This window comes from Paenibacillus sp. J31R34, from assembly GCF_059383715.1.
The window spans coordinates 346,027-403,697 of record NZ_JBXENU010000006.1 but is presented as its reverse complement, the minus strand read 5'-3'; the positions used below and the strand labels follow the sequence as shown (position 1 = coordinate 403,697).

At 47.5% G+C, this 57,671-nt stretch carries 48 protein-coding genes (2 of these 48 only partly in view); 38 read left to right on the top strand and 10 right to left on the bottom strand.

What is annotated here, in order from left to right; all coding sequences use genetic code 11:
- The 19 genes from AC50YG_RS18920 to AC50YG_RS18830 form a co-directional block, all read left to right on the top strand.
- Positions 1-542, top strand: partial view of a response regulator gene (locus AC50YG_RS18920; RefSeq protein WP_494828615.1) — the final stretch only. Its footprint begins 622 nt before the window's first position; only the last 542 of its 1,164 coding nucleotides appear in the window; the start codon falls outside the window, past its left edge; it ends in the stop codon at positions 540-542.
- A gap of 108 nt (positions 543-650) precedes the next feature.
- Positions 651-1,550, top strand: coding sequence for an orotidine-5'-phosphate decarboxylase (gene pyrF / locus AC50YG_RS18915; protein ID WP_494828613.1), 900 nt, complete (start codon positions 651-653; stop codon positions 1,548-1,550).
- 235 nt (positions 1,551-1,785) lie between these two features.
- Complete coding sequence (locus AC50YG_RS18910) at positions 1,786-2,439, top strand: GTP cyclohydrolase II (protein WP_473755983.1); 654 nt, start codon at positions 1,786-1,788, stop codon at positions 2,437-2,439.
- 10 nt (positions 2,440-2,449) lie between these two features.
- Positions 2,450-3,139 (top strand): SDR family NAD(P)-dependent oxidoreductase, encoded by a 690-nt coding sequence (locus tag AC50YG_RS18905; RefSeq protein WP_494828610.1) that lies wholly within the window; start codon positions 2,450-2,452, stop codon positions 3,137-3,139.
- Complete coding sequence (tmk, locus tag AC50YG_RS18900; protein WP_494828608.1) at positions 3,136-3,759, top strand: dTMP kinase; 624 nt, start codon at positions 3,136-3,138, stop codon at positions 3,757-3,759. Before AC50YG_RS18905 ends, tmk begins: the two co-directional genes overlap by 4 nt.
- Positions 3,746-4,369: a hypothetical protein gene (locus AC50YG_RS18895; RefSeq protein ID WP_494828606.1), complete on the top strand. Its 624-nt coding sequence runs from the start codon at positions 3,746-3,748 to the stop codon at positions 4,367-4,369. The genes tmk and AC50YG_RS18895 overlap by 14 nt, the downstream gene beginning before the upstream one ends.
- Before the next feature lie 10 nt (positions 4,370-4,379).
- Positions 4,380-5,963, top strand: a complete 1,584-nt coding sequence (locus tag AC50YG_RS18890) for a nucleotidyltransferase family protein (RefSeq protein WP_494828604.1) — start codon at positions 4,380-4,382, stop codon at positions 5,961-5,963.
- Between the two features lie 27 nt (positions 5,964-5,990).
- Positions 5,991-6,998, top strand: a complete 1,008-nt coding sequence (locus tag AC50YG_RS18885; protein ID WP_494828602.1) for an ABC transporter ATP-binding protein — start codon at positions 5,991-5,993, stop codon at positions 6,996-6,998.
- A gap of 12 nt (positions 6,999-7,010) precedes the next feature.
- Positions 7,011-7,799, top strand: coding sequence for an ABC transporter permease (locus AC50YG_RS18880; RefSeq protein WP_494828600.1), 789 nt, complete (start codon positions 7,011-7,013; stop codon positions 7,797-7,799).
- Positions 7,800-7,817: 18 nt separating this feature from the next.
- On the top strand, positions 7,818-8,612 hold the full coding sequence (locus tag AC50YG_RS18875; protein WP_494828598.1) for an ABC transporter permease: 795 nt from the start codon (positions 7,818-7,820) through the stop codon (positions 8,610-8,612).
- 248 nt (positions 8,613-8,860) lie between these two features.
- Entirely contained in the window at positions 8,861-12,241 is a 3,381-nt protein-coding gene (locus AC50YG_RS18870; protein ID WP_494828596.1) for an RCC1 domain-containing protein, read from the top strand.
- Positions 12,242-12,501: 260 nt separating this feature from the next.
- Positions 12,502-15,669, top strand: coding sequence for a hypothetical protein (locus AC50YG_RS18865; protein WP_494828595.1), 3,168 nt, complete (start codon positions 12,502-12,504; stop codon positions 15,667-15,669).
- Between the two features lie 165 nt (positions 15,670-15,834).
- Positions 15,835-16,551 carry a hypothetical protein gene (locus AC50YG_RS18860; RefSeq protein ID WP_494828593.1) on the top strand — a complete coding sequence of 239 codons (717 nt, stop codon included), beginning with the start codon at positions 15,835-15,837 and terminating at the stop codon, positions 16,549-16,551.
- A gap of 189 nt (positions 16,552-16,740) precedes the next feature.
- Positions 16,741-17,577: an alpha/beta fold hydrolase gene (locus AC50YG_RS18855; protein WP_494828591.1), complete on the top strand. Its 837-nt coding sequence runs from the start codon at positions 16,741-16,743 to the stop codon at positions 17,575-17,577.
- A gap of 476 nt (positions 17,578-18,053) precedes the next feature.
- Positions 18,054-18,614: a signal peptidase I gene (gene lepB, locus AC50YG_RS18850; protein ID WP_473756109.1), complete on the top strand. Its 561-nt coding sequence runs from the start codon at positions 18,054-18,056 to the stop codon at positions 18,612-18,614.
- Positions 18,615-18,786: 172 nt separating this feature from the next.
- The gene (locus tag AC50YG_RS18845) at positions 18,787-20,805 is read left to right on the top strand and encodes an S-layer homology domain-containing protein (protein ID WP_494828589.1); all 2,019 of its coding nucleotides are present in this window, start codon (positions 18,787-18,789) and stop codon (positions 20,803-20,805) included.
- A 175-nt stretch (positions 20,806-20,980) separates the two neighbouring features.
- The gene (locus AC50YG_RS18840) at positions 20,981-21,634 is read left to right on the top strand and encodes an alpha/beta hydrolase (RefSeq protein ID WP_494828587.1); all 654 of its coding nucleotides are present in this window, start codon (positions 20,981-20,983) and stop codon (positions 21,632-21,634) included.
- On the top strand, positions 21,631-22,401 hold the full coding sequence (locus AC50YG_RS18835; protein ID WP_494828585.1) for a DODA-type extradiol aromatic ring-opening family dioxygenase: 771 nt from the start codon (positions 21,631-21,633) through the stop codon (positions 22,399-22,401). Before AC50YG_RS18840 ends, AC50YG_RS18835 begins: the two co-directional genes overlap by 4 nt.
- A gap of 30 nt (positions 22,402-22,431) precedes the next feature.
- Positions 22,432-23,853 carry a hypothetical protein gene (locus tag AC50YG_RS18830; protein WP_494828583.1) on the top strand — a complete coding sequence of 474 codons (1,422 nt, stop codon included), beginning with the start codon at positions 22,432-22,434 and terminating at the stop codon, positions 23,851-23,853.
- A 49-nt stretch (positions 23,854-23,902) separates the two neighbouring features.
- Here the strand turns inward: AC50YG_RS18830 and AC50YG_RS18825 are convergent, their stop codons facing one another.
- Positions 23,903-24,553 carry a pentapeptide repeat-containing protein gene (locus AC50YG_RS18825; protein WP_494828581.1) on the bottom strand — a complete coding sequence of 217 codons (651 nt, stop codon included), beginning with the start codon at positions 24,551-24,553 and terminating at the stop codon, positions 23,903-23,905.
- A 48-nt stretch (positions 24,554-24,601) separates the two neighbouring features.
- The gene (locus AC50YG_RS18820) at positions 24,602-25,366 is read right to left on the bottom strand and encodes a helix-turn-helix transcriptional regulator (RefSeq protein ID WP_494828579.1); all 765 of its coding nucleotides are present in this window, start codon (positions 25,364-25,366) and stop codon (positions 24,602-24,604) included.
- Between the two features lie 133 nt (positions 25,367-25,499).
- Here AC50YG_RS18820 and AC50YG_RS18815 point away from each other — a divergent pair, with 133 nt between their 5' ends.
- From AC50YG_RS18815 to AC50YG_RS18800, 4 genes are all read left to right on the top strand, one after another.
- Positions 25,500-27,806, top strand: a complete 2,307-nt coding sequence (locus AC50YG_RS18815; RefSeq protein WP_494828577.1) for a beta-L-arabinofuranosidase domain-containing protein — start codon at positions 25,500-25,502, stop codon at positions 27,804-27,806.
- A 279-nt stretch (positions 27,807-28,085) separates the two neighbouring features.
- A complete protein-coding gene (locus AC50YG_RS18810) occupies positions 28,086-29,099 on the top strand; it encodes an NADP-dependent oxidoreductase (protein WP_494828575.1) in 1,014 nt (337 codons plus the stop codon).
- A gap of 586 nt (positions 29,100-29,685) precedes the next feature.
- Positions 29,686-30,015 (top strand): hypothetical protein, encoded by a 330-nt coding sequence (locus tag AC50YG_RS18805; protein WP_494828573.1) that lies wholly within the window; start codon positions 29,686-29,688, stop codon positions 30,013-30,015.
- Positions 30,016-30,111: 96 nt separating this feature from the next.
- The gene (locus AC50YG_RS18800; protein ID WP_494828571.1) at positions 30,112-31,128 is read left to right on the top strand and encodes an SDR family oxidoreductase; all 1,017 of its coding nucleotides are present in this window, start codon (positions 30,112-30,114) and stop codon (positions 31,126-31,128) included.
- Positions 31,129-31,147: 19 nt separating this feature from the next.
- Here the strand turns inward: AC50YG_RS18800 and AC50YG_RS18795 are convergent, their stop codons facing one another.
- A complete protein-coding gene (locus AC50YG_RS18795; RefSeq protein ID WP_494828569.1) occupies positions 31,148-32,197 on the bottom strand; it encodes a bifunctional transcriptional activator/DNA repair enzyme AdaA in 1,050 nt (349 codons plus the stop codon).
- Positions 32,198-32,486: 289 nt separating this feature from the next.
- Here AC50YG_RS18795 and AC50YG_RS18790 point away from each other — a divergent pair, with 289 nt between their 5' ends.
- The 3 genes from AC50YG_RS18790 (at position 32,487) to AC50YG_RS18780 (ending at position 35,593) form a co-directional block, all read left to right on the top strand.
- Entirely contained in the window at positions 32,487-32,828 is a 342-nt protein-coding gene (locus AC50YG_RS18790; RefSeq protein ID WP_341280139.1) for a zinc ribbon domain-containing protein YjdM, read from the top strand.
- A 24-nt stretch (positions 32,829-32,852) separates the two neighbouring features.
- Entirely contained in the window at positions 32,853-33,917 is a 1,065-nt protein-coding gene (locus AC50YG_RS18785; RefSeq protein WP_473755954.1) for an LLM class flavin-dependent oxidoreductase, read from the top strand.
- Positions 33,918-34,060: 143 nt separating this feature from the next.
- On the top strand, positions 34,061-35,593 hold the full coding sequence (locus AC50YG_RS18780) for an FAD-dependent oxidoreductase (RefSeq protein ID WP_494828560.1): 1,533 nt from the start codon (positions 34,061-34,063) through the stop codon (positions 35,591-35,593).
- A gap of 178 nt (positions 35,594-35,771) precedes the next feature.
- Here AC50YG_RS18780 and AC50YG_RS18775 read toward each other — a convergent pair whose 3' ends face one another.
- From AC50YG_RS18775 to AC50YG_RS18765, 3 genes are all read right to left on the bottom strand, one after another.
- Positions 35,772-36,602 (bottom strand): carbohydrate ABC transporter permease, encoded by an 831-nt coding sequence (locus AC50YG_RS18775; protein ID WP_341280136.1) that lies wholly within the window; start codon positions 36,600-36,602, stop codon positions 35,772-35,774.
- Complete coding sequence (locus AC50YG_RS18770) at positions 36,602-37,471, bottom strand: carbohydrate ABC transporter permease (RefSeq protein WP_473755948.1); 870 nt, start codon at positions 37,469-37,471, stop codon at positions 36,602-36,604. The genes AC50YG_RS18775 and AC50YG_RS18770 overlap by 1 nt, the downstream gene beginning before the upstream one ends.
- Before the next feature lie 75 nt (positions 37,472-37,546).
- Positions 37,547-38,857, bottom strand: a complete 1,311-nt coding sequence (locus AC50YG_RS18765) for an ABC transporter substrate-binding protein (protein WP_494828557.1) — start codon at positions 38,855-38,857, stop codon at positions 37,547-37,549.
- 206 nt (positions 38,858-39,063) lie between these two features.
- Between AC50YG_RS18765 and AC50YG_RS18760 the strand changes: the two genes are divergently transcribed.
- The 4 genes from AC50YG_RS18760 (at position 39,064) to AC50YG_RS18745 (ending at position 44,005) form a co-directional block, all read left to right on the top strand.
- Positions 39,064-40,839 (top strand): sensor histidine kinase, encoded by a 1,776-nt coding sequence (locus tag AC50YG_RS18760; protein ID WP_494828555.1) that lies wholly within the window; start codon positions 39,064-39,066, stop codon positions 40,837-40,839.
- Positions 40,840-40,855: 16 nt separating this feature from the next.
- Positions 40,856-42,364 carry a response regulator transcription factor gene (locus tag AC50YG_RS18755; protein ID WP_494828553.1) on the top strand — a complete coding sequence of 503 codons (1,509 nt, stop codon included), beginning with the start codon at positions 40,856-40,858 and terminating at the stop codon, positions 42,362-42,364.
- A 79-nt stretch (positions 42,365-42,443) separates the two neighbouring features.
- A complete protein-coding gene (locus AC50YG_RS18750) occupies positions 42,444-43,391 on the top strand; it encodes a helix-turn-helix transcriptional regulator (protein ID WP_494828551.1) in 948 nt (315 codons plus the stop codon).
- Positions 43,392-43,453: 62 nt separating this feature from the next.
- Entirely contained in the window at positions 43,454-44,005 is a 552-nt protein-coding gene (locus AC50YG_RS18745) for a DinB family protein (RefSeq protein ID WP_494828549.1), read from the top strand.
- A 3-nt stretch (positions 44,006-44,008) separates the two neighbouring features.
- Here AC50YG_RS18745 and AC50YG_RS18740 read toward each other — a convergent pair whose 3' ends face one another.
- A complete protein-coding gene (locus tag AC50YG_RS18740; protein WP_494828547.1) occupies positions 44,009-45,583 on the bottom strand; it encodes a diguanylate cyclase domain-containing protein in 1,575 nt (524 codons plus the stop codon).
- A 218-nt stretch (positions 45,584-45,801) separates the two neighbouring features.
- Entirely contained in the window at positions 45,802-46,647 is an 846-nt protein-coding gene (gene pgoN, locus AC50YG_RS18735; protein WP_494828545.1) for a glyoxal/methylglyoxal reductase, read from the bottom strand.
- A 275-nt stretch (positions 46,648-46,922) separates the two neighbouring features.
- Between pgoN and rlmN the strand changes: the two genes are divergently transcribed.
- The 6 genes from rlmN (at position 46,923) to speD (ending at position 52,416) form a co-directional block, all read left to right on the top strand.
- Positions 46,923-48,014 carry a dual-specificity RNA methyltransferase RlmN gene (gene rlmN / locus AC50YG_RS18730; RefSeq protein WP_341280127.1) on the top strand — a complete coding sequence of 364 codons (1,092 nt, stop codon included), beginning with the start codon at positions 46,923-46,925 and terminating at the stop codon, positions 48,012-48,014.
- A gap of 424 nt (positions 48,015-48,438) precedes the next feature.
- Positions 48,439-48,921: a transcription elongation factor GreA gene (gene greA / locus AC50YG_RS18725; protein ID WP_473755936.1), complete on the top strand. Its 483-nt coding sequence runs from the start codon at positions 48,439-48,441 to the stop codon at positions 48,919-48,921.
- A gap of 41 nt (positions 48,922-48,962) precedes the next feature.
- Entirely contained in the window at positions 48,963-49,238 is a 276-nt protein-coding gene (locus AC50YG_RS18720) for a hypothetical protein (protein WP_494828542.1), read from the top strand.
- Between the two features lie 267 nt (positions 49,239-49,505).
- Entirely contained in the window at positions 49,506-51,056 is a 1,551-nt protein-coding gene (locus tag AC50YG_RS18715) for a GNAT family N-acetyltransferase (protein ID WP_473755934.1), read from the top strand.
- Between the two features lie 14 nt (positions 51,057-51,070).
- Positions 51,071-51,955, top strand: coding sequence for a carbon-nitrogen hydrolase family protein (locus tag AC50YG_RS18710; protein ID WP_494828540.1), 885 nt, complete (start codon positions 51,071-51,073; stop codon positions 51,953-51,955).
- A gap of 2 nt (positions 51,956-51,957) precedes the next feature.
- Positions 51,958-52,416 carry an adenosylmethionine decarboxylase gene (gene speD / locus AC50YG_RS18705; RefSeq protein WP_494828538.1) on the top strand — a complete coding sequence of 153 codons (459 nt, stop codon included), beginning with the start codon at positions 51,958-51,960 and terminating at the stop codon, positions 52,414-52,416.
- Positions 52,417-52,814: 398 nt separating this feature from the next.
- Here speD and AC50YG_RS18700 read toward each other — a convergent pair whose 3' ends face one another.
- A complete protein-coding gene (locus tag AC50YG_RS18700) occupies positions 52,815-54,836 on the bottom strand; it encodes a DUF2157 domain-containing protein (protein WP_494828806.1) in 2,022 nt (673 codons plus the stop codon).
- Between the two features lie 176 nt (positions 54,837-55,012).
- On the opposite strand from AC50YG_RS18700, the gene AC50YG_RS18695 reads away from it, so the two are divergent.
- Together AC50YG_RS18695 and AC50YG_RS18690 are read left to right on the top strand one after the other, a co-directional pair.
- Positions 55,013-55,513: a P-loop NTPase family protein gene (locus tag AC50YG_RS18695; protein WP_341280123.1), complete on the top strand. Its 501-nt coding sequence runs from the start codon at positions 55,013-55,015 to the stop codon at positions 55,511-55,513.
- Positions 55,514-55,636: 123 nt separating this feature from the next.
- Positions 55,637-57,358 carry a family 10 glycosylhydrolase gene (locus AC50YG_RS18690; protein ID WP_494828533.1) on the top strand — a complete coding sequence of 574 codons (1,722 nt, stop codon included), beginning with the start codon at positions 55,637-55,639 and terminating at the stop codon, positions 57,356-57,358.
- Between the two features lie 134 nt (positions 57,359-57,492).
- On the opposite strand, the gene AC50YG_RS18685 is transcribed toward AC50YG_RS18690, so the two are convergent.
- Positions 57,493-57,671: the end of a nucleoside 2-deoxyribosyltransferase gene (locus AC50YG_RS18685; RefSeq protein WP_494828531.1), read on the bottom strand. Its footprint extends 337 nt past the window's final position; only the last 179 of its 516 coding nucleotides appear in the window; its start codon lies beyond the right edge, outside the window; its stop codon occupies positions 57,493-57,495.

Below are 57,671 nucleotides of genomic sequence, written 5' to 3'. Positions count from 1 at the left end.
TTGAAGCGAATGGACTTAAGGGGAGCTTGCACTCCGATGGTGTTCACTATGGTCTGAATTTGAATGAGGCGCGCTTCGATATGTTCAGCTTTGAAGAAGGCTGCAAGCTAATAGGGCCGATTCATGATGGAAATATCGAGCAGGCGCTCGAGCTGGAGCAGCTTTATGTCGGGGATTTGTTCGGAGATCGCGCCTATCCTTGGGCATGGAGTGAGATTGAGCGTTTCTCACAATTGTATGTTGCCTTCTCCCAGCGGCTGTGCAGCGCCTTGCTTCTTAGAGGGGATACGGCTATAGCCATCCGATTGCTCACGAAACAGTCTGCTATAAATGAGCTGGATGAAGAGACAATAAAGCTGCTGATGCGTGCCCATTCTCTACAGAAAAATAAAGAAGCATTAGTTCAGCAATATATTAAATTTGTGGATATGCTGCATCATGAGATGGGTGTCAGCCCGTCGCTTGAGGTTACTATACTTTATGAGCGGCTGCTGCGGGAACTGAATACTTACTGGAAGCAGCATGATGGAAAGGATATATAGAGAAAAATCTGAATTATTTGTATAGATTGGAAGACAGTGTATTCATTGTGTGATACAATAAATCACTAAGCTGACCAAATTTATCTTGCTTTATAAGAGGAGTATAAAATGAAAAATTTCGCTGATGTGCTCATTGAAGAAATCATACATAAAAACTCTGTATTAGTAGCAGGGTTAGATCCCGATTTGCAATACTTCCCGGATTATTTGTTGGATAGCGGTGAAGTGAGCGACCAAAAGGCTGGTGAGGCCATTTATCATTATAATCGAATTGTGATTGATGCAGTGGCCGAGCATGTAGTAGCTGTAAAGCCACAGCTAGCTTATTATGAGGTTTATGGAAGCGAGGGAATTCGTGCATTAGAGAAAACGATTGCCTACGCCAAATCGAAAAATTTAATCGTCATCAATGATGCAAAACGTGGAGACATAGGCTCCACTTCGAGTGCATATGCAAAGGCATTCCTTGGAAATGGCTCCCTTGCAGGAGACATGGTTACCGTTAACCCCTTTCTGGGCAGCGATGGTTACCTCCCTTTCATAGAGGAAGCTGGAAGAAACGGAAAAGGTTTATTTTTACTAGTGAAAACCTCTAATCCCTCTTCGCATGAAGTACAAGATGTAAGGCTGGAAAGTGGAGAATTGCTCTATATTAAAATGGCTGATGATATAAACAAATTAGCGCAGCAAACACTGGGAGAAAATAATTACTCCTTTATTGGTGCGGTTGTTGGGGCAACTTACCCAATGGATGCTGTGAAGGTGCGGAAAGCATTGCCGAGTTCTATTTTTCTAGTTCCAGGTTTTGGTGCACAAGGCGGAACGGCTAATGATTTAAAGCCCTTTTTTGATGCAAAAGGTTTAGGCGCCTTGGTTTCCTCATCCAGAGGCATCGTCTATAACGGTGCAAAGGAAGAGAAGAAAACAGACGCGATCCTCTATGAGTTTATTGCGAAGGCTGCTAGAGAGTCTAAAGATAAAATCAACGAGGTACGGCTTAGCCATTAATTATTTAGCTGCTTATTAAATTTTATGATGAATTAAAGTGCAAGGACTTTGTCTCGGAAGCGGAGATGAAGTCCTTTTTTTTCATTAAAATACACCATAGGAAAGCCTATTGAATTGACCACTAATAAACATATGAAATATTAACCAATTGTAAAGGTATCTGTTTACATATTTTCCGATTTATAATATTAAGAGTCATTTGTTGGAATAATTAGCGAAGAAGGGGTGAAGAATCGTGGTCAGTCATATTGTAATCAATCATGTAGTCAAAGGGAAGATTCATACCATCTTTGGGACGATGGACTTGTATCGTTTTAGTATAACGGATCTTTTGCAAGCGCCTTCAGAATCCGTTGAACACCTAGCAGTAGTAAAACGCAATGGAGTAGATTGGGAAGGTCCAGTATTATGTCGTTTTAACTCGGCTTGTATAACAAGCGAAGTGTTTAATTGCACTCGATGTGATTGTAAATGGCAGCTGGACAAGGCTATGGAGTTAATAAGTGCTGAAGGACAAGGGATTATTACCTATCATGCCTCTCATGAAGGACGAGGCTTTGGTCTGGCCACGAAGCTTCTTTCTTACAATAAGATGGATGAAGGACTTGATACGGTCGAGTCGTATTCCGAATTGGGAACGGGGATGGAGGATGCTAGAAATTACAGAGCGTCTATCGCAATACTCAATCATTTTAACATAACTGAGGTTAGGCTTATAGGGAATAATAGAAAGAAATACGAGGCCACACGCAACGCAGGTATTCAAGTCGTTGATAGATTTGCTCTAGTTTATGACGGAACCGATCAGAAAGTTCTTAAATACTTGAATAATAAGTCGAAAGAGCCTGAGCAAGATTTATTAAGAGATAGAATGAAAATAAATGTATAAGGGTGATCTATTGGATAAAATTTTAATAACGGGATCTGGAGGGGGCATAGCTTCAGAGCTAATAAGGCAGTTAAAAGAGCGGGACGTTCAAGTAGTTGGTATTGATTTGAAGACTAGCTGTACAGCGGTGGATATTCCTATACATTGCGATCTAAGTGATGAGCAGCAAATAAGGAAAGCATTCGATTTATATAAAGATGATTTGAAAAACATAACGGGTATTGTTCATTTGGCTGGAATATATCCTAACCTCAGTCTTTCGCAATACGATGTATCATTATGGCAGAAAGTTCACGCTGTGAATGTAACCTCTTTATTTATTATCGTGCAATTATTGCTAGAACAAGGCTGTGATCGTTTACGCAACATTATTTGCACCTCAAGTACAGCTGCTAAAGTGGGAAGTCGCGACCCTGCGTATGCATCATCGAAAGCAGCACTTCTGGGACTATCAAAAAGCCTTAGCCTTTCGCTTGCTCCGAAGGGAATAAGGGTTAATTCCATATTGCCTGGAATTATAGATACAGATATGTCAAAGGTACAAACCTTAGAGAGGCGCGACTATCATCGAAAAAAAACCTTGTCAAACACAATCGGCAGACCTGAAGAGGTTGCCAATGTAATCGCTTTCTTACTTGGTGACTCCTCCTCCTATATATGGGGGGCTTCAATAGATATTAATGGAGGTATGACATTTTGAGTGGACTATTAATTGCAATGTGCGGGTTGGACGGAGCAGGGAAGACGACACAAATCGGTATGCTTACTAAATGGTTAGAACATAATAATTTGCAATTGTACAACACAAAGCAACCAACTGATCAATATAGAAATGATCCCAGAGTGCGGTCCTATCTTGATAATGGGCAGGTCCATGACATGCGGGTGATTGCGATGCTGTCTGCTGCTGATCGAATAACCCATATGCATGATTTGGAGCAGCGTTTGGACTCGGGCGTTAATATTATATCTGACCGCTATATTTACAGTTCCTATGCCTATTTCAAAGTTCGGGGTATGTGTATAAATGATATTAAAAACCTTTATGGTTCAATACGCAAGCCAGATTTAACTGTTTTTTTAGATATTAAGCCGGAAATCACCATTAAGCGAATACAGGCCCGAGATGGGCATCTAAAATATGAAGAAAAAGACCCGTCTATTTTTATTAATGTAAGGGAAGCTTTTCGAACGGTATTACCTGAGGATGCTTTAATTATGGATGGGGAAAGAGCTCCCCAAGATATTCACTCTGAAATTGTATTAAATGTGAAAAAAATCATTAGTGCAAAGGGAGGTTATTCGTATGGAATTAAATAAATTTGTTGAAGTTGTAGATCGTGCATATACCTTAGAAAGTAAAGCGGAGTTAGAGCTAATGTGCGGCTTGCTAAAGGAACAGGTGAATTTACAGAAGGTTACAGAATGGCTTTCAGAATTGCGTCAAGAATCTGAAGATCAATTAGGCAATTTAGCGTCACTCATGGAAATTCATCCTTTGGGATTTGAAAAATATGTATTATGGAACAGCGAAGATTCCGGAATTCGTGGTCGCTTGCATTACTGGCCGCAAAATAAATGGCCTTTTGAAAGTATACATGATCATAGGTTTAATTTTGCAGTCATCCTATTATGCGGTGAATATACCCACGAAGAATATGAGGTCACGGAGCTTGAGATGGATAAAGTAGAAATTGAATTAACTCGCAGCTCTAAGGTAGTAGAGGGCGACACTTATTTTTTTGAAGCGGGCAGCTTTCATCGCGTCATTCCAAGTAATGAAATGACGCTCTCCTTAATCGTTAGAAGCAAGGCGATATTACCTTTTTCAAGGGTGATAAATCCAGACGATTTAAAAATGAGAAAAGCTTATGGTAATGTGAAAAAGTTTAAAGATAGACTTCTAACACTTGAAAACGCCCTAATATGATGGAGGATATATGAAATTAACTAGAGAGCAAGCAGCATTATTAGAAGTGTCAAAAAGTGTGATAAATAATCATCAACTAGCGGCTGATTGTTTTCAGGATATAGATTGGTCTATTTTAATAAATTTGTTACAGCAGCATAAAATTTTTGCCTTAACCTATGACAATATAGCTCCTATCCTACCTGATAGCTTAAAAGAATCATGTGAAACCATATACCAAAACCATGTGGAAATTATCGATGAGAGAATGAATGAGATTAAATTATTATTTGATAAAGCCAGAGAAATGAATGTGAATATTGTATTAAACAAAGGCATCGCTTTATCAATCCTCATCTATGACGATGCTTATAAGAGGGACTCTCGGGACATCGATTTACTCATTGATGAAAACGAGATGTATGAAATTAATGAGCTGTTAAATGTATGCGGCTTTCATAGTGCCATAGGAAATAAAAATACGTATCACATAGACAGGAAGGACCCAGACGATTTCTTTTATTTGGATAAGCCTATATTGAAAGCTCCGGAAAGTCATGAATTTTTCGAGTTTTGGAAACAGACCCATTCTGGAAGATACGTTGTACTTGAGACGGGAAGGCATCTGCATCAATCCATAAAAGAGATCACATCCTTTCTGGAATCCACTCAATTTATTCCTATCCAGGGCAATGAAAATGTAAAAACCCTAGATCTCGAGCATAGCTGTATTGCCTTGCTTGAAAATGCATTCAATGATGCTGAGGGCTTCGATGAGCGTATTCCAGCCCTTAAAAACTATATTGATATTGTCATGTTCATGAAAAAATATGAGCAAGCAATGAAAGGGGATAACTTAAATAAATGGTTGGCTAAGTATGAATTGAACAGAGAGTCTGCTCTGGTTATAAAGCAAATTAAAGAGATATTTGCCGGCACCGATCTTTCATTTCTTGATTGTATAAAAATAGACGAGGCCATCCATCATAATCCATCATTTTATGAATGGGATATCAGCATAACAGAGAGATTATTTCTTGATGCAGAGCAGCGTAAGAAAAAGATCGCTTTAATGAGTAAAAAAGCAGCTTTTAGCGATCATAATAAAAATTATTGCGACCCCATAAAAACAAACGATCGCCAGTGGCGGCAGTTGTTAGTAAACGATAATAAATTTGATCTGCGCTATACCTTTGAATATGAGGAAAATCAACTTATACTCCGTTTGAACCTTTCCGAAGCAACATTAAATAGCCTTACTGAAAATCAGGAAATCATGATTTTTCTTATAAATCCCAATCTGGAATGCCCAGATTATTTCACCCATCAAGTCATTATTCGCAAAGAAAATAATAGGCTTCAACCCGTTGAAAGATCTAAATTTGACCATGCGGGAGAAGAAGATGTCCTACAAGGCTGTTCTGATTTTCAAAATGATAATGGGAGCTTGCTCATTTATTTGCCTTATGAAAACCATGGAAGTGGCGATTATATTGGATATATGATAGGGGTCATAGATAATTTGCTAGGCAGAATCCCACATTGGCAAACGGCGCCGCCGTACCAGAAGGATTTTTGGATCAATATGCCCGTTTTAGAGGTTGTGAATCATTAAGTGGAAAAATGGGGGCGTAATTGTGGTATGGATATTATTTCTGTAAATGATATCACCAAAACTTATCGTCAGTATAAAAGATTCCCGGGGCTCCTTGGTTCCGTTAGGAGCTTATTTACACGTGAGTATATAGAAGAAACGGCAGTTCGTCATCTTAGTTTTTCCATTAAAGAAGGGGAAGCGGTAGGTTATTTGGGTCCTAATGGTGCGGGGAAATCAACAATGATTAAGATGATGACCGGAATTTTGGTGCCTACTGCTGGAGAGCTGCGAGTACTTGGCAGCGTGCCTCATCAAGCGCGTAAGGATAACTCCCGGCAAATTGGAGTGGTCTTCGGACAGCGAAGCCAACTATGGTGGGACCTTCCGGTCAAGGACTCCTTTGATCTGCACAAGTACATTTATAAGATACCTCCGATAACGTTTGAAAAGAATTTGGAATTTTGCGTTGAATTGCTAGCCATTAAGGAGTTTATTCAAAAACCAGTGAGACAATTAAGTCTAGGGCAGCGGATGCGCGTCGAAATTGCAATGGCGCTCTTACATGAACCCAAAATTCTGTTTCTTGACGAGCCTACAATTGGCCTTGATGTGATCGCCAAGGACCAAATTCGGCAGTTTTTGCGTACTGTAAATCGTGATAAAAGAGTAACCATCGTTTTAACGACACATGATATGAAAGATATAGAGGAAATATGTCCGAGAATGATTGTGGTGAATAAAGGGAGCGTCGTTTACGACGGGTCCGTTGTAGAGCTCCGCAATAGACTAGGGAATGAACGCCAAGTTGTCATTGATTTTCGAGAAGAACCAGGCTTAATAGATATGCCAGGCATAACACTGCTTCAAGAGGAAGGGTTAAGACGAACCTATTCTTTTGCAAGAAGTGATGCAAGCGTATTTGAGCTTGTGAGTCGAATTGCGGCTAAGTATCCCGTTGAGGATGCTTCAATTGAAAGTGCGGATATCGATTCTGTTATCCGTCGGCTCTATCAACAACTGGCTGAAGCGGATTTAAAACGCCAAATTGGTTAAGGTGGATTAGGAATGAGAATGTATCTTATGTTCACAATGAAAGCTTTTTCTAACCAGCTAGCTTACCGTTCGGAGGTTTGGCTCCGTTTACTGGGCAACTTTGTCACGATTCTGATCCAGGTCGAAATCTGGCGAGCCGTTATTGGAAACGGCAGCGTAGTGGGTATTAAGGCCGAACAAATGATTACATACAGCATTATCAATACGCTGCTTTTTGCCCTGTTGTTAAATGGGGTAAGCAGTAAAGTAGATGGAAGCTTAAAATCGGGAGGGATTGCCTCTGAATTAATCAAGCCGCTATCGTACCCGTTATATTTACTTTTTGACGGGCTAGGCAATTCGCTCTATCAGCTAGCCTTCACCGTTGTACCGTCTCTCCTTATAGCGGGGCTGTTTTTCGGAATACTTCCACCTGCTACATCAACCAACCTTTTCGCTTTTTTATTTGCACTGGTTTTAGCTCTTATTATTTCATTTCTTCTTGGTTATTTGATCTCTTTACTCGCGTTTTGGTTTATGAATCATTTTGCTCTTAGTTGGATGATGGGAGGCCTAATTACTATCTTCTCTGGCTCTTTTTTGCCCATTTGGTTTTTCCCCCCTACATGGGCTTCTGTAGCGAAAATGCTGCCATTTCAGTACATGGGTTATGTCCCGGCTGCCATATATTTAGGCAATATAACGAGCAGCGAGCTATGGCAGGTACTTGCCATGGGGGTAGGATGGATCGTTGGATTACTTGTCCTCGTTCAATGGCTTTGGACTAGAGCCGTGCGTCGCTTAGTTGTGCAGGGCGGATAAAGAGGAAGGCGGAAATTCATGACACTGCAGTTGTTTGGCAAGCTAGTTCGTTTATTATTAAAAGAAAGAATGGAGTATCGGGCTGATTTCATCCTTTCCGCTTTTGCTCAAATCATCGCATATGCCGGAGACTATATTATAATCTGGTTGTTTATCCAAAGGTTTAACACAATAGCTGGGTGGACTTGGCCTGAAATAGCCCTTTTGTATAGCATCGGTCTCTTTACATATGCATTAGGGGCGTCCTTTTCTTTTGTACAGATGCGTGAATTGGAAAGCCAGGTTAAACAGGGCACGTTTGATATTTTGCTTATAAAACCTGTAAATCCTTATCTATACCTAGTAAGCAGAGGCTTCAACTTAGGGTACATCGCCCATATTTTAATCTCCGGTTCTGTTTTGATTTGGGCCATCTCGAAGTTGAATATGCAATGGACGCTGAGCGAGTACATATACTTAATGCTAGTCGTTGTCAGCGGTGCTATGATTTATGCTGGAATCCTCACCATCATCGGTGCTGTTTCTTTTATATGGATTAGAACTAGTTTTATGTTCACCCTGTTCTTTAGATTAAAAGATTTTATTGCGTACCCTTTGCCGATATTCGGAACGTTTATTCAATTATTGCTTACTGCCCTTGTACCACTGGCATTTGTTAGCTTTTATCCAGCTGCATTCCTTTTATCTAATGATGCCACCCTTTTGCCACAATGGGCAATGTGGATGGTGCCAATTGTCGGTCCCCTTTGTTATTGGGCAGGCTATAGGTTCTGGATGTATGGTGCGAACAAGTATCAAGGTGCCGGCGGCTGAGTTGTTGACCATGATGACATTTGTTTTAACATATACCAAGAAACGAACAAAAGCAGTCCTTCCTTCGGAAAGGCTGCTTTTGCTCGTTCGAAGGGCCTTTTTTTTTTGAGGATTGCCGTTTCTCTATCGGATTTGCATACTCCTTATCGAAGTTTGTCATTTTGCTGTCATTGGGTAGAGTTATACTTATTTATTAGTAGGAATAAAGAACCAATCAATAGTGAAGAAGAATTATTAGGAGGACTATCGTGAAGAACAAACTAGTCAAAAAGCTTGTATCATCAGCAGTTGCAGCATGTCTATTGTTGTCGTCGTTTGGTATGGCATTTGGTGCCACAGCAGCAGCGGCAACCCCAGCCGATATTGAAGGGCATTGGGCGCAAAGCCAAGTTTCGGAGTGGATCGGCAAAGGGTTGATCACAGGCTATGAGGACGGCAGCTTTAAGCCGGAAAATCAAATTACAAGAGCTGAATTTATAACACTGGTCAATCGTGCATTCGGTTTTACTGAGCAAACGGAAATTTCGTTTAGTGATGTGCCATCTACAAACTGGGCTTATGCCGATATCGCGAAAGCGGTGAAAGCAGGCTACATTTCCGGCTATGCGGATGGAACAATCGGAGCCTTCAAGCCGATTAGCCGTCAAGAGGCTGCGGTAATTGTCATCCGTCTGCTGAAAATTAATCCGGCATCCAGCACTACAGCAGCAGCTTTCACAGATGCGAATCAGTTTGCCAGCTGGAGCAAGGATGCGATTGGCGCAGTCGTGGCTGAGGAGATTATGAAGGGCTACAGCGTGGACAATACGTTCAAGCCAGCAGCCTTTATTACTCGCGCAGAAGCGGTAGTAACGCTGAACCGGGCAATGGAGTCGCAAGCTACCGTTTATGACACGGCGGGAACTTATGGTCCAGCTACTGGAGTTGAGACGGTTAATAAAGATGTCGTTGTTAGCACAGGCGGCGTGACGCTGCAAAACATGGTCATTAATGGCGACCTGTTATTGGGCGAAGGCATCGGCAACGGTGATGCGTTTTTGAATAACGTAAAAGTAACGGGAACAGTCACCGTTCAAGGCGGCGGCGAGAACAGTATTCATTTTAACGACTCGGTGCTTATTGATATTGTTATCGACAAAAAATCAGGCACGGGAACCGTACGTATCGTGTCGGAAGGCTCAACAACCGTTGCGCTTGTTATGATTAATTCTTCTGCCATTATTCAGGAATCTGGCTCAGCAACGGGCTTTGGCAATGTAAACGTAAATGCAGCACTGCCAGCAGGCTCGAAAGTAACCCTGCAAGGCTCGTTCAACACGGTCAATGTCAGCGCTCAGCAAATTCAAGTTGACCTGCCGACAGGTACTGTTCAGCAGTTGAATGTCCAGTCAGGAGCAACAGGCTCGACAGTTAACCTTGGCCAAGCGAGCAGGATTAACACGCTTGTGCTGGATACGGTCGTGAGAATGTTAGGTCAAGGTACAATTGTACTGGCTACAATTAATACGGGAGGCGCGGGGACGACTTTTGAAAATCCACCAGCTACTCCAGCGCCAACAGCAACTACAACAACGGGATCAACTGGATCGTCAACAGCAACACCGACACCAAGCGCAACGCCGACGGCTACTGCAACGCCAGAACCAACGGCGACGCCGGAGCCAAGTGCAACGGCAACACCAGAGCCAAGCGCAACAGCAACGCCTGAACCGACAGCAACACCAGCACCACAGGCTCCAACGGCATCCGATGTTTTTATTAGCGGGACAGCGACTGTTGGGGAAACGCTAACGGGCAACTACACTTACCAAGATGCAGATGGCGACTTGGAAGAGGGGACAGCTTACGGATGGTATCGTTCGGATGATGAGAATGGATCGAACGATACGCAAATTGACGGAGCAAATGACTCAACCTATGTGCTCAGCGAGGAAGATGCGGGGTATTATATCACCTTCGAGGTTACGCCAGCGAATGCAGCAGAACCAACAATTGGAGATACTGTTAAAAGTGCAGCTACGGGCGCAGTGAAAAACGCTCCCGTTGCTCCATACGTAGAAGGAGTTCAAGTTACAGGTGTACTTGCAGTAGGCCAAACGTTAACAGGGAATTATTACTATTGGGATACCGATGGGGATGCAGAAGAGGGAACAACCTATCAGTGGTATCGCTCGGATGACTACGAACAGACCATTAATAATACGGCAATTGATGGAGCGACAAGCTTAACGTATGTGCTTGGCAGTGAAGATGCTGGCAAATACATTACTTTTGAAGTGACACCGAAAAATGCAGTGGCTCCTACAACAGGACAGGTAGCGAAAGCTGTAAGTCAAGAAAGCATAATGGGGCAGCCTGTTATTTCAGTAGACGGTTCGTATTCGAATCACTTGCCAATGATTACGATTGGCGAACTGACTGCTGGCAGCGCGGTGACGGTTTACGACACAGATGGAACAACAATTCTAGCCTCTGGCACGGCAACAACGGATACTCTGACGCTTGCACTGAATGCTTTAGCGCCGGGAACACATACGATAACCGCAAATGCAGCAGATTCATTGCGGGAAGCGAGTCTGGACTCTGAGGAACTGGAGTATGAAGTGAATGAAATTGCTATTTTGCCGCAAAATCATTTCTCATTAGGATCGAACCATGCCATTGTGCTGGACGCGATAGGCCAAGTGCTCACATGGGGTGCTAACTGGAATGCGCAAATTGGCAATGGGACGACGACAGCTTCTCCTAGCCGATTTACAGTGCCTAACTTGCCAAGTGATATTATTGCGGTACAAGCTGGCTTTGGCCATTCCCTGATTCTGACCTCGAAAGGCGACGTATGGCAATGGGGCAGGGGCTCAAACAACACACCAGTTAAAGTGAATGGGATTGATCATGCTATTGCGATTTCAGCAGAAGGCGGCACTAACTCACTTGTGTTGAAAAGTGATGGAACCGTATGGACATGGGGGGATTATACACCGCTTGTTCAAGTACCAGGCTTGGAGCATGTGCTCGAAATCCAGGCTAGATACGCTTCCTCCTACGTTTTAAAAGCTGATGGAACCGTCTGGGCTTGGGGCGACAATACAAATGGACAGCTTGGCAACGGCACGACAACAAGCAGCAATGTTCCGGTTCAAGTATCGGGACTAACTAATATCGTTTCCATGAAGATGGGTAACCAGCATGCTCTTGCTTTAAGCGTGACAGGAAGTGTATATGCTTGGGGCTTTAATCAAATGGGCCAAGTAGGCAACGGAACAAATGCCAATCAATTGGTTCCAGTTGAACTTGAGGATCTGCCGAAAATTACTTTGCTCGGTGCAGGGAATTATCAATCTTTTGCACAAGATGAAGCTGGAAATGTATATGCATGGGGCAGCAACCAAAGCGGCAAGCTAGGTTTTGGCCATACCAATAATACAAATACTCCCGGCATTGTTGGTGGCATTTCAAATGTCATCGCGATCAACGGAGGGGGCAGTAATACAACATATGCTCTAAAAGCAGATGGCAGCTTATGGGCTTGGGGTGACGGTGCCGACGGCATGCTTGGTGAAGGCGGCAGCGGTGAAAGGTACACGCCTGGAATCGTCAATAATTTGAATTTGCTGATAGCACCGTAAAAAATTAAAAAGAAGATAAAATAGCAGGCTGCCCCGTGGCAGCCTGTTTTTTTATATCCTGTGCAGGGCTGCTCTTCTGCTTCATTCTATTTTCAGCAAATGGCTTGCAGGGAGAATATGGTTCATAATCCGTTCAGAGCGATTTGATAAGATGAATTTAGTGAAAGCTTACAAGCTTTTACAGGAATATAGCCGATAGAAGAATGGAAGTAATCTGGTTTTTCGCTATTTAATGAGGAAAATACAGGGAGGCGAAGGGAATGCCCACAACAGAAAGTAATATTGGTGAGAATAGACTTACGCAGCAAAATATGGAGCGGGAATGGCTCGCTAGTCAATTAAAGTATTCGAATGTTCAGCGGGGCAAGAGGGGAAATACGATTTATTTAACGGCTGCTGATTTTACTTTGACTTCTGAATATTTAAAGGATACTAATTGCGATTATGTTATTCATGCGGATACCGTTTGCCTGTCGGGCAAGCTTGAGACAAAAGGAAAAGACATTACCATTAATGCCCGTATCATCTCCTCTGAGGGAGAGGCTGTAATCGATGCATCAGGCGAAAAACCCGCAATCAACTTTACTAAGACTGACCATGCTGAAGAAGGTACAGGGGCAACCAATCCTGGCCAGCCAGGCGGGGATGGTACAGATGGAAAATCTGGATCAAATGGCTACAATGGCGGCGCTATTACATTGGCGGCAGAGAGCTTCGAGCTGAAGGGTGAATTAAAGCTAATCGCTAACGGCGGCCAAGGCGGGCGCGGGGAGAATGGCGGAGACGGAGGCAAAGGCAAAGGCGGTAATAAGGGAGTAGACTACCAGGTTGGTATTTTCTTTGACGACGATCCAACACCAGGCACCGACGGCAGCAACGGGGGGAGAGGCGGGAATGCCGGAGCATCTGGAATTGGCGGCAACGGAGGAGATATTATCGTCGGCTACGTCATCTCCGCCAATGAGCACTACATTACGATGGAGAACGAGGCGGGCAAGGCCGGTGAGCAGGCAAAGCCGGGCATGGGAGCAGCCGGTGGAAAAGGCGGTCAAGGCGGCTGGTTTTTTGAGACTGAAACTGTGCGAATGTATATGACAACTAGCAAAAGATATTACAAAAGTAAAACGCGTAGGGCGAAAGACGGAATAGATGGAACAAACGGCAACGATGGCGAGTATAAGGCAGCTGCGGCAGACGGCAGGCCGGGACGCTGTGGAATGAAAAATGATGGAAAGTCTGCGTCTATTGATTATACCGATTTTTTTGGCAGCTTTAATGTGGTTCATCGGCCGGATGATTCCAAACTGCTCGTTTTCGATCAGCGGCTGATGGGATCTCTAGAGCAGAAAAGCCTTACGCTGCACAAAGCCAGCATTGCTTATCTGGCTTCGAGCGAGGAGCGTTTGGAAGAAGCGGCAGTTCTTCTGAGTTGGCTGCTTAAAACGATGCCGAATGCCGATTGGTTTGAAGAGCTTCGCTACGCGGTGCTGCATGAGGTATATGCTGATGAGGTGCATCGGTTTGAAGATTTCAAAAGTCACATGCTGGAGGTTTCGCTTCAGTGGTTGGCTTTGCGCAACAAAGCGGCTATTCTGATTGCCCAGCTCAGTCAAGGGCTTGATTATTTCGGACACCCATGGAACTGGGTTCCACTCATGCCGTTCGACCGCTATTTGGAGCTTGGCGGCAACTTAATAACGGCTGCTCAGCAAGCGGAGGATTTATATAAGGATTATTTAAACGTGCAGGGCAACCAAGACAGCCAGGTACGAGTCATAAAGGACGCCCTTGCTCAATCCTCGGACAAAGCAGCGGAAATGGAGAAACGCCGAGAATTGCTCGTTAAAGAGAGAAACGAGCTTAAGCATTATATCGACGAGATGCTGAAGGATGTAAACAGCAAAGGCGAGGAGCTGCAAACGAAAGCGACGGCGTTTGTCGAGGCGTTGAAAAACGAGCTGCGTGTGGAGTCGCTGAAGATAACCGTAGATATAGTTGTTACATGTGTTGCTTTGGCTACGGGTGTAGCTCCTGTAGTTGGAGCGCTCAGAGCTGGCGGTGCTTTGGCATCGGCGATTAGCAACCTGGCGACTGAGGGCAAGACGATTGTCATAGACGAAACCTTCAAGAGCGATAAGACCATTAAGAAGGAAAAGAAAGAGAAGGAGAAGGAACTGTCCAAATCGCTGGATTCGGTCAAGAAGACTGCGGCAGCCGGCCGTGCGCTGTGGGAGAAGGGCGGCGGCTTGATCGACCTGACGAAGCAGATCAACAACGCACAAGATCATTTCGGATATAATACGACCCTGATGACGATGTCGCGGGAGGAATTTGAGGAAATGCTGAAGCCGGTTTACGATAAGGTTCCCGAAAAAGCGGGGGAATACCGGAAGACATTTTATGAATTCCTTAATGTTGTCGAGGATTATCAGAATAAATCGTCAGCCTACAGTGCGTATTTCCTAGAGGACGAGAAGCTGTCGGCTGAACTGATTGAGCTTCATGCCAATGAGGATCGCTTGCGCCAAAACCTTGGTGATGGCATGGATGCAAGCTTGCCGCTGTTCCATAATTATATTTTTGAACGCTTCAGTCAGGCCAGGCTTGCCTTGATCGACTTCCTCTATCAGGAATATCAGGCATTCCGCTATATGACCTTGGGAGATGATCGCTTCCCGAAAATCAAAGACAGCCATGTCGCAGAGCTGAGCGGTATCCATGCCGATGTGGTCGTCAAGCTGAAAAATATGCTGAATGCCGCGGATAGCGCCATTCAGCCGTTTGAAAATATTAAGTTTATTTTTAAGGAGGAAACGTTCCCGGAGCAGTTTGCAGCGCTGCGCGCAGGCGACGCGGCTGTATTCTCTCTATCCCTTGACAACCTTCTCATTCGGAGCAAAATCGCCGGAAAAGCACATATGATGGTGAGTGGCTGCCGGGTTGTGCTGCCTGGAGCGCGTGAGACGGACGGGGAAGTATATGTTGATTTTATGCATTCCGGTTCTTCCACCTTTCTTGATCGGGAAGCGAGGCGCCATGATTTTATTCATAAAAGCAGCTTAGGCTTGTATCAATATGAAGTGAACCTTCAGCCCGAAGGAGAGAAGCGCAGCTTTATGGCAGGCGGCGTCGTAGGTGATGGCCGTACCCGAATTATGCCAGGACTGTTATCCGTCTGGTCTATTAAGGTTCCTACCGTTGATTTGGCGGGCATGTCAATTAACGATGGCGTTAATTTGCACAACGTCAACAGAATTGAGATGATGGTTGAAGGCAAGGCAGAGGCATACGCCTCGCAGCGGACAAATGACCGTTTGAAGGGATTTGTAGTATCCAAGCCAAATGTGGATAATGCGGGTGATTCCGAGCTGTTTGCAGCAGCTCCGGTCGAGGAGCAAGAGATTCGCTATACGGTAATCGAGCTGTAAGCGGCATTTAAAATGCATGCATGTAATAGATGACTTATAGATTGTGAAGGATTGTTGGGGGCCAGCTCACGGATGAGCTGGCCTGTTTTATTTTTTCGAAGGGCATAATGATAAAAGGGGTAATAATAGGATGGAACGCATGTGAAAAGGCAAAGGAGTGGGCTTATGTATAAGGTCAGAAACTTAGGATGGATGGTTTTGGTTGCAATCACGCTCATGATGACCGCCTGTGCAGGTGCGCCAAACACGGTTCCGAAGGCAGAAGAGACAGCTGCACCACAAGTGCAGCCGACAGTTGAACAGCTCCCAGAGCAGGAGCAGTCCCAGCAAGAGCAGGGACAGGAACAGGAGCCTGAGGAGCCAGTGGAGGGGCAGCCTCCGACAGTGCGGGAAGCGGCGGCAACCGTCATGAAGGCGATTAAGAGAGGTGATATGCAAACCGTTGCAGCTTGGGTACATGCAAAGAAGGGAGTTCGCTTTTCACCCTATGCTTACGTTGACGTAGAATCAGACCTTACCTTTAAGCAAGATACGCTAAACGGTTTAATGGAAGATTCCAAAACATACGTATGGGGGACGTCTGCTGGATCAGGTGAGCCGATTCAATTGACCTATGCCGATTATTATAAACAATTTGTTTATGATGCGGATTTTGTAAAGGATGGCACAATCTCGCTAAACGAAGTTCAGGGGAAAAGCACAACGACCAATAATCTGAACGAAGTGTATCCGAAGGAAAGCTATGACTTCGTGGAATATTATATTGACGGTATTGATCCGGCAGTTGAGGGGATGGACTGGCGCAGCCTGCGTCTCGTGTTCGAGAAAATAGGGGATGATCGCGCACTTGTTGGCATTATTCACGATCAATGGACGCCGTAAGAAAGAGCTGCGGCAGATCGTGGAAGTGCATAATCATAACGGGCTGTGCAGCCTCTACTTTGTTTGGTTTGTCCTCTTTAAGGGGAATAATATTGCAGCAACGGCATGCAGTGTGTAATTTCACTAACTAGTTAGAACGAAGAGAGCTGCCTGCAAGGTTATGATCCAAACTTGGAAGGAGTGCTTCACATGTCAAAATTAACGGTTGGATCTGAAAATAATGCTCCGATTGAGCTTTTTTATGAGGATCGGGGTACTGGAAAACCGGTGGTGCTCATTCACGGTTGGCCGCTGAGCGGACGTTCGTGGGAGTATCAGGTGCCAGCGCTGATCGACGCTGGCTATCGTGTCATTACCTATGACCGCCGCGGATTTGGACAATCCTCTCAGCCATGGGAAGGCTACGACTATGACACCTTTGCTGCAGATTTGCATAAGCTGCTTGAACATCTTGACCTGAAAGCGGCTGTACTCGTGGGGTTCTCAATGGGCGGAGGCGAGGTTGCCCGCTACATGGGCACTTATGGAACGGATCGGATTCAAAAAGTCGTCTTGGCGGCAGCTGTCCCGCCATACCTATATAAAACCGAGGGTAATCCAGAGGGCGGTGTCGACGATGCCCTGATCAAAGAGTTTGAGGACGGGGTAAAGCAAGACCGCCTGGCCTTCCTCGATGGATTTACTAAAAACTTTTTCGCCGCTGGGGACAAGTCGGATTTGGTAAGTGAGCCAGCGCGATTGTACAACCGTGATATTGCCGCTTTTGCCTCCCCGAAGGGGACGCTAGATTGCATCAAAGCGTTTGGACTCACCGATTTCCGTGATGATTTAGCAAAAATAAATGTGCCGACGCTCATTATTCACGGCGATTCGGATGCTATTGTGCCATTTGAAGTCAGCGGAAAACGTTCGCACGAAGCCATTGCAGGCAGCCGGCTTGCTTTAATTAAAGGCGGCCCGCATGGCGTGAATGCGACACATCCCGAAGCCTTCAATAAAGCTTTGATTGCTTTTCTGAACGAGTAAGAATAACAATAACAATAAGAATTAGGATACGGTCTAGCACATAAAAACCACTGAAAACCAACCGGCCCGAATAAGAGCTCGCTCTAGGCAGGTTGGTTTTCAGCGGTTTTTTATATGAAGGCTAGGTTATGTAAATAAAGCGAATTTGGTGCGGACTGAGATTCCGCTATTCTTGCTTTTGATACGATTTTAGGCCGTAAGCAGACAGGAAATCCGTTATAGCCCTCCTCATCCCGGCAAAATGGTCATTTGCAGCACATTAGCAGCGCCTGAGTCCGCAGCCTGCTGCATAACCCGTGATTCTATTGATATAGGGTCTGCTGTGTCCGCCAAATTGATTTTTGTACAGGGAGCAGACCTATGAAACGAGAAGCATACAACGAAAAGCAGGAAGCTGCCTTACTTCAAGTTTTCATGTGCTAGAGTGAATGGTATAATTTAGCTATAATGTGGATGAAGAGGATGGTGTGATCAAGATGAAAGCCTTGAAGGAGATTGGCAGCTGGGTAAGCACTTTCGGCATAGCAGTTGTACTTTCATTAATTATTGGCGTATTTGTTATTCAGCCTTATAAGGTTGATGGTCATTCTATGGACCCAACCTTGCAGGATAAGGAGCGAATTTACGTATCGAAAATCTCACATACGTTGTCCAAGCTTCCGGAATATGGCGATGTGGTCGTGATCGACAGCCGTGTGAGCAGAGAGCGGCATTTGACGGATGATCTATTGGAGCATCCGCTGCTTCAGCTTTTTATGAAAAATAAAACGAATGACAACGCTGTGTTTTATGTGAAAAGGGTGCTTGGCAAACCCGGCGATGTGCTGGAGTTTAAGGAGCATAAAACCTATCGCAATGGCGTGGCGCTGGATGAGCCTTATCTGAATGAAACGATGAATTTTGTTTCAGATAAACAATGGACTGTTCCTGAGGGGCATATTTTCGTCATGGGCGATAATCGCAATCATAGCAGTGACAGCAGGGAAATTGGATATATTCCGCTTAATCATGTGATGGGAGTTAAAAAGTTTCCTTAATTTTTTGTTTAAATCCTCTTCCTATTCGTGTAGCATCCATAACATAACTCTAAGGGCCCTCAAAGTGAGGGTTCTTTGCGATCTCCAAGACTTTGTCATTTTCCTGTCATTGGCATGGACTATACTAGAGCTAATGGGCATTTATCAAAATGATAAGGAATGAGGGAAAGCAATGAAAAAAGGTTCAATCATGAAATTAGGTTTGATTTTAACTTTGACTCTCAGTTTGTTAAGCGGTTGTATCACTTCGTCCAGCTCCATAACGGTCTCCTATAGTAATGGGCTGCCAGATACCTCGGAGCATGTATTTATACGTTATTCCGATGGAACGGTCACACAGGTACCGGATGTTAACGTAGGAACAACATCTGTAACTGTAAATACCTATGCCAATAAAACCATGATGGGTGGTTATGTGACTGATGGTCAGGTTAGCTGGATTCCCACTCGTTCATATGGTAGCCAATCCATTACGTTATCAAACATTAGTACGTATAAACCGACAGAGGCCGTCGATTATATGACTCTGGCTGAGCCCCTGCATGCGGACGTCAATTTTCCGGATTATACAAGCGTCACTTTTTCTGTTTATGATGCGAATGATACGCTTGTGACGGGACGGACAGAAATATTTATTCAGACAAGCAATCCGAACTTCATTTTTGTTGATATGGATACTGATCGTGCCTCAAGCGATACAACAACTGGAGGGATGTCCTCTAATACGACTAACGGACTTGTGAAGTTTTTAATTAAAAATAACAATGTTAATGTTCCTGTGAATTCGGCACAATTAGCGGTATACTCGGGTCCGAAATTGATTACGGACAACTTTTTTCATGTCGTAACAGATATTCAGGTGAGTGGGTCTGGCGGTATCGATTCAGTCGATGTGGGTCAGTCTTTAGCGATAAATGCAGCAGTGCTTCCAGTCGATGCGGCTAATCCAGCGGTTGTCTGGTCTGTTGAGGACGGCACAGGCTCAGCGACGATTGATGCAAACGGGCTGTTGACGGCCGTATCGGCTGGAACAGTTACAGCGATAGCAACTGCCGTGGACGGTACAGGTATTGTAGGAAGCATGGACGTAACGATAAATGTGCCTGCAACACCGACACCGACATCGACGCCAACACCGACGCCGACACCGACACCGACACCAGAACCGACGCCAACAGCGACGCCTGTTCTAGTCTCGACTATAGCTTTGACGGGGGAAGCCGTTGTTCAGACTGGCGGAAGCATTCAATTGGCGGCAGAAATTGCGCCTGTGGATGCAGCGGACAAATCGATCGTTTGGTCGGTTGAAAATGGTACAGGCACCGCATCCATTAACGCCAGCGGCTTATTGACGGGCGTATCCGCAGGTACGGTTACTGCGAAAGCAACAGCGGCCGATGGCTCGGCTGTATATGGCTCGCATGCGGTTGTTATTCAAGCACCATCGAGCGGCGGAAGTAGTGGAGGCGGCTCTTCGACTACACCTGTAGCGACAGCAACTCCTACAGCCACGCCAGTGCCGACACCGGTGCCAGCATCTCAACTAGAGTTTAACGATAAAGTCGTCAAAATTGATGAAGTTATCACGGGCCTTGCGAAGCAAGTAGAGGAAGTTAAAGCTAATCCAACAACCGTCCAGTTTACGGATACCGGCTCCCACTGGGCGAATAAGACGGTTGACGTCTTTGTTAAGCTCGGTATCGTTAATGGATATGAGAACAATGCCTTCCGTCCGAATGCAAGCATTACCCGGGCTGAATTTGCGACTATCATTTCCAAAGTATTTGGCATAAATGGGCCTACCTCAGGCAGCAGCGAGCTAAACGATGTTTCGGGCCACTGGGCGGAAGCAGCAATTGGAAGCCTGCAAGCATCAGGCGTGATTTCGGGCAACAAGGACGGCACATTTAAGCCGAATCAGGAAATTAGCCGCGCCGAAATTATCGCAATCCTTGCTAAAATTATTGACCTTGATCGTGTGAATGCAGCAAATGCGCCTGCTTTCACCGACATTAATCAAGTGTGGAATAAGGAGCAAATTGAGAAAGCCGCGGCAGCTGGAATCGTCAGCGGAGCTGGCAACGGAACGTTCCTGCCGAATAATCAAGCGTCCCGCGCGGAAGCTTTGACGATGGTGCTGCATGTATTGCAATTGAATCCCGAGCTTAAAGCGCTTCTGGAAACCTTGTAGTCTAATTATTAAAAAAGAAACCAAGCAGCGCGTGCCGATCCTAGATCAGCACGCGTTGTTTGCGTGCGTAATAAGTAGGCGCAGCGATTTTTCTGTTGACCAAAGCTCTAGTTTCACTATATATTTGTAATACAGAACTTTAATTCTTATTACTAATATTTTAAGGAGGGTTATTATGAACCCCGCTTATCATTATGACGTTCACCTGCCGGAGCATGCGAGTGCAGGCCAAACATACCCTGTTATTTTCACCCTTCATGGGAAAGGTTCGAATGAGGCAAACATGCATGGACTTGTAGCACCTTTGGCGAACCAGTTCATCATCATTAATATCCGAGGCGATCTTAGGCTGGGTGCCGGATACCAATATTATGAGCTGAAGAGCCTAGGTAACCCGATTCGGGACATTTTTGACCGGGCGGTGCAGCAGCTTGAAGCATTTATTGAGTATGCGACGGAAAAATACCCGATAGATGCGAGCCAGCGTTATTTGCTGGGCTTTAGCCAAGGAGCGATTTTATCGATGACGCTTGCGCTTACGATGGGTAACAGGTTGAAAGGTATTGTTGCGCTGAACGGCTATGTACCTGAGTTCGTCAAAACCGAATATGTGCTGCAATCGCTGACAGACGTCTCGGTTTTTGTGTCGCATGGGGAATTTGATTCCGTGTTTCCGATTCGGATTGGGCACGAAACAGCAGGTTATTTTCAATCGGTGACGCCGCATTTGACCTTTAAAACGTATCCGACCGACCATGGCGTATCGGAACAAAATCAGCTGGATTTTCTAGGCTGGCTAACTAACGATAAGGGGGAACAAACACAATGATGCCTGCCTATTTTTTCGCTCATGGCGCACCGTCCATTGTATTAGAGAATAATGGCTATACGGCTTTGTTGAAAAGCTTTAAGGAGCAGACGCCAAAGCCAAAAGCAATAGTTCTTTTCTCTGCCCATTGGGAGCAGGCGGTACAGACAGTTGGCGCTGCCCCAGTGTACAGCACGATTTATGACTTTTCTGGCTTTCAGGATGAGCTGTATCAAATAACGTATCCGGCAGAAGGCAAGCGCCAGCTCAGCGAGGATATTCAAGCCTTGTTCGCTGAGCATGGCATTCCAAGTGTGCTGGATGAGGAAAGAGGGCTTGATCACGGCGCTTGGGCTGTACTTAAGCTTCTTTATCCGGATGCGGATATTCCCGTCATTGCGCTTTCGGTCAACCGCCATTTAAACAATGAGCAGCAATACGAAATCGGCAAGGCATTAGCTGCACTTAGAGAGCAGGATGTGCTCTTAATTGGAAGTGGCGGCACCGTCCACAATCTCAGAAGGCTGAATTGGCAGTCGGAGGGGATTGACGAATGGGCAGAATCATTCGATAATTGGCTGCAGAGCAAGCTTGAGGCATGGGATCTCCCGGCGCTTTTCAACTATAGGGAACAGGCTCCCTTTGCGCAGGAGGCTGTGCCGACGAATGAGCATTTTATCCCGCTCCTGCTGGCTATGGGTTCGGGCGACAAGTTGCGTCAAGCATCCCTGATTCACCGCAGCTACCAGTTCGGCAATTTAAGCTTAAGCTGTTGGAAGTTTAACTAGTAAGCAGAAGCAGAAGAGAAGGCGAAGGTCATGACGGTTGGGACAAAGGCAGTGATCGACAGAGCGGTTGTTTTCGCTCTCGCTGCCGTTTTTATTTTTCATCAGCTTACACACTTTGAGCCGCTAGTTTATGTGCTGGGCGGACTTTCCTTTTTGGCGGTGCTCCTGCTGCTGCCTAAGCTTAAGGGAGTGGCCCTGTGGCTTACTCTCTTTTTTATGACTGGCGGAATTGCTCTAATGCTGGTGCAGCATCAGGCTGCCGCCTATTGGTTTAAAGCCGCGAGCATGAATGCGACGTTGGTGACCTTATTCGTATTTGCCCCCTTGTTCGGTATTCCAGTAAAGCTGCCCGGTTATGTCGCAGCGCTGAAAAGCTTCTACGAAACGCGCATGCGCAGCCATACAGCACTGTTCATCGGCACACAGCTTATGACGCATATAATGGGCGGGTTTATTAACGTCGGATCTATTCCCGTCGTCTATCACTTGGTGTTCGTTAAGCCGCGTTCAGGGCGCTTATCCGGGCTGCTGGCGAATGCCTTAAATCGCGGCTTTGGAGGCGCGATTTGCTGGTCGCCCTATTTTGCCGCAATGGCGCTAGTTACCTCGGCGCTCCGGCTCAATTGGTCAGCGCTCCTGCCCTATTTAATTGGGCTGTCGCTGATCAGCCTGCTGGTAAGTGTGGTTGTTGATTTCAAGCGGCTGCGAGCGAAGGATGAGGTAAGCGAGCTTGTGGCTGCGGAAGCAGGAGAGTGGAGCAAGGAAGCCACGGAAGCGGTCGAGAGTCAGAATGGACAGAGCAGCGAGAAGGATAACGGCAGACGGGCTTCCTTTCCGATTGGGCTCGGTATCTATTTGCTGATGGCGACGGCGGCAATCCTTCTGCTGGAGCAGCTGATTGATCTTCCGATGGTGCTGATTACCTGCATGGCGGCGGTCGTTTTTCCGCTGCTCTGGTGCCTTGCGAAAGGCGCTCTGCCGACATTCCGGCAGGGACTGAAGAATCATTTAACCGTCACACTGCCCGCTTTGCAAAAGGAGATTACGCTGTTTTTAGCCGCCGGCTTTTTCAGCGGATCGATCAGCGCTACAGGCTTTGGGAATGTGATTCCCTCCCTGCTTGGGCATATCCCGCTCCTGATTGCATTATCGTTCTCGATTTTCACAATCGTTCTGATTGCTTCAACCTCGTTAATTGGCCTTCATCCGATTGTATTAGTGACGATTCTCGCCAATAGTATCGATCCGGCCGCAGTACAGATTAGCCCGATTTATTTCGCCGTATTGCTGCTGGGAAGCTGGGGGCTGTCCAATCCGATTTCTCCCGCTTCAGCGGTGAACAATTTGCTGGCGGGGCTTTTCAATAAGTCGGTATTCGAGCTGGCGAGGCCGAATTATATATTTGCCGCTGTTATGGGATTGGCGCTGCTACTGTATTTAATGATGATTTGAATGAAATAAGGCATGATACAATTTTTGAAGGAATAGCCTAGCGGAGCTGCTACTCCTTCAAAATCAACCCAAACAGCGCCACAAACACATAAGCCTGCTCCCGAGAAATAGTGCAATCCTTCAAATCCTCGGGGGCTACGGCAATCCCATTGAATTCGCAGGTGCTCAAATCAAGGCCAGCCAGCTTCGTATTTGAAAATTGGGCCTGGTCAATTTGGCATTGGGAAAGCTCAAGTTTTTGCAGCTTTGCAAAGCTGAAATCGCTTTTGCCCATCGAGCTATCCTGAAGCGATACCTGCTTCATATCGGACATTCTAAAATTGGCGTAATCGGCCAAATTATCCTTCCAGACCATGTTTCGCAGCGTAGCGCCAGTCAAATTGATGCCGATCATTTTGCAATTTTTGAACACGGTCCGGTGGATAATGGCATCGCTAAAGTCGGCATTCGACAAATCGCATTTGTCGAAAATCACATCCGTCAGCTCGACCTCGTTCAGCGCAGTCTCGGTAAAAGTGACATTTTTGAAAATAATTTTGTCGAAAATCACCTTGCGAGCCTGCTGCCCATCCCATACGCAATCCTGGATAATGCCCATTTCAAAAAAAGCATGAGATTGCAGCTCAGTCTGCTCCAGCACAGGCAGTTCAGCCGGCAGGATTGGTGCCTCAATCGCCATCGCTTTCTTCTTTTTACTCATACGATCATCTCCTAAACGTCTTCCAGCTGGTTTGTCCATATTCAACCTTTAAATATTCAATGGTGTCGAGTATAAAATATTGCGATAATCACTCGGCGTCATGCCCTCATAATGCTTGAAGGTTCGCAGAAACAGCTTATAATCGGAAAAACCGCATTCTCCAGCAATTTCCTTTACGCTCAAATTTGTGTTCAGAAGCTTCAGCTTCGCCCTGCTGATGCGCTGCGTCAAAATATAAGCTTTAATGCCCATCCCTTTCTCCCGCTTTACAACCTTCGAGATATAATCCTTATTAAAGTTGAACACCTCTGCAATTTTACGGACATTAATGTCCAGATGCAAATGGGCATCAATCCATTTGCAAATGTTATCGACGATGGCGTGTGGGGCATGATTTTGCTGGTCAATCGTCCGCGTAAGCTCATTCAATAATAACAATAACGCGGCATTTGCCTCCTCAGCCGAAAAAGAAGAAACATGCAGCAGCTGCTTAAACAGCTGATTAATCGTCGAAGGCCCTTCAATGGGCACATGGGTTGGATAGCTCCGATATTGCTCCACCATCGTACCGTAATGCACCCAATAAAAGCTGACGGGCGATTCGCTTTTCCGGTACCCATAATGCGTCAAGCCCTGTCTTAGAAGCAGCATATCTCCCGGGCGGACGACATACTCCCTGTCTTCCTCGGCGATGTACATTTCGCCCTCCAGCATCATAATAACCTCATCATGCAGTGTATTTCGTCTTATGTGCGACCAGTTGCCTTCGGATATGAATTTACCGCATAGGTAGTGACTCAGCTTTTCACTCATATAGACTGATTTATCCACCTTTTCTTTGATTATGAGCCTGATTATTTCGATTTTTATTTGATAAGATACTACCATGAATGATTCGTAAAGAATAGCAAATAGCTGATTTTAGGTCTAGGGAGGACTCGCGAATATGACAAAAATAAATCAAGGCTTCGTCAGCCAAAGCGACGTATTGCTGCTTGACGGACTTTTTAAAACGTCACAAGAGGTTGGTGAGCGTTACCTGCACGCGCTTGATATCGACCGCTTCCTCGCCCCATGTTATGAGGCGCATGGTTTGACGCCCAAGCAGCCGCGGTACGAAGGCTGGGAATCCAGAACGATCAGCGGGCATTCGCTCGGGCATTATATGTCGGCACTAGCCGTCACCTATCAGGCAACAGGGCACGAGGAGCTAAAAGAGAAGCTGGATTATGCCGTATCGGAGCTTGCAGGCATTCAAGCAGCAAACGGAAGCGGATATGTTGGAGGCTTGGTCGAAACGCCATTTATCGAAGCCTTTAAAGGAACGGATATTGGCGGTTTCAGTATGAATGGCTATTGGGTACCATGGTATAGCGTGCATAAAATTTATCAGGGTTTAATCGACGCTTACACAATGACGGGAAATGAGGAGGCTTTGCGCGTTGTCAAAGCCTTTGCCGATTGGGCGGTTGATGGACTGTCGAAATTATCGGAGGAGCAAACCCAGCATATGCTGGAATGCGAGCATGGCGGCATGAATGAAGTATTTGCACAGCTGTATGGTCTCACAGGACAAACCGTTTATCTGGAAGCAGCGATTCAATTTACGCATAAAGCCATTATTTCGCCGCTGGAGCAGGAGCGGGACGAGCTGCAGGGCAGGCATGCCAATACGCAAATTCCGAAGGTCATCGGTGTGGCTGAAATTTATGAACAGAACAAGAAGTATACCAGCTATCGCACAGCAGCCGAGTTTTTCTGGCATACGGTGGCTGGCAGGCGCTCTTATGTTTTTGGCGGGAGCAGTCTCTCGGAGCATTATGAAGCGATGGATATGGAAAGCTTGGGCATTAAATCGGCGGAGTCCTGCTGTACGCATAATATGCTGGAGCTGACCCAATATTTATTTGGCTGGGAGCAAGACAGCGCGTATATGGATTATTATGAAAATGCCTTGTACAATCACATCCTCGGCGCGCAGGACCCGGATAACGGCAATAAAACCTATTTTGCCTCGACGCTGCCGGGCCATTTCAAAATTTACGGCACCCACGATTCCGCTTGGTGGTGCTGTACGGGAACGGGCATGGAAAACCCGGGGAAATATGCCGAGGCGATTTATTTTGAAAATCAGGATGATCTGTATGTGAACTTATATATCGCCTCCGAGCTGGAATGGAAAGCCAAAGAGCTAGTCATCAGGCAGGAAACAAGCTTTCCGTATTCGGACACGGTGAAGCTTGTTATTGCTGAGGGAACGGCAGAGGCTAATCTTAAGCTGCGCGTGCCATCCTGGCTTTCGGGTGAGATGGTAGCGGTCGTCAACGGTGAGCACAAATATGTTGAAAATCAAGCCGGCTACTTGACCATCAGTGGCACATGGAGCAAGGGGGACCAAATCATTCTCACGCTGCCGATGGCACTGAGAAAGTACACCGCCAAGGATAGCACAAGCAAGATCGCCTTTCTTTATGGACCAATCGTGCTTGCGGGCAAGTTTGGCAATGAGGGTCTTCCAGAGGATACAATCGTGGATGAGACGGCGTTAAGCACGAAGACGGCGGATGTGCCTGTGCTATGGACGGAAAGTGAAAATTTATCCGATTTCATCACCCTGCGGGACGCTGCAACGCTAACGTTTGATATAGCGAAAGAAGTGACCTCCGATGGAAAAGGGGCTACGCTTATTCCTTTCTACGCCTTGCATCATGAGTTTTATACGCTGTATTGGAATTTGAATGACGAGGGCGATGCGTTCGAGAAGAAGCTGAATGAGGTGACCATCGATAGTGTAGAGCCGGACGGTCAGCAGGATGAGATCGGGCATCAGCTTCAAGGCAACTGCTTGACGAGTGCCTATAATGGATCATTCACGGATAATCAGAACAAACTGCACATGTGGAGAGAAGCGTTTGGCGTGAGCGATGCATACTTCAGCTACCGCCTCGCCGTTGATGGCGCGAACAAAAATCATCTTTGCGTAGCTTATTGGGGTGGCGATTATTTCCGATTCGAGCATGAAGGCAAGTCGTATAATCGCGAGTTTGAGGTGCTGGTCGATGATGAGATCGTCGGAGAGCAGACGATCCATTGCAACAAAATCGGCCATATTTTTTATGTAACCTATGAAATAGCAGAGGCACTTACAAGAGAGAAGAACAGTGTCATTGTTACGTTTAAAGCAAAGTCGCCTGTGAGCTGTGCGGGCCGCGTTGCGGGAGTTAGAACGACAAGTGCGGTAGTCAGCTCGTAAGGCTGCGGTACAAAAGCAAGTCAAGCAACCGGCGCCATAGGAGGCTCCGGTTGTTTTGTCGTTTTCACCGATTGGATCATAGATACGCTAATTGTGAAAATGGCTCAGTGAAAACAGTTCGATGTAAATCGAACATTGAAACTTCGCCTCCAGTATGTTATTTTCTTAAATACAACTACAGCTGTGTTAAGCAAAATCTTTATGGTAGCTCGGGCGACCCGAATGCCGCCCGTTAAAATGGATATATTATTTTAAAACGAGGAAGAAGGTTTTTGAATCATGAACCAAACTTTAAATAACCAGATGATCGTTTTGGCAGCACGGCCTGAGGGCATGCCGACAGAGCAGCATTTTTCGATGAAGGACGCAGCGGTGGAACAACCGGCAGAAGGGCAGGTTATCGTACGCAGCCTGTATTTATCTGTTGATCCATATATGCGGGGACGAATGAATGACAGCAAGTCGTACATCCCTCCATTTGCCTTGGGTGAGCCGATTGTAGGCGGTGTTGTGGGCGAGATTGTCGAATCGAACTCCGAGCAGTTTGCAGTTGGGGACAAGGTGCTCGGCATGCTGGGCTGGAAGCTGTACAATGTCGTGGATGCCGCCAGCGTTCGCAAGGTGGATGATCAAGTGGCGCCATTATCGGCCTATTTAAGCGTTTTGGGGCTTACAGGGCTGACTGCCTATTTCGGTCTGCTGGATATTGGACAGCCTAAGGCGGGAGAAACCGTCGTCGTATCTGGCGCTGCAGGCGCAGTCGGCATGATTGTTGGGCAAATTGCAAAGCTCAAGGGCGCTCGTGTCGTCGGCATCGCGGGTACGGATGAGAAGACCAGCTATTTGAAGCAGGAGCTTGGCTTTGACGAAACGATTAACTACAAAACGGTCGGCGATCTAGGCAAAGCGCTGGAAGCGGCATGTCCGAATGGAGTCGACGTTTATTTTGATAACGTAGGCGGCGTCATCTCCGATCAGGTGATGCTTCTGCTGAACACGCATGCGCGTATTCCGCTATGTGGTGCAATTTCCTCTTACAATAGCAAATCGGGCGACATTGGCCCCCGGATACAGACGCAGCTGATCAAGACGCGCTCGCTTATTAAAGGCTTTGTGCTCGGTGACTACTCCGACCGCACGGCGGAGGGTATTCAGGCGCTAGGACAGTGGCTTGGCGAAGGCAAGCTGAAATACGAGGAGACGATTGTCGAAGGCTTCGACAAAGTGCCTCAAGCGTTTCTGCAGCTGTTTGAAGGCAAGAATATGGGGAAAATGCTGGTTAAGATTCCTTAGGAAAAGCAGTGATCTATTAAAAAGATGCATAAGCAGGTTTATCAAGCTCCCATAAAGGCACTGCCAACATATCGACAAGGCATCGACAGAAATGTCGGTGCTTTTGTTTAAGTTTTTTTCTTCGTCACGGTCTATTAAAGGTAAAGCCGGTATAATTATTGAAAGATTATGTATGTTGCTGGTTGGCAGGAAGGAAGGAAGCTATATACAAAACATTTTACCTATAGGGGAGGGACGCTATGAGTTTAGTGTTAGCATTAATAGTCTCTATTTTATATCCAGTACTAATTTTTAAATTGTTTGTTCTAGTCCAAACAAAGCTGAGCCTTAGACTATATTGGGCGATCGTTCCGCTTTGTCTAGTCATAAGCTTTATTAGCCCGTATTTGTACTACTACATATATAGCCCAGGTATCGTATTTTCATTAGAAGAAATAGTCAGCTATTCGGTGAAAACGGGATTTGTTATTTTTTTAGTTGTCCCTTCTCTGTTATCGGGAATTGTCTGTACCGTAATGGGTTATTTTCGGGATACTTAGCATTTAAAAATATCAAATACGTCTCTGATGTTAAGGGAGGAACTCAAATGAAAGATAAGCCATACACGCTTTGGATTGAAGCGGAGCAATGGGAAAACGACTGGGATATCCAGAATGACAACACCGATGCTATCGTCACATTTGAAAATGGGACAAGATGGGTCGCTTCTTTTTACACTTACACCAATATACAGACGCTTGCTGCGAAAAACCGCGAAACTGGCGAGTACCTATCTGGAAAATATCTCTGGGGCAGCGATATGCTGCTAGTCGACGAGTGCAGCCGCTTACGGATTGAGGAAGTCATCCATCATCTAATCGCTGAGGAAAAATTTGAGCGTATTTTTGCTCAATGTGAGGATTACTCAGACGAATAATGAGCGCTCAGTCGTAGTATTCACACGTGCTCCATGCTATCATAAAGAAGAAAAGAAGCAGCTTTTACAGCAATACCATACTAACGGAGGTGTTTTATGAAAGCGCTATTTATTGGAGGAACGGGCACGATTAGTTCTGCCATTACGAAGCAGTTAGTAGAGAGTGGATGCGAGCTTTATCTTTTGAACCGGGGAACTAGAAATGCTGATTTGCCGGCAGGTGTACATAGCATTAAAGCCGATATTAATAATGAGGAGCAGGTGGCGGCGCTTATTGCCGATCTGTCATTTGATGTAGTAGCGGATTTCATCGCCTTCAAGCCAGAGCAGCTCGAGCGCGATTACCGCCTATTCAATGGAAAAACCAAGCAGTTTATGTTTATCAGCTCAGCTTCAGCCTACCAGACACCGTTGTCGGATTATCGTATCACCGAAGGAACGCCATTATCCAATCCCTATTGGGAATATTCCCGCAACAAAATAGCATGTGAAGAGTATTTGACCAAGCAGTACCGAGAGCATGGCTTCCCAATCACGATTGTAAGGCCAAGCCATACGTATGACGAGCGCTCGATACCGCTGGGCGTGCATGGCAATAACGGAAGCTGGCAGGTCGCAAGGCGTATGCTTGAAAATAAACCGGTCATCATCCATGGCGACGGCACTTCCCTATGGACGATGACGCATAACAGCGATTTTGCCAAAGGCTTCATCGGCCTGATGGGCAATATTCATGCCATTGGCGAAGCCATTCATATTACGTCGGATGAGTCGGTTACCTGGAATCAAATTTATGAAATCATCGCGGATGCGCTCGGCGTGAAGCTGAATGCGGTGCATGTGTCTTCTGATTTTCTGGCTGCGAGCAGCAAGTATGATTTCCGAGGCGGTTTGCTGGGCGACAAGGCGAACTCCGTCGTTTTTGACAATGCGAAGCTGAAAAGACTCGTTCCTGAATTTGTAGCTACGACGCGGCTTGATCAAGGCATCAAGCAGACAGTTGCCCATATTCTGACCAATGCTGAGCATCAGAAGGAAGACGAGGAATTCGATCTCTGGTGCGATAAAGTGGTGAATGCTCTGGCTGCTGCCGAGAAGGCTCTAGCCGAATAGCTCAATTGAAGCGGCTGCTTCAGCATGATGCTTGTTTCTCATGCTGGAGCAGCCAATTTTTTCGAGATAGTCCGCCTCCGTAGCCGCCCAATTCACCATTCGAGTTAATAACGCGATGGCAGGGGATGAGGATGGCCAGCTGGTTGGCTCCATTGGCCTGAGCGACCGCACGAAAGGCTGTCGGCTTTCCAAGTGCGACCGAAATGTCAGCGTAGGAGCGGGTTTCACCCGGCGGTATCTGCACGAGCTGTGCCCACACGCTTTGCTGAAACGGCGAGCCTAATAAAAATAGCGGCGTCTTAAATTCCGTCAATTTCCCGTCAAAATAAAGCGCCAGCTCCCGTTCAATAGACTGAATGGATGCGGTTGTGCCGGGAATGATCGCGGATTTGGTTCTTTTGCGAAGCCGCTCGACCTCGCGCTCAAGGCCTCTCCGATCGACAAACTCCAATAAATACAAATGCTGCTCGTCGCCAATGGCCATCATCGGGCCGAGCCGTGTATCGATCCAAGCCGCTTTCAGCACCTTGCCATCCTCCAACAAAGTAGGAGCAGCCCCCATAATGCGGGAAAAAGCATCGCGAAAGCCGCTGCTGGATTCATAGCCGGCGTTAAGCTGCGTATCCATAACCGATTGGCCAGATCTAATGTTCTTCAAGGCGATTCCCATCCGGCGGGCGCGGGCATATTCGACGAAGGTCATGCCGAAGCGCTGCTTAAATTGGCGGCGCGCTGTTGATTCATCGACGGATAAGTTTTTGAAATCTTGACCCTTCCAGCGTTTTTCCGGGTTTTGTTCTACCGCTTCAACGAGCAGGCGAACAACCTCTGACACCTGATTCGGATGGGAAAGCGGCTGGCAGCGCTGGCAAGGACGGAAAGACGCAAGCAGCGCCTGCTGCGCCGTTTCATAAAACTCGCAGTTTTCAAACTTGGGCTTGCGAGCCGGGCAGGTTGGCCGGCAAAATACCCCGGTCGTTTTGACGCCAACATAAAAAACGCCCTCATGTTCAGTATTTTTCTCCACTAAGGCCTGATAGCATTCGGGATAACGTTCAACAGGTATCATGGCGCTCGCCCCTTCCTTTTCTGATGGATTTTATTATATAGCTTCAAGGCAGCCGTTGCAGCCGAAAATCAGGCATTGATTTTTCTATGCAGAGGTGCAGCATGGTTTTTTGAAATATAAGAATTTATAAGTTGTAGCTTATAAATAGGATTTATATTTCACCGCGAAACGGCAGCTTTACCGCCGGAGGATGGCTTCAGCCGTTTACGCTTGCTATTTTCCCGTTTATAATAAAACTTCAAGGTAAAGTCGTAACGATTATAGTAACAGGAATGGAGGGCATGAATACATGTCTAGCTTGCCAAATTGTCCACAGTGTCAGTCAGAATATACATATGAGGATGGGCTGATGCTCGTTTGCCCGGAATGCGCGCATGAATGGAATGAGAATGCACAGGATAATGCCAGTGAAGATGAGAAGGTTGTAAAGGACTCGAACGGCAATGTGCTGAGCGATGGTGATTCAGTCACGGTCATTAAAGATTTGAAGGTAAAAGGCAGCTCGCTCGTTGTCAAAATTGGCACCAAGGTCAAAAACATCCGTCTCGTCGACGGTGATCATGATATTGATTGCAAAATTGACGGTTTTGGCGCAATGAAGCTGAAATCGGAGTTTGTTAAAAAAATATAGAGTGGAAGCAGGAGGGATTGTGCGATGGAAATAGGGATTAGTACGTTTGTTGAAACCTCGCCAGATGTAGAAACGGGAGAGGTGATGAGCCATGCCCAGCGTATACGCGAAGTCGTTGAAGAAATCGTGCTTGCCGATCAAGTTGGGCTTGATGTTTATGGAGTAGGGGAGCATCATCGCGAGGATTATGCGGCTTCCTCTCCAGTCGTTATTTTGGCGGCAGCTGCTGCACAAACGAAGCAGATTCGTTTGACGAGCGCGGTTACGGTGCTGTCTTCTGCTGATCCTGTGCGCGTATTTCAGGATTTTGCTACGCTGGACGGCATTTCAAATGGTCGTGCGGAAATTATGGCAGGACGAGGCTCCTTCATTGAATCGTTCCCTTTGTTCGGCTACGATCTGGACCACTACAATGAGCTGTTTGATGAAAAGCTGGCGCTGCTGCTGAAAATTCGCGAATCCGAGAAAGTAACCTGGGCAGGCGGCCACCGCCCAGCCATTAACAATCTGGGCGTTTACCCGCGCCCTGTTCAGAACCCGTTGCCGGTGTGGATTGGCAGCGGCGGCAACCAGGAATCGGTTGTCCGTGCTGGCCTGCTCGGCCTGCCGCTGGTTCTCGCTATTATCGGAGGCAGTCCGATGAATTTTGCGCCGCTGGTGCAGCTGTATAAGAGAGCCGCCACTCATGCGGGGCATGATGCCTCGAAGCTGCCTATCGCTTCGCACTCGCACGGCTTTATTGCGGAGACGACGCAGCTTGCAGCGGACACGTTTTTCCCTTCAACCCAAGCGGTTATGAATGTGCTCGGCAAAGAGCGGGGCTGGGGGCATTATGACCGTTCCAGCTTTGATGCTGCTCGCAGCATTGAAGGCGCACTTTACGTAGGCGATCCCGAAACGGTTGCACGCAAAATCATTAACCTGCGCAAGCATGTCGGCATTACAAGGTTTTTGCTGCATACGCCGCTGGGCACAATGCCGCATGAGGACGTGATGAATGCGATCAAGCTGCTTGGTACGGAGGTTGCACCGCGTGTGCGCGAAGAAATTGCCAAGTGGGAAGCGGAAAACGAAGGGAAGACGAACTAAAACCGAACTTAAGCCATATCAAGGCAGCGACATGCATAAGGCAAGAAGAGAAGGAATCCAGGGAAACCTGGGTTCCTTTTTATGTATAGATTCCCATTTTTCGAACATATTAAAATCAGCAAACCTATAAGGAGGCAGAAGCTTTGACGAATCCAAAAGCATTTCCAACGTTTCCAGAGGCGTATTGGCAGGCTTCTTGCGACACGCTCCAAGAATTCCCTGCGTTAAAGCACAATCACGAAACGGATGTTGCTGTAATTGGCGGAGGGATCTCGGGTATCACCACGGCATATGTTCTCGCAAAGGCTGGTTTTAAAGTTGTATTGATTGAGGCCGGCAGGCTTCTGAATGGCACAACGGGTCATACGACCGCCAAAATCACCGCCCAGCACGACCTGATCTATGATGAATTAATCCAGCGTGAAGGAAAAGAAAAAGCCTTGCTCTATTACCAGGCCAATACGGATGCGCTGCATTTTATTCAATCAACGGTCGAACAGCTTCATATCGATTGTGGCTTTGAGGAACAGGACGCCTGTATATACACGAACACGGACAGCGGACTCTCTCAATTGGAGAAAGAGCTTGAGGCCTATAACACATTGGGCATTCCCAGCTCTTATCATAAAAGCATTCCCTTGCCCATTCCTGCGCTAGGCGCCCTAACGATGCCTCAGCAAGCACAGTTTCACCCCCTGCGTTATTTGGCTGCTCTCGTAAAGGAGTTCGTGAACACAGGTGGAGAGGTTTTCGAGTATACAACAGCCGTTGATATAGAAAATGGATCAATGGCAAAGGTCGTCACAAGAGATGGCCATCATGTAAGCTGCCGTTATGTGGTTAGCTGTACCCATTTCCCGTTCCATGACGGAGGCGGGTTTTATTTTGCAAGAATGCACGCTGATCGCTCCTACGTTCTCGGTGTTAAATTAGACGAAGCGTATCCGAGCGGCATGTATTTGAGCGCTGATGAGCCCAAACGTTCTATTCGCAGTGTTCAAACCGGCAATGGGGACAGATTGGTTCTTATTGGAGGCCAGAGCCATAAGACGGGACAAGGTATATGCACCATTAATCATTATGAAGCCTTGCAGCAGTTTGCCGCGGAACATTTCAAGCTCAAGGAGATCAGCTATAGATGGTCTGCGCAGGATCTTGTCACAGGAGACAAAATACCATTCATTGGAACGTTAACAAGCTCTGTTTCCAATGTGTATGTCGCTACGGGATATCGCAAATGGGGAATGACAACGGGAACGGCCGCTGCTCTCCTGCTTAGAGATTTGCTGCAAGAGAAGGAGAGCCCCTATATAGAGCTGTATTCTCCTTCACGATCGATTAGCTGGCACACGGTACAAAAGCTGGTCTCTGACAATGCCGATGTAGCCAAGCATTTAATAGCAGGAAAGCTTGAAATGGTTTATAGAAAGCCAGAAGACCTGCTAAAAGATGAAGGGGGAGCTATTACGCTCCATGGCCGAAGAGCGGGTGGTTATCGAGACAAGGAGGACCAGCTTCACCTGGTCGATACCACGTGTACGCATATGGGCTGTGAGGTCGAGTGGAATGATGGGGAACGCACATGGGACTGTCCATGCCATGGCTCGCGTTTCTCCTATGAAGGCGATGTTATGGAGGGGCCTGCCAAGCAGCCGTTGACACGACTGCACTTGTAAACGGCAGTCCATCAAACAAAGCAAATTCAGCACTGACTGATCCAATACAGGTCGGAGCCCTAAGAGTCTTTGCCGTTCGCAGCGGCAGAGGCTCTTTTTAACATGCTGCAGAAAGCCGATGTAAAAAAGCCCCCGCGCAGGAGATGGCAGTCCGGCGCGAGGGCTTGGTGTGTGGCGGTCAACCTTTGACCGCGCCAGCTGTAAGGCCGCTGACGATGTATTTCTGTGCGAACAGGTAAAGGACGAGCACAGGGATAGAAGTCATAACCAGATCGGCGAAGATCAGGTTCCAGTCCCGGCTGTATTTTCCATAAAAATTGTAAACGGATAGCGGCATTGTCCAGTCGGAGCTGTCAGTGAGGAAATAAAGCGGAATCGTAATATCATTCCATACCGACATAAACACCATAATCGCTACAGTCGCATTCACCGGAACAATAAGCGGTGTAATAATGCGGAAGAATACAGCAAGCATGCTTGCGCCTTCCAGGAAAGCTACTTCATCGAGCGCTCTCGGTATGGATTTGATAAAGCCGCTATACAGGAACACGCTGAACGCGACGTTCAAAGCGGCGTAAATGAAAATAACGCTTGTAATGCTGCCGTAGAAGCCCAGCCATTGTACGACACGAATCGTCGTAATGATCGACATAGGAGCGATAAGTCCCATAAAGAAAAACATATACAGGAAGCTCGACAGCTTCGATTCTCTCCGCACCAGAATGAAAGCGGCGGCTGAAGAGGTAATAATGTTGACGATGGAAGATACGCCGGTAATCAGCAGGCCATTCAGGAAGGCACGGCCGAGGCCACCTTCTTTAAAAACCTGCGTGTAGTTGGAGAACATCCACTTGTCCGGAAGTGCGAGCTTAAAGCGCAGCACCTCGGAGCTGGTCATAAAGGAACCGAAAATCATAATGAGCAGCGGCACAATAATGATCAGGGAAGCGACCAGCAGAAAAATTTCGACGATATAGTTGCGAAGCGCAAGTTTTCGTGTATAACTCATTATTCAGCAACCTCCTTACGACGCATGAAGATCAGCAGCGGAATGGATATAACGGTAACCGCCGCGAACAGCAGCGTATTGATTGCCGTACCCATACCCCAGCTGCCTTCTCCGAAAGAACGGAGAATAATCGTTCCGACAACCTGTGAAGCGTTGCCCGGTCCGCCGCCAGTCAGGACGAAGACTTCGGAAAATACTTTCAAGCCGCCGATGAGCGTCAGCATGAGATTGATATTAATGGCGGGCAGCAATAACGGGAGCGTAATTTTGCTGAATGTGCTCCATGCGCCTGCGCCGTCAATCGTCGCTGCTTCATAATACTCCTTCGAAATGGACTGGAGTCCAGCCAGATAGATGGCCATTTGGAATCCGGTGTGCTGCCAGATGGAGACCAGAGCAACGGTCCATATCACAATAGTAGGATCGGTCAGCCATGATTGGCCAATGACACCCAGACCGATTGCTTCCAAAAATTTATTGATAGTGCCATCTGTGCGCAGCATTGGTGTGAACACAATACTGATAACCAGAACGCTTAAAATCGACGGCGAGTAAAAAATCGCGCGCAGCAAATTTTTGGATTTCAGTCGCATGTTCAAACCAATGGCTAAAGCGATACCGAGCACGTTTTTTCCGATAACCGTAACAATCGCAAAAATAAAAGTATTTTTAAGGGCTAGAACGAGCGTCTTATCTGAAAAAATTTGTTCGAAATTGTCCAAGCCGATAAATTTAAGCGTTTCGCGGTCAAGCCGCCAGTCCGTAAAGGAGTAAAACAAGCCGATGAGGGCGGGCAATACGAAAAAAATACAATAAATGAATAGGGCCGGCCATATTAGATAATAAGGATATAAGCTTTTTGTCTTCATCTGTAATCACGCTCCATAACAGCTTGGGGCAGAATAAAGCCCGAAAGGACTTTATTCTGCCTAGTGTTCCATCAATTAAAATCCGGCAACGCCTTTATCTTTCATAAGCTGTGCAAACTTGTCGTTCCATGCAGACAATACTTCTTCCGGTGTTTTGGCACCGGCAAACTGATCCTGCAGGTTTCTGTAAAGCTCGCTGCGGTCAACCAGCATATGCGCATCTGTAGTCAGAACGGTTTTCTTCGGTGTAATGTAGTTATCTACGATTTCTTGCTTGTAGTCCGGCAGCTTAGGTGTCGTCACATCGTTGAAGTTGGAAACATAACCTTGTGCATCAACAATTTTTTGTGCTTGCTCTTTGGTTGCGATGAACTCAAGGAATTTTTTAGCTTCAGCCATATGCTTCGCTTTTTTAGGAATGAACAGCTGTCCACCGAGCGGGCTTGCGCCAAGGCTTGCATCTTTGGAAGAAGGAATCGCGAACAGTCCAAGGTGGATGCTAGGATCTTTTTCCGCTACGTTCTCAATCAGCCAGTCGCCCATGAACATCATCGCTACTTCTTTGTCCAAAAATTTACCAACGGCCATATCGTAGCTGTCGCTCAGAATATCAGGGTTGGTGTAGCCTTTTTTGAACACTTGGTACTGCTGGTCCAGCAGCGCTGCGAACTCGGGGATGTCTGTCCATTTTTTCTTGTTGCTGTTCAGATCATCGAACAACGTTGGATCATTTTTCGCTGCATAATCCGCGAATGCTGCTCCCGGCCAGATATTGGCTGCCCAGTTATCCTTGAAAGGCATGAATACCGGTGTAACACCGCTTGCTTTAATCGCTTCGCATACCGCAAGGAACTCTTCGAAGGTTGTCGGAATCGACAGGTTCAGCTCCTTGAACATATCCTTGTTGTACACAACGCCTTGCATGCCTGTGTCTTGACTGACATGGAAGCTGTATACATGATCATTAGCCGACAGTACGTCTTTGTTCAATAGACGGCTAACCCATGGCTCGCTATCCAAAATTTCAAAGTTGCGCTCCAAGTTCAGGTCGGTTACGGCGCTAGCCAGGTTGTACTGAATAATATCTGGAGTTTCATCAACAGCCAGCTTGGTTTGCAGCACGGTTGCTGTCTGCTCAGCTGGAAGCAGTTGAAGATTAACTTTAATATTGGTCTCTTTCTCAAAAGCATCAAGAAGGTCTTGCGCTACAAAAGCGGAGTCCTGCGAGCTTTTCGAAATCGCCAGCTCCAGCGTTACTTTACTGCCGCTTCCTCCGTTGGTTGCTGTACCGGCTGGGCTATTGCTGTTTGATCCGCATGCCGCCAGTGACAAAGCCAGTAAGCTTGCGATGACGCCCGTTGCAGCTTTTTTCATCTTGTGATTCATGTTTAAATCCCCCCGTATTGAATTGTATGTGAATCATTCTGAATGCGGTTACAGGTTCGATTATAGACTTTAAAGCGGGGTAGGTACATGTTTGCCATTTACCTTTCATGTGTAATATTCTGAACCATTCCCCGCTTGTCCGCCTGTATCCGAAATGGTACAGTAGGAGCATTAAAGCGTATGAGGGAGGAATATAGCTGGCTATCATGAATCGCAAGTTCGGTAAAAACCCATTTCCAGCGAGTCTGCAAACCAAGTTTTTTCTAACGTTCGTGGTGCTGCTGCTTATCGTGCTTGGCAGCTTTCTGGTCTATGTCAACCTCGTCGTCATTCAACCGCTTAAAGAGAAAACGGAAAATGAAAAGCTGATGTCAGCAGAGAAGGTCAGCGATCAGCTCGATATTTATATCGATAGCCAAAATCAGCTATCTCAACGTATTTTGTCCAATAAAGATGTTTATATTTTGCTTGCCGATGATGCCGCTTCCCAAACCTTTGAAGGTTTGTCCCGCAGCCGCAAGCTGAAGGATATTATGTTTCAGGCGATCGGGCCGAGCTTGAACATTCAGGATATGATTATTTACAATCTCGAGGGCTCTGCCCTGGTCTCTTATATTGGCTATGACCGGACGCCGCCTTCTTTAAAGCCGCTCCTGAAAGACAGCGAGACTTCAGCAGTCTGGAGCAGAAGCGGTTATTTGCTCAATCGTGAGCAGGCAGGTAAAGTCTCCTTTATTCGCCCGATTATCAATCAAAATGGGGAAATTTTCGGTTATTTATCGATCCAGCTGGACCAAGCTTATTTGCAAAAGCCAGCGGAGGGACTAGCTGACAGCGAGGTGTTTGTTTTAGGGCAGGACGGTCAGCTCATCTCAAGCTCCCAAAATGCCGAGGTTGATAAAAGGCTGTCTACGCTGGAGCCGCGATCGGGAGCAAGCGGCATGTATATGGATCATGAGCAGAACTACGTTACTTATTACAAATCCAGCAGCTCAGAGTGGACAACCTATATTGTCACGCCAAAACAAGCGGTGCTCGGCCCCGTCAGCTTGATCAGCAACATTTCCATCCTGCTCATTACTTCGCTGATGCTGTTTTCCTTTTTTTACATTTATTTTTCTGCAAAAAATTTATTGCTGCCGATTCGCAAGCTGCGCAGTCAAATTTTGCGCGTCAACTACAGCAATATGAATGTGAAGGTAGATAGCCGCTCGCATAATAATGAGCTGATTTTGCTCAATGAGGCATTTCAGGAGCTGCTGGAGCGGCTGCAGCAATCGATTGAGCGCGAGAAGCTGGCGCTGCATGAGGAGATTAAAGCGCGAAACTCTGCGCTGCAAGCGCAAATCGCGCCTCATTTTATCCATAATGTGCTGTATTTGATTAGCATTGCTGCTCAGGAGGGCAAGGATCAGGTCGTGCAGGATATGTGCAAGCAGCTTTCGGACAGCCTGCGTTATGTCGTATCCTCGCCCTATCAGCATGTATCGCTGTCGGACGAGCTGGCGTATACGCGAAATTACTTGTCGCTCGTCCAGCAGAAATATGAGGATGATCTGGAGTGGGACATGGAGTCCGATGATGATTTGACGGGCTTGATCCAGCTACCACGGCTCGTTATTCAGCCCTTCGTTGAAAACTGCATCGAGCATGCTTTTAAAAATATCGACCCGCCTTGGCGAATTTCGATTCGCTTCAAGCTGTATAACGGGCTCTGGGCGATTGAGATAAGTGATAATGGAGAAGGGTTCTCCGACGATAAAATCAAAGAAATACTCGGGAATATTCATGATTCCGATTCGGGGGCGCTTGAGCTGCAAACGAACAGCACGGGCATTGGCAATATGGGCATGGTGAATACGGTCAATCGGCTCAAGCTGATGTACAAAAACCGCTTGTTTTTCAATGTTTACAACAATGCAGATACCGGCAAAGGCGCAACCATTCAGATTATCGCATCACTTACGAAGGATTTTTATTAATGAGGAGGGCTGAGCGATGTTTCATGCTTTAATTGCAGAAGACAGCAAGCCGATCCTTCGCAATATTAAAGCGCTACTGCAAGCGACAGAGCTGCCGATTCATATTGCCGCAACAGCGGCGAATGGGGAGGAAGCGCTAGCATATATGCAGCAGCATCGCATCGACATTTTGCTTACGGACATTCGGATGCCTAAAATGGATGGACTGGAGCTTATCGAGCAGGCGAAGCTGCTTCATCCGCAGCTCAAGGTTGTGCTGATCAGCGGCTATAATGATTTTGAATATACGCGCAAAGCGCTGAATTTGCAGGTATTTGACTACTTGCTCAAGCCTGTTGAGCGCCATCAGCTGCAGGAGGTTATAGAGCGGGTCATCGTCCAACTGAAGGAGCAGCAATCGGGGGAGGCTGGGAGCTTCAAGGATATTGTTGATCCCGATTTTCACGCAGAGCTCAGGCTGGGGCCGGAGTTCCGGGAACAGATGAAAGCGCCCTTTCTCATCCATAAGCAGCCCTTCTCCCCGAATAAGGAACACTGGAAGCTGAACGTGCTGCAGGCAAGTTTGACGGAGGTTTATGCCCCGCATGGCTGTTGGGTTTTTCCAACGCAGCAGCCCTATCAGTTTTTTGTGCTCGTTAATCTTTCGGTTAAGGACAAATACCCTTCTGCTTATGAATGCATGGAGGCGGCACGCAGCGGCTTGCTGAGGGAAGGCTTATATGCCTCGCTATGCGGCCAACTGCAAGCGGTGCAGGATAGCGGCTTGGCGGATTTTTATCAGCAAATGTCGCGGCTCATGAAGGAGCAGCTATCCGTCACAGGCCCTCTGCTGCTGGATAACGGTCTCGCTGCGCTGCCTCTGAACGCCGATTCAGGTGTAACCGAGCTGCTCTCGAACAGCTTCGTGGACATGATTCGCCAGCGCCAGAAGGAGCGCTTCGCCTTAAAGCTGGCAGAGCAGCTGCAAAAATGGCAGAGCAGCAACGTTCGCCTGGCGGAGCTGGAGCGTTTTCTTGCGCTGCTGACCGAGGCCTTCGGCAGCTCTCTCTCCGAGCAGGACCCATGGAACAAGCTCAAGCTGACGGAGCAGGCGAATGCGCTGCTGGAGCTGGGCAGCTTTGCAGACTTTACCATGCAGCTGCTGCTCTGGGCCGAGCAATGCTTTGAGCTGCTGCACAATCAAAATCGCAAAAGCGGCTCCGAGCTGTTCCAGCAAATTGACGAGTATGTGCAGATGAACATGTATTCGCATGTATCCATTGCCGATCTCGCGCAGCGATTTCATGTCAGTCCCTCCTATATCAGCCGAATTATGAAGAAATATGCGGAGAAAACATTCGTCCACTACTACTTGAATTTGAAAATCAAGGAGGCGTGCCGGCTGCTGGAAACGAAGCCGGAGATGAAGATTAAAGAGCTGTCGGATGTGCTATCGTTCAGCGACCAGCACTATTTTTCCAAGGTATTCAAGGAGTATGCAGGGTGCAGTCCGACGGAGTATAAGGAGCAGCTCAAGGGCTTATAAGGAATGTTTAAAGGGCAGGCGCAGCCCTTGTCATCCAACATGGAACTAGGAGGATTTGCGATGAGGACAAGCTGGCTTTATGAATAAAACAGAGCGATTGTTGGCGATTTTGTTGGAGCTTCAGCGTAAAGACAGAATGCGCGCCGAGGATTTGGCCGCGGTATTCGAGACGAGCGTCCGTACGATTTATCGTGATATGCAGGCGCTCAGCGAATCCGGTGTCCCGATTGTCGGAGAGCCTGGTGTCGGCTATTCGCTAATGGAGGGCTATTTTCTGCCACCTGTGAGCTTTACCGTAGAGGAAGCAGTGACCTTGTTGATCGGCACTGTGTTTGTCGAGCAGCAGTTTGATGAGGGATATACGTCGAAGGCGGGCGCTGCCCGCGGGAAAATCGAGGCTATATTGCCGGAGCATGTCCGTGAGGAAACGCAGCGTGTCCGCGCTTCCATTAAGCTGCTGGCACCCTATGACCCGCTTGCAGGGGGAGTGGATAAGCAAAATATCAATCTATTGCGTACCGCTATATTGGAGCAGCGCAAAATACGTCTCCACTATAGGAAAACGTATGCGGAAGAGGACGGAGGCCGGCAAAGCACCCGGGTAGTCGCGCCATATGGACTCGTACTATCGCAGGGAAACTGGCTGCTGCTGGCCTATTGCGAGCTGCGGGCAGCACTGCGCCATTTCCGCTTGTCGCGCATGGAGCAGCTTGCCTTGCTCGATGAGCGTTTCAAGCTGCCGCAGGATTTTGATCTGCATGCTTATACGCCCGAAAATGACCGCAAGCTGCCCGTACGCATTTGGGTGAATCCTTCTATCGCGGATAAAGTGAAGGAGCAAAATAACTTTTATATGGAATCCTTGGAGGAGACAGAGGACGGCCTGTACGTGAATTTTCTTGTTCGTGTGCAGGAGGAGCTGTTGCACTGGATACTCGGCTGGGGTTCTGGCGTCATTGTGCTGGAGCCGGAATCGCTGCGCCAGCAAATTCGGGCGGAGGCCGCTAAAATATTGGAAAGCTACTGACATGCAGCTGTCAGTAGCTTTTTCTTATAATGGCCCTATCTTATCTAAAGGGGCTGTGTAAATTGATAAACACGTTACAATCTTTGAAGCAATTTGAACCATTGAAGGAGCAATATGAACGGGAGCTGGACTTGCTCACGCTTGAGCAGCTGCAGCAGAAGCCAGCCGAGGATGAATGGTCGATCGGTCAGGTATATGTTCATCTGATCAACAGTGCGCTATACATGCAGTTAAATTTCGCTAAGCAATGCTTGAGCGATGAATCGCAAGCACCCGTTAGCCTAAGCGATTCAACAAGCGAAACGAATGCGAGGAAAAATGCCATTTTTACAGCGGGCAGTCTGCCGCCGATGCGTATACAGGTGGAGCCCTCCCCTGAGTACACGCCTAGCCAGCCGATAAGCAAAGATGAGCTGGTACAAGGAATGGGCGAAGTACTGTGCCGGATGAAGGAACTGGAGCCAGCGCTTGCGGGGGCGTCGGAGCATCGTACAATTCCACATCCGGGTTTTGGTGAAATGAACGCCAAGGAATGGTTTTTGCTCATCGAAATGCATTTCCGTCATCATCTTCGTCAGTTGGAGCGTTTGAAGCCTTTTGCAGCTTCGATGTAACGGCTACAGGATGGACTGCGACTGCGGGAGCTGGTCCACATTGTGCTTCCGCAGCTTGCGCTCGCGCTTAAGCTTGTACATCGCTTTATCTGCACTATTTAGCAAGGAATCCCCGTCCAGTCCGTCTCGCGGATATAGGCTGATCCCCATACTAAGCTTGGCGAACAGCTGCTCATTGCCGTAGCGCAGTGAACGGCTCGCGAAGCGTTCCTCAATCTCAGGAATGATCTCGTAAACGCAATCGGCAGCCGGGAGCGGGCTGATGAATAGGACAAATTCGTCGCCGCCCAGCCTTGCTGCCATACCTTGACCGCCGACGCTTTCTTTAATGATTCCAGCGGTGTGCCGCAGCAGAGCGTCGCCTGCATCATGCCCGAAGCGGTCATTCGTTTCTTTAAATTCATCCAGGTCAATCAGTACAACAGCCAGCTGTTGCTGCTTCCGCTCTGCTTCCGCAATGGCTGCCGCCAGCCTTTCGTAGAAGAAGCGACGGTTCGGCAATTCGGTCAGTGCATCATGGTAGGCGAGAAAGGCAATCTGTTCCTGATGCTCCTTGATGAGCGTAATATTGCGGAAAATAAGAATGACATGCGGTTCATTATCCACTGTCACATAGTCCCCATCAATTAGCACCGTGAGTTCTCTGTCTCCCTTATGAATTTTCGTCTCCAGCTCTTTAATTTCCAATTGGTTTCGGAGCCGTTTTTTCAGCTCGGTACTAGCTAACGCGTCGAGTCCAGCATGCTCCAGCTGTAAATGATCAAACAGCTGCTTCGCACTTGGATTGGCTTCTTTAATGGTGCCGGAGCTCTCAACGAGCAGAATAGCGGCTGGGTTCAAATTAAACAGTCGCTCATATCGCTGTTTATTGGAGTTGAGAAACTCGAATCTTTGCATAGCGAGCCGCAGCATAAAGCACCATACGAGACCGCCGTATAAATAAGAATAAGGAGGCAGCGTATTTTCGAATTGAAAATAGCCAAAAAAACCAACCCAAAGCATCGTAATAATGGTGCCTGCAATCATAAGCCGATAAATAGGCACCCGTTCGCGGTCCTTAGTGGCTCTAACCCGAGCTTGTCCAAGCAATAGAAACACAAGATACACAATGGCAATCAGAATGCTGCCCGTCATGGCGGCGAAATAAGGGAAATTGTATACGGGATATTTCCAAATACCGACTTGAACGAACTCTTGCGAGGAGATGTATTTTTGACTACTAAAAATATTGAAGGGAATAATCAGCAGCGGGAAGTAGAAAATATACGGGTAGACAAAGCGCGGAAGCCGCTTATCCATGCCGGAAAATTTGGAGATGAAATGCACGCCAATTCCCGGTATGGCGATACCAATGTTAGAAAACCACAACGCTGTGAGAGCCGGGCTATATTCAATGGGAAGCAGAAAACGAACGTACTCCTCCATAAACATAATAAAATAACAAGCAATAATAAGACTGACGAGTTGATGCTCAATCTTCTTCGGGTTGCGGTACAGGACATCCAGACCCATATAGAAAAATAAAAGCATGGGGAGCAAATAAGCACCCAATGAAACTAATACTTCCGACAGACTCAAGGCCCCTCTGCCCCTTCCGGATTTATCTGATCTGCATGCTGCACAAGCATCTAAACTCATTTTAGACAGTTCGTCGCTATTTGTCGATTTGAAATATATTTAAAGCTCCATGTGAAAATATGACAGTAAAAAAAGGAGAGGAACATTCCCCCTCCTTAATGGCCCAAAGGCAGCTCGCACCGCCTAGAACGTTAATATGTGCGATTATTAATGTAGATTTAGAAATCAAAGTTGTCCGGATCTGGACCGACGCGCACATGTTGATTCAAGCCGTCGATTTGTGCCATTTCTTCTGCGGAAAGCTCGAAGTCGAAGATAGCGGCATTTTCGATAATCCGATTTTCTTTAATCGATTTAGGGATAGTGATGATGCCATTTTGCAAATCCCAACGCAAAATTACTTGAGCCGTCGATTTTCCATGCTTGTCGGCAATGGCTTTCAGAACGGGCTCATCGAGCAATTTTCCCTGCATGAGCGGTGACCAAGCTTCAATAACAATACCGTGCCCGCTAGCGAAGCTTCTAATTTCTTGCTGCGTCAGGCGGGGGTGAAGCTCAATCTGATTGACCATAGGCTTGATCTCCGCATCCTTCAGGACATCCTCCAGATGATGAATCTGGAAGTTGCTGACGCCGATTGCTTTCACGCGGCCTTCATTATACAACGTTTCCAGCGCACGCCAAGCTTCTTTATATTTGCCTGCCTTAGGCCAGTGGATTAAATAAAGGTCCAAATACGCTAGTCCAAGCTTTGCTAGGCTAGTCTCATATGCGGCAATCGCCGTCTCATAGCCGAGATCGGAATTCCACACTTTGGAGGTGACGAACAGATCTTCACGGGCGACCCCGTACTGTTCCATCGCTTCTTTGATTGCCTGACCCACGCCTTCCTCATTCTGATATACAGCTGCGGTATCAATGCTGCGGTAGCCATTTTTAATCGCTGCTTTAACCGAGCTGACGACTTCCTCGCCATCTTCTACTTTAAATACACCAAGTCCGAACCAAGGCATTTTGACGCCGTTATGAAGCGTGACCGTATCCTGCAAATTTTGTGCTGTCATAAATAAACTCTCCTCCTGAAAAAAAAGTATAATTGAGCCGCAATATAATTTGCAGCATTTAACTCATTACTCACTGACAACTGTAATTATGCACCCTTGCATGCGGAAAGAACAGTACGTACTTTAAAGTACCCATATAGCCAAAAAGTAATCTTTGCCAATGGCCGCCGCACAGCCATTTTCTCCACGCCCCTTGTGTTCGGGTAGTATTTTTGGGACAATAATGTTAAAGAAGAACGGATCGGTCGTTCAATGCAGTGGAAAGAGGAACAATCATGATGAAACCATCCATTTATGGATTAACCTTCGAGCAGCTAACCGCTTGGCTGCTGGAGTATGGACATAAGAAATTCCGCACGACTCAGGTGTGGGAGTATTTGTACCGGAAACGGGTCACGTCCTTTGAGGAAATGACGGACGTCAATCCGGAATGCTTGAAGTTGCTGGCAGAGCATTTTGCCATCCAGACGCTGGCAGAGCATACGCTTCAGGAGTCGGCGGATGGAACGCGCAAATTCCTGTTCAAGCTCAGCGACGGCAATCTGATCGAGACGGTGCTGATGCGGCACAAGTTCGGCTTGTCCGTCTGTGTGACGACGCAGGTAGGCTGCAACATCGGCTGCAGCTTCTGTGCGAGCGGGCTGCTGGCGAAGAGCCGCGACCTGACGAGCGGCGAAATCGTTGAGCAGGTGATGAAGGCGCAGCTGTATCTGGATAAGGAGCAGCAGGGCGACCGCGTCAGCCATCTGGTCGTTATGGGCATTGGCGAACCGTTCGACAACTATACGAATCTGGTCGATTTTCTGCAGGTCATCAAGGATCAAAAGGGGCTGGCGATTGGCCCGCGGCATATTACCGTTTCGACAAGCGGCTTGACCAAAAAGATTATGGATTTTGCCGACAACGATCTTGGCGTCAATCTGGCGATTTCGCTGCATGCGCCGAATAATGAGCTGCGCACGCGTATTATGAAGATCAATCGGGCATTGCCGATTGAGAAGCTGATGGAAGCCATTGATTATTATTTGGCCAAGACGAAGCGGAGAATTACGCTCGAATATATTTTGCTCAAGGATATGAATGATCAGGTGGAGCATGCGCTTGAGCTGGTCGAGCTTGTTGCGGACAGAGGGTCGCTCGTAAATGTGAACCTCATTCCTTATAATCCGGTCGATGAGCATAGCCAGTATCAGCGCAGCGAGCCGGAGTCGATCCGGGCGTTCTATGATACGATTAAGAAAAATGGCCTCAGCTGCAGCGTTCGACTGGAGCATGGTACGGATATTGATGCGGCCTGTGGACAGCTTCGCAGCAAGCAGATCAAGGCATCCAAAGATCAAGTGCCGCAGGAAAGCGCGGCTAGATAGCACATAGCAGGTTGGGCAGCAGCAAGGCATACGGGCATCTCCGACTGCTTTTTTACAGGCGGCAGGGGATGCTTTTTCTAAGATATAAGCTTTTATAAGCGCCGGACCGCGAAAGGACAGCGCCAGCCGGTTCACCTTGAAATATAGGAAAGGATGAACTAATGTTATCCTTTCTCTATATTTCTCGGAATGAAACGCGCAACGCCGCCAGAGGGTAGCGCCAGCCGTTTCACCTTGAAATATAGGAAAGGATGAACTAATGTTATCCTTTCTCTATATTTCTCGGAATGAAACGCGCAACGCCGCCAGAGGATGGCGCCAGCCGTTTCACCTTGTGAAGCAGCGTTTAACGAAAGGCAGTCTTCGCATGTTGAGGCGAATTAGGTTAGAATGAACAATAGAATGCTGGACAGGAGCTGTTAAGATGTCGAAAGATAGAGAAGAAATTATATTAACGCAAGAGGGGCTTGCCCAGCTGGAAGCGGAGCTTGACGATCTCAAATATGTGAAGCGCAAGGAGCTCGCAGCCCGGATCAAGCTGGCCATCAGCTACGGCGACTTGAAGGAAAACAGCGAGTACCATTCGGCTAAAAACGACCAGTCTTTCATGGAAACCCGGATTATTATTTTGGAGAAAATGCTTAAGAAGGCACGCGTCATTGATGTGGAAGCGCTGGATACGAGCCGGGTCAACATTGGCTTCACCGTAATTTTGAATGATGTGGAATTCTCGGAGAAGCTGGAATACAAAATCGTTGGCACAGAAGAGGCCGATGTAGCAAATAATAAAATCTCCTACGAAAGCCCGCTTGGCAAAGAGCTGATGGGCAAGGAAGTGGGCAGCATTATTAGCGTGAATGCACCGATGGGCATCATAAAATATGAACTGCTCGAAATTAAGGCTTAACGCAAGAGCTTATTCGTGGTCAAATAGAGGAGATATGGACAATGGCTAGAAAAAAAATCATTCATACAACGGTAGAAGACAAGCTGAATCATAAACTGACGGTGCTGCTCAAGGAATGGGCGGGACAAAGCGGCTTTTTTGGCTACAAGGATATGGATTTTGAGCAGGTGCTGGCTTTGGTGAACACAGCTGGCTGGAAGACGGAGCTGGATGATTCCGATCCGGTGGTTCGTGCTGTCCGCATGGTCAAAGAGGATACGGTTAGAAAAGCGAAGTTTATTTTGGATGAAAAGGGCCGCGTTATAAAGATTGACTAAGTCAATGGAGCTGTAATGGGCTGCCTTCATCTCATACCTTACAAAGCGAGTTGCCGCGGCAAAAGCCCGGCGCGCAGAAAGCCTTCCCTTGTGGGGAAAGCAGCCTGTGCGCCGGGCTTTTTCCCATTTCGGCTCCGTTTTGGAGCGGACCTCCATATTTTCGAAAAAATCGGCAATGCTATGCTTATGCAGCGAAGTTTACAATGCATTTACCGTACTCTAATACAGCTATGAACTTTCAAGCGTATACTAAGGACAAATAATGAAATGAGGCGTTCTATGACAGCCGATCCGATTGCTCAATTTGAGAAAAAGATGATCATCCGCAATATAGAAATGGCAGATATCGACCAGATTATTGCGCTGCAGCTCATTTGCTTTCCTAATATGGCTCCATGGAAAAAAGTCCAGCTCGAAAGCCATCTTCGCATTTTTCCTGAGGGGCAAATTTGCGTGGAGCTGGATGGCGAAATTATTGGCTCCTGCTCCAGCCTGATCGTCAACTTCGACGACTATTTGGAGCAGCATACGTATTCGGAAATTACGGATAAAGGCTTTATCCGCAACCATAACCCGCGAGGCGGGAGCCTGTATGGGATGGAGGTTATGGTGCACCCCGATTACCGGAGGATGAAAATCGGCAGACGGCTGTATGAAGCGCGCAAGCGGCTGGCCGAGAAGCTTAATTTAAAAAGTATTATTGTAGGGGGACGTATTCCCGGCTATCACAAATACAGCGACAAGCTGACGCCGCGCGAATATGCGGAGGAAGTGCTGCAGCAGAACATCTATGATTCAGTGCTAACGTTTCAAATGATGAACGGCTTTACGCTCAAGCGGATTTTGACGAACTATTTGCCCGATGATGATGATTCGATGAGCTATGCCTCCTTGCTGGAATGGAACAATATCGACTACAAGCCGAGCAGCAGCAAAATCCATTACAAGCTGTCATTTCCAGTGCGTATTTGCGTCGTTCAATATATGATGAAAAAAATCGACTCGTTCGAGGAGTTTGCAACCCAGTGCGAGCATTACGTCGATGTCGCGGCCGATTATAAATCGGATTTTGTCGTGTTTCCGGAAAATGTGACGATGCAGCTGCTCTCTTTCCTCGATGACCGGTCGCCCAGCCTTGCGGTGCGCAAGCTGACGACTTTCACAGCGGAATACGTGGAGCTGTTCACGGAGCTTGCCGTTAAATACAATGTAAATATTATCGGCGGCTCACATTTTGTGGAGCGTAATAACCGCATCTACAATGTGGGTCATTTATTCCGCCGCGACGGGACGATCGAGCAGCAGTACAAGCTGCATATTTCACCAAATGAGCGCAAATGGTGGGGCATCAATGGTGGCGACAGGCTGGAGGTATTCGATACCGACTGCGGCAAAATTTCCATTCAGCTGAGCAGCGACATTGAATATCCGGAGCTGTCGCGGGCCGTAGCGGAAGCAGGTGCGCAGCTGATTTTCATCCCCTTTTGCGCAGAGGATCGCCAGACCTTTCTAAGGGTTAAATATTGCGCCCAGGCGCGGGCGATTGAAAATCAAGTGTTTACGGTTACCTCGGGAACGGTCGGCAATTTGACCCATGTGGACAACGTCGATATTCAATATGCGCAATCCGGCGTATATACGCCAGCTGATTCCTCATTCCCGCGCGACGGCATTGCCGGAGAGTGTAGTGAAAATACAGAGACGATTATCATGGTCGAAGTCGACATGGAAATTTTACAGCGCTACCGCAAGTCCAAGGATGTGCTGACGTTCCGCGACCGCAGGACGGACATCTATTCCTTGCAAATTCATTCGTAGCATAGGAGGCGCTTATGAAGCCATTTATGGTAGCAGCTGTGCAATATAGCTTGACGGGCATCGCGGACGAGGCGGCATTTTGGCAAAAAATCACGGCTACCATTCAGGAGACCGCAGGACGTGGCGCTGATCTTATCGTGTTTCCTGAATATATGACCGCACACTTGCTGGGTTTTACGGAGGAAATGGATCATGAGGCAGCCTGCCGTTACTTAGACAGCTACACCGAGGATTATATAGCTCTGATGCAAAAAAACAGCCGCGAGCAGGGCTTGATGATTTTGGGCGGCACCCATATTTGCAAGGAAAACGGGAAGTTTTTTAACAAAGCATTCCTGTTCTTCCCGGACGGACGGATAGAGACGCAAAGCAAGCTGCATCTCACGCCTGAGGAGCAGACACGCTGGCCGCTGGCGGCAGGGGACAGAATCAATATTGTGGAGACAAGCTGGGGCAAGCTTGCGATGCTGACCTGCTACGATATCGAGTTTCCCGAGCTGGCAAGGCTTGCTGCCGATCAAGGCGCGGAGCTGCTGTTATGTCCGTCCTACACGGACACCTCTTTCGGCTATTACCGGGTGCGCCTCTGCGCGCAGGCTCGGGCGGTCGAGAACCAGCTTTTCGTTGTGCTCAGCGGCATCGTTGGGGAGCTCAATGAGGATCGTCCGCAGGTTGACCGCGGCTATTGCCAGGCCGGGCTGTTCACGCCCTGCGATGTGCCGTTTGCCGAGGATGGCATACTGGAGACGGGTGAGCTGAATCAGGACATGTTCGTGATGGCGGAGCTGGATTTTTCCATGCTGCGCACGAATCGGGAGCAGGGGCTGGTCGCTCCTTTTTATGACCGCCGTCCGGATCTTTACAAACAACAAGAAAATAGGCTGCTGAAGGAGTGCTGATGATGGAATATTCAACATATGGCCGCCATGTCGCAATGGACGCTTGGGGCATTGCATTCGAGCATTTGAACTCCGCTGATCTATTGAGTCAGCAGATGGTACAAGCAGCAGAGGCGAGCGGCGCGACGATATTATCCGTGCAGGCTGAGCAGTTCGAGCCGCAGGGCGCGACGGTGCTCGTCATGCTGTCCGAGAGTCATATGTCGATCCATACGTATCCCGAGAAGGGCTTCGCCGCGCTCGACTGCTACACCTGCGGCGACACCGTCGATCCGCATGTTGCTATTCAGGCGATGCTCGTATTCCTTCAACCGCAGGAAACGGCTGAGGTGAAAATTACGAGGGGGATGGGCGAGCTCGTTATTAACCGCTACCCGCTAGCGAATCGATTGGAGTCTGACGCGAAAGTTCCAGCTTCCGTCCTTGGGAGCGAGCAAGGGGAAGGGAAAATGAAGCCGTAGTCATATCCTAATGATACCGCCGAATTCCTACAGTAGCCGGACACCAGAGACGTTATTTCGGATAAATGAACGACTTTTGGACTTAGGCGGACACCAGGGGCCTTATTTTGTTATTATCCTATTGCGTATATTCCGTTTTAGACAAATAACGGATTTGTAGTCCGCACATTTAGATCTAGCCCCTCTTTTCCTCAAATAGCGGATCTCGTGTCCGCTAGAAGCCAAAATGAGCAAGCGATCAGGTTGATCAGGTTGCTCCGCTCTTTCGAGATTAATACGAGTAAGCTCCTAATCAACAAAAAGCACAAAAGCACAAAAGCACAAAAAGCGTCAAGCCAGCAGGCTTGGCGCTTTTTGTGCTGTGCATATGCATATGATTCAACTGCTTGCTGGGATTGCTAGCTGATGTGGCTATGAGTAGCTTGTGTAGCTATCACTAGACCGTGCGGCAGAGATACAGTGACTACGGATGCCGCAACGTTGGCAGGAGCAGCAAGGGCTGACGCATGGTTAATACGGCTAGGTGTCCGCTCATTTGCCACTGTTTGAAAGCCGATGAAGCCGAGCTGGAGCAATACAACTGCGGCGATGAGCCAGCTCCTTTTTCCAACGAAAAATTCGATTTTAACGCTTGCCTCATGAGGATCTCCACCCTTCAACAGGCGGCGTGCAAACCAGTAGGAGACGCCGAGAGCGACAATGCCCAGCAGCGCAAGCGTGACCGATTTGTTCAGCAGCGTCCACAAATAATCGTAATACTTGATCGCGAGAAAGAGGAGCCAGAAGAAGAAGCTTCCCGCTGTTTCCAGCGTTTGCTCGCGTTTGATGAATAGGAACACCGCAGCTGTCAGCACAATGAAGGCCAACACATTGAATATCGCTACTGAAAAAGTAAATACCGGGTCCAGAGATGACAGCCATAGGAGAAAAATAAAGCTGAACAGCAGGCTGCCTTCCCTCAGATGGGCGAGCCGCTCGCCATTCGATCTGGCGAATGAGCTGCCGTATACCGCCGCATTAAGCACGGTCAAGGAAATGATGATGCTGGAATATGCATCCTGCATGTTTTGGAATAGCTGATAAAGCACAATGGCAGCGGCAATATTCATCAGCGTATAGGTGATCAATTGCTGCATGCGCCCTTGCAGGCGAAGCCAGCTGATGATTGCAATAGCTAAGAAGATGACGCTCAGCGGCGCTTTTTCGATCCAGGCAATGGACACGAGCCCCATAGCGAAGCCAACGGTAAACACCGTATAACGAACGACCGTATTTACGCGTGGCAGCAGAAGCATTGGCACGATGAACAGCAGCGATAGAGCATACAGGGCGTGCTGTGTCTTCAACGGTCCATGTTCATCCGTTAGCAGCACAACAAGGCCAATAACGGAAATGCTGCCGATGATGATGCCGACAATTGTAATGACCGTAGAGACGATGCTGCCCAGCAGATGATGGTCAGTGGTCCGGCTCGCGGCGCTATTTACTAGCTGAGGGGCTGCTTCCATAGCAGACATATCAGACTCTTTAACCTCTTCTGCCGTTTGCTTTTCAGTAGAGGTTTTATTGCTTAGCTTGTTCATATAGCGGAAAAACAGCACGTTTGCCGTAAGCAGCACGATAACGAACAGGATGCCGAGAACGAAACGAAAGACGGATTCGGTCTCCAGCGAGAAACGGATGAATTTTGCCACCGTATAAGCGGATGCCGCTAATGCGGTAAGGGTTAGCATCGTTTTATCAAGACGAATGCGCATGAAATAATAGAAGCAGGTCGCTATGACGGCGATATCCAAAACATTCATGAAGAGCGACAGGCCAGCATGTTCAAAGGCGCCAGCAAGGTTAAGCAGCGAAATGTGAAGCATCACAAAGCTCGCCAGCCGAACGATTTCAGAAGCAAGCCGCTTCGTCTGTGCTAGCAGAAACAAAGCTAGATTGAACAAGACAAAAGTGGAATCAGCCAGCAGGGTGTTCATCTCCACATTCGGTGTAAACAAACGATAATCGAATAAAAAATAAAGCGTGAAATGCGCCAATATATACGTCAGCACATATAGCGGCTTGTATCGCGTAATCCATGCGAGCAGCAGGCTTGGCAGAAATGAAATCAGACAAATGATGAAAGGGGGCTGATGCAGGTTATAAATTTGGTCAGCAAGCGCTGCGGCTGCTCCAAAGGCGATGCAGCCTGCGACGAGAAATATGCCGCTTAGAAAAGCGGACAAGCCAAGCGGAAGCTTACTCCGGGAGAACCCGAAGGACAGCACATAGAAAAATAAAACGAATCCGGCGGAGGTCAGCATCTTCTGAGAGTTGCTAAATCCGTCCCAATTCGCAGCGAATAAATAGAAGATAGCCGCAAGCAGCAATGCGATGCCCATCAGGAAGCCCATTCTTATCATGTTTATACGCAGCATAGCGTTCACTTGCCTTTCCTTGGGAGTATACGTCTCATTATATTCTCCTGTTTCCCCTTGAACTAGTACTCACTTTTTGTAGTACCGAAGCACTCTGCTGCGGATCGAAACTATTTTCCTGATTTTGGCGTTTAGATCATAGGAGTAGAAGAACCGAGAGAAGAGGGTGGTTTATTGTGATTCTGAAAATAGTGCAGGCGGCAGCTGTTTGTCTCCTGCTGCTCACAGGCTGCTCCGCAGCCGAGAATGCGCCGCAGCAGTTAGAGTCTTCCGCGGCTTCAAGCCCGAGTGAAACGGCTAATGCCCCCGCCAACACGGCCGCCGATTTTGAACCGGGGATGGATATTGATTGGGAGGCTTCTCAATCCGAGCTGAAGGAGCAAGGGATGGCGGAAATGCTGCAAACGAATTTGAAGGCGCTGCTGAAGCAGGATCAGACGGCATTTAACAGCAGCTTTCTTGACCAAGCGCATTCGGATCCGTTTCAGTTTTATTTGAGCTATTATCAATATTATTTTACGGGAATTGAAGATGTCACTTACTTCGAGTCAGGCAATATCAATGTAGTTGTCAGGGTCGATTTATTGTCTGAGGCAGGTTTCGAAGAGAACAGCGCGATGACCTACACCTTCCAAAAAAGCAAAGAAGGCGGCTACAAGATCGCCGTTATAGATTAGATGGTTTATATCCATGGGCTTGCTTTTTCACGGAAAAACGCAACTTCATCTTGATAAGAAGCGTCTATATTTTCAGTGTATTCAGAGGAAAAAATGACTAAAAAATCTGGAGGTTTTAAGGAAATGAGATTCAAACGGGCGCTTCTGCTCTCCTTATTATTGATTCTAATGATCCCTGCAGGCATTGCGCCTGCTTCTGTACAAGCTGCGGCAGCGAAGGTGATTCAAATTGTGCTGGACGGCGATGTGGTGAGCAGCGATGTTCCTCCCTATCTTCGTGAGGATTTGAACGTAACGATGGTGCCGCTGCGCGTTATTAGTGAAAGTCTTGGCGCACAGGTTAGATGGTCACAGGCGGCCAAGCAGGTAACGATTAGTCAGGACGATACAATTATTACGATGGTTTCGGGGCAAAATAGCGTTTTTGTCAACGGCAGCGTCATTACGCTTGATGCGACGGTACAGACCGTGAGCGGGCGAGTAATGGTACCGCTCCGTTTTGTCAGCAATCAGCTGGGTGTTGCCGTGAGATGGGATAATGAAGCCAAGGTTGTTAATTTGTACAAAGATATGGTTAACCCGATGCCAAGCACGCCAGCGAGTCCGGCTGCAACGCCTGCTCCTACACCATCGGCCACAGCGAAGCCGAGTCCAACCGCGACTCCGGTACCAACTGCTATCCCGACCCCAACGCCTGCTGCTACAATAGAGCCGCTGCCGCCGGTAGTCGTACCGACTCCCGCCGCGGGCACCGAGCTAAGAGGGGTTTGGGTATCGACGATCTACAATTTGGATTTTCCTTCAACAGCTTCCTATGGAAAACAAGCCATGCAAGAGAAGGAATTTAAGGCATTGCTCGATGATGTACAGGCGATGGGGATGAATGCCGTATTCGTACAGGTTCGGCCATCAGCCGACGCGCTTTACCCATCGGCTCTCGTTCCTTGGTCGAAGGTGCTTACGGGCAAGCAAGGAGTGGCGCCTGCCTACGATCCGCTGCAATTTATGCTTGATGAGACGCATCGCCGCGGCATGACGTTCCATGCCTGGTTCAATCCTTTCCGGGCGAATACGGATACAGATACGAGCAAGCTCGCCTCCAATCATGTGGCGGTGGAGCATCCCGACTGGGTGCTGACCTCCGGCTCGCAGCTGCTTATTAATCCGGGCGTTCCGGCAGCGCGCCAGCATGTAATTGATGTCATTATGGAAGTGGTCAACCATTACGATATCGATGGCGTACATTTGGACGATTATTTTTATCCTTCCAACATTACGCTGAGCGATGATGCCACGTTCAAGACCTATAACAGCAAGAAGCTCGCGACCAAAGCGGAATGGAGACGCAGCAACATTGATGAATTCGTAAGGCAGCTTGACGAGTCGATTCACAGCGCTAGACCAACGGTCGATTTTGGCATCAGCCCATTCGGTGTATGGCGCAACAAATCGCAGGATGCGAACGGCTCCGATACGAATGCTGGAGTGACGGCATACGACAGTATGTCAGCAGATGTGCGCAAATGGGTCAAGCAGGGTTGGATTGATTACGTCGCTCCTCAAGTGTATTGGAGCATGTCCCTCTCGGTAGCGCGATATGATAAAGTGGTGGATTGGTGGGCAGCCCAAGTGGCGAACACAGGCGTCGATCTTTATATCGGCCATGCTGCTTATAAGCTGGGAACGAAAGAAACAGGGTGGCAAACCTCGGAGGAAATCATCAAGCAATTGAAATACAATACGAAGCATCCTGAGGTGAAGGGCGATATTTATTTCAGCGCCAAAGACCTGCGCAAAAACCCGCTCGGCATTATAGACGCATTGAAAAGCTATTATGGAAAGTAAGCGGGAACAGCATCTAAGCGCACTTCTATATTTATAAAATAAAGCTAAAACAGCCGCTGCGCCCTTATTAAGAAAAGGGGCTAGCGGCTGTTTTTTAATTGACTTCTAGCGATAGCATGCCTGCGCCGTCTAATTTATAAAAGGTCCTGGCGTGCCTGCTTCAAGGCATCCTCAAGTCCGCCCTCAACCATCGTCAGCGGGACAGACAGCATAAGGTTGGTTGGCAGCTCGAAGTTCTCTACCTGCATGCCATCCTGATACAATCCAGTTTGCGAATCGATGCCGGGCAGCAGCTTCTCTGCCTGTGTGCGCT

Coding starts and splice junctions, on each gene's coding strand:
- AC50YG_RS18760 (WP_494828555.1), top strand. CDS start 39,064: ATGAATCGCAAGTTCGGTAAAAACCCATTTCCAGCGAGTCTGCAAACC.
- AC50YG_RS18690 (WP_494828533.1), top strand. CDS start 55,637: ATGAGATTCAAACGGGCGCTTCTGCTCTCCTTATTATTGATTCTAATG.
- AC50YG_RS18895 (WP_494828606.1), top strand. CDS start 3,746: ATGGAATTAAATAAATTTGTTGAAGTTGTAGATCGTGCATATACCTTA.
- AC50YG_RS18845 (WP_494828589.1), top strand. CDS start 18,787: ATGAAAAAAGGTTCAATCATGAAATTAGGTTTGATTTTAACTTTGACT.
- AC50YG_RS18820 (WP_494828579.1), bottom strand. CDS start 25,366: ATGAGTGAAAAGCTGAGTCACTACCTATGCGGTAAATTCATATCCGAA.
- AC50YG_RS18885 (WP_494828602.1), top strand. CDS start 5,991: ATGGATATTATTTCTGTAAATGATATCACCAAAACTTATCGTCAGTAT.
- AC50YG_RS18700 (WP_494828806.1), bottom strand. CDS start 54,836: ATGCTGCGTATAAACATGATAAGAATGGGCTTCCTGATGGGCATCGCA.
- AC50YG_RS18830 (WP_494828583.1), top strand. CDS start 22,432: ATGACGGTTGGGACAAAGGCAGTGATCGACAGAGCGGTTGTTTTCGCT.
- rlmN (WP_341280127.1), top strand. CDS start 46,923: ATGATGAAACCATCCATTTATGGATTAACCTTCGAGCAGCTAACCGCT.
- AC50YG_RS18710 (WP_494828540.1), top strand. CDS start 51,071: ATGAAGCCATTTATGGTAGCAGCTGTGCAATATAGCTTGACGGGCATC.
- AC50YG_RS18825 (WP_494828581.1), bottom strand. CDS start 24,553: ATGAGTAAAAAGAAGAAAGCGATGGCGATTGAGGCACCAATCCTGCCG.
- AC50YG_RS18765 (WP_494828557.1), bottom strand. CDS start 38,857: ATGAATCACAAGATGAAAAAAGCTGCAACGGGCGTCATCGCAAGCTTA.
- AC50YG_RS18810 (WP_494828575.1), top strand. CDS start 28,086: ATGAACCAAACTTTAAATAACCAGATGATCGTTTTGGCAGCACGGCCT.
- pyrF (WP_494828613.1), top strand. CDS start 651: ATGAAAAATTTCGCTGATGTGCTCATTGAAGAAATCATACATAAAAAC.
- AC50YG_RS18875 (WP_494828598.1), top strand. CDS start 7,818: ATGACACTGCAGTTGTTTGGCAAGCTAGTTCGTTTATTATTAAAAGAA.
- AC50YG_RS18790 (WP_341280139.1), top strand. CDS start 32,487: ATGTCTAGCTTGCCAAATTGTCCACAGTGTCAGTCAGAATATACATAT.
- AC50YG_RS18800 (WP_494828571.1), top strand. CDS start 30,112: ATGAAAGCGCTATTTATTGGAGGAACGGGCACGATTAGTTCTGCCATT.
- AC50YG_RS18880 (WP_494828600.1), top strand. CDS start 7,011: ATGAGAATGTATCTTATGTTCACAATGAAAGCTTTTTCTAACCAGCTA.
- AC50YG_RS18785 (WP_473755954.1), top strand. CDS start 32,853: ATGGAAATAGGGATTAGTACGTTTGTTGAAACCTCGCCAGATGTAGAA.
- AC50YG_RS18835 (WP_494828585.1), top strand. CDS start 21,631: ATGATGCCTGCCTATTTTTTCGCTCATGGCGCACCGTCCATTGTATTA.
- AC50YG_RS18865 (WP_494828595.1), top strand. CDS start 12,502: ATGCCCACAACAGAAAGTAATATTGGTGAGAATAGACTTACGCAGCAA.
- AC50YG_RS18840 (WP_494828587.1), top strand. CDS start 20,981: ATGAACCCCGCTTATCATTATGACGTTCACCTGCCGGAGCATGCGAGT.
- AC50YG_RS18775 (WP_341280136.1), bottom strand. CDS start 36,602: ATGAGTTATACACGAAAACTTGCGCTTCGCAACTATATCGTCGAAATT.
- AC50YG_RS18750 (WP_494828551.1), top strand. CDS start 42,444: ATGAATAAAACAGAGCGATTGTTGGCGATTTTGTTGGAGCTTCAGCGT.
- speD (WP_494828538.1), top strand. CDS start 51,958: ATGGAATATTCAACATATGGCCGCCATGTCGCAATGGACGCTTGGGGC.
- AC50YG_RS18860 (WP_494828593.1), top strand. CDS start 15,835: ATGTATAAGGTCAGAAACTTAGGATGGATGGTTTTGGTTGCAATCACG.
- AC50YG_RS18815 (WP_494828577.1), top strand. CDS start 25,500: ATGACAAAAATAAATCAAGGCTTCGTCAGCCAAAGCGACGTATTGCTG.
- AC50YG_RS18755 (WP_494828553.1), top strand. CDS start 40,856: ATGTTTCATGCTTTAATTGCAGAAGACAGCAAGCCGATCCTTCGCAAT.
- AC50YG_RS18795 (WP_494828569.1), bottom strand. CDS start 32,197: ATGATACCTGTTGAACGTTATCCCGAATGCTATCAGGCCTTAGTGGAG.
- AC50YG_RS18715 (WP_473755934.1), top strand. CDS start 49,506: ATGAGGCGTTCTATGACAGCCGATCCGATTGCTCAATTTGAGAAAAAG.
- AC50YG_RS18855 (WP_494828591.1), top strand. CDS start 16,741: ATGTCAAAATTAACGGTTGGATCTGAAAATAATGCTCCGATTGAGCTT.
- AC50YG_RS18720 (WP_494828542.1), top strand. CDS start 48,963: ATGGCTAGAAAAAAAATCATTCATACAACGGTAGAAGACAAGCTGAAT.
- lepB (WP_473756109.1), top strand. CDS start 18,054: ATGAAAGCCTTGAAGGAGATTGGCAGCTGGGTAAGCACTTTCGGCATA.
- AC50YG_RS18805 (WP_494828573.1), top strand. CDS start 29,686: ATGAAAGATAAGCCATACACGCTTTGGATTGAAGCGGAGCAATGGGAA.
- AC50YG_RS18770 (WP_473755948.1), bottom strand. CDS start 37,471: ATGAAGACAAAAAGCTTATATCCTTATTATCTAATATGGCCGGCCCTA.
- greA (WP_473755936.1), top strand. CDS start 48,439: ATGTCGAAAGATAGAGAAGAAATTATATTAACGCAAGAGGGGCTTGCC.
- pgoN (WP_494828545.1), bottom strand. CDS start 46,647: ATGACAGCACAAAATTTGCAGGATACGGTCACGCTTCATAACGGCGTC.
- AC50YG_RS18890 (WP_494828604.1), top strand. CDS start 4,380: ATGAAATTAACTAGAGAGCAAGCAGCATTATTAGAAGTGTCAAAAAGT.